Annotated in this window: 50 protein-coding genes (1 of these 50 only partly in view); 15 read left to right on the forward strand and 35 right to left on the reverse strand. The window is 72.9% G+C overall.

Features of this window, described 5'->3' with window-relative positions; genetic code table 11:
* Positions 1-153 precede the first annotated feature (153 nt).
* The 10 genes from IF55_RS29850 to IF55_RS29895 all read right to left on the reverse strand — a co-directional run bounded on the left by IF55_RS29850 (position 154) and on the right by IF55_RS29895 (position 9,954).
* On the reverse strand, positions 154-789 hold the full coding sequence (locus tag IF55_RS29850) for a NifU family protein (RefSeq protein WP_030877792.1): 636 nt from the start codon (positions 787-789) through the stop codon (positions 154-156).
* Positions 790-868: 79 nt separating this feature from the next.
* Positions 869-1,243, reverse strand: coding sequence for a HesB/IscA family protein (locus tag IF55_RS29855; protein ID WP_048832721.1), 375 nt, complete (start codon positions 1,241-1,243; stop codon positions 869-871).
* 30 nt (positions 1,244-1,273) lie between these two features.
* The gene (locus tag IF55_RS29860) at positions 1,274-2,533 is read right to left on the reverse strand and encodes a 3-isopropylmalate dehydratase large subunit (RefSeq protein WP_106980501.1); all 1,260 of its coding nucleotides are present in this window, start codon (positions 2,531-2,533) and stop codon (positions 1,274-1,276) included.
* An 83-nt stretch (positions 2,534-2,616) separates the two neighbouring features.
* Entirely contained in the window at positions 2,617-3,825 is a 1,209-nt protein-coding gene (locus IF55_RS29865) for an aminotransferase-like domain-containing protein (protein WP_078645479.1), read from the reverse strand.
* Between the two features lie 150 nt (positions 3,826-3,975).
* Positions 3,976-5,100: a radical SAM protein gene (locus IF55_RS29870; protein WP_030877779.1), complete on the reverse strand. Its 1,125-nt coding sequence runs from the start codon at positions 5,098-5,100 to the stop codon at positions 3,976-3,978.
* Between the two features lie 88 nt (positions 5,101-5,188).
* Positions 5,189-5,782 carry a LeuD/DmdB family oxidoreductase small subunit gene (locus IF55_RS29875; protein ID WP_030877777.1) on the reverse strand — a complete coding sequence of 198 codons (594 nt, stop codon included), beginning with the start codon at positions 5,780-5,782 and terminating at the stop codon, positions 5,189-5,191.
* On the reverse strand, positions 5,782-7,035 hold the full coding sequence (locus IF55_RS29880) for a 3-isopropylmalate dehydratase large subunit (RefSeq protein WP_211270052.1): 1,254 nt from the start codon (positions 7,033-7,035) through the stop codon (positions 5,782-5,784). The genes IF55_RS29875 and IF55_RS29880 overlap by 1 nt, the downstream gene beginning before the upstream one ends.
* Positions 7,036-7,101: 66 nt before the next feature.
* Positions 7,102-7,575 carry a LeuD/DmdB family oxidoreductase small subunit gene (locus IF55_RS29885; protein WP_030877771.1) on the reverse strand — a complete coding sequence of 158 codons (474 nt, stop codon included), beginning with the start codon at positions 7,573-7,575 and terminating at the stop codon, positions 7,102-7,104.
* 5 nt (positions 7,576-7,580) lie between these two features.
* On the reverse strand, positions 7,581-8,975 hold the full coding sequence (locus IF55_RS29890) for a LeuA family protein (RefSeq protein WP_048832723.1): 1,395 nt from the start codon (positions 8,973-8,975) through the stop codon (positions 7,581-7,583).
* A gap of 34 nt (positions 8,976-9,009) precedes the next feature.
* Complete coding sequence (locus IF55_RS29895) at positions 9,010-9,954, reverse strand: methyltransferase domain-containing protein (protein WP_157854287.1); 945 nt, start codon at positions 9,952-9,954, stop codon at positions 9,010-9,012.
* 782 nt (positions 9,955-10,736) lie between these two features.
* Here IF55_RS29895 and IF55_RS29900 point away from each other — a divergent pair.
* Positions 10,737-12,224 carry an MFS transporter gene (locus IF55_RS29900; RefSeq protein WP_030877762.1) on the forward strand — a complete coding sequence of 496 codons (1,488 nt, stop codon included), beginning with the start codon at positions 10,737-10,739 and terminating at the stop codon, positions 12,222-12,224.
* A gap of 13 nt (positions 12,225-12,237) precedes the next feature.
* On the opposite strand, the gene IF55_RS29905 is transcribed toward IF55_RS29900, so the two are convergent.
* Positions 12,238-12,915: an IclR family transcriptional regulator gene (locus IF55_RS29905; protein ID WP_030877759.1), complete on the reverse strand. Its 678-nt coding sequence runs from the start codon at positions 12,913-12,915 to the stop codon at positions 12,238-12,240.
* Between the two features lie 189 nt (positions 12,916-13,104).
* Here IF55_RS29905 and IF55_RS29910 point away from each other — a divergent pair, with 189 nt between their 5' ends.
* Entirely contained in the window at positions 13,105-14,613 is a 1,509-nt protein-coding gene (locus IF55_RS29910; protein ID WP_048832725.1) for an MFS transporter, read from the forward strand.
* Between the two features lie 73 nt (positions 14,614-14,686).
* Here IF55_RS29910 and IF55_RS40905 read toward each other — a convergent pair whose 3' ends face one another.
* The 17 genes from IF55_RS40905 to IF55_RS29990 form a co-directional block, all read right to left on the reverse strand.
* A complete protein-coding gene (locus IF55_RS40905; RefSeq protein ID WP_030877754.1) occupies positions 14,687-15,172 on the reverse strand; it encodes an SAM-dependent methyltransferase in 486 nt (161 codons plus the stop codon).
* Positions 15,173-15,644: 472 nt separating this feature from the next.
* Positions 15,645-16,481 (reverse strand): SDR family NAD(P)-dependent oxidoreductase, encoded by an 837-nt coding sequence (locus IF55_RS29920; RefSeq protein WP_048832726.1) that lies wholly within the window; start codon positions 16,479-16,481, stop codon positions 15,645-15,647.
* A gap of 56 nt (positions 16,482-16,537) precedes the next feature.
* Positions 16,538-17,818 carry a DegT/DnrJ/EryC1/StrS family aminotransferase gene (locus IF55_RS29925; RefSeq protein WP_048832728.1) on the reverse strand — a complete coding sequence of 427 codons (1,281 nt, stop codon included), beginning with the start codon at positions 17,816-17,818 and terminating at the stop codon, positions 16,538-16,540.
* Between the two features lie 48 nt (positions 17,819-17,866).
* Positions 17,867-19,159 (reverse strand): threonine--tRNA ligase, encoded by a 1,293-nt coding sequence (locus IF55_RS29930; RefSeq protein WP_048832730.1) that lies wholly within the window; start codon positions 19,157-19,159, stop codon positions 17,867-17,869.
* Entirely contained in the window at positions 19,156-21,036 is a 1,881-nt protein-coding gene (locus IF55_RS29935) for a carbamoyltransferase family protein (RefSeq protein ID WP_030877742.1), read from the reverse strand. Before IF55_RS29935 ends, IF55_RS29930 begins: the two co-directional genes overlap by 4 nt.
* Positions 21,033-21,929, reverse strand: coding sequence for a class I SAM-dependent methyltransferase (locus IF55_RS29940; RefSeq protein ID WP_030877739.1), 897 nt, complete (start codon positions 21,927-21,929; stop codon positions 21,033-21,035). The genes IF55_RS29935 and IF55_RS29940 overlap by 4 nt, the downstream gene beginning before the upstream one ends.
* Before the next feature lie 132 nt (positions 21,930-22,061).
* The gene (locus IF55_RS29945; protein ID WP_030877737.1) at positions 22,062-23,075 is read right to left on the reverse strand and encodes a S66 peptidase family protein; all 1,014 of its coding nucleotides are present in this window, start codon (positions 23,073-23,075) and stop codon (positions 22,062-22,064) included.
* Positions 23,076-23,154: 79 nt separating this feature from the next.
* Positions 23,155-24,396: a pre-mycofactocin synthase MftD gene (gene mftD / locus IF55_RS29950; RefSeq protein WP_048832734.1), complete on the reverse strand. Its 1,242-nt coding sequence runs from the start codon at positions 24,394-24,396 to the stop codon at positions 23,155-23,157.
* 15 nt (positions 24,397-24,411) lie between these two features.
* A complete protein-coding gene (mftF, locus tag IF55_RS29955) occupies positions 24,412-26,025 on the reverse strand; it encodes a mycofactocin biosynthesis glycosyltransferase MftF (RefSeq protein ID WP_245661503.1) in 1,614 nt (537 codons plus the stop codon).
* Positions 26,022-26,996 carry a mycofactocin-coupled SDR family oxidoreductase gene (locus IF55_RS29960; RefSeq protein ID WP_078645490.1) on the reverse strand — a complete coding sequence of 325 codons (975 nt, stop codon included), beginning with the start codon at positions 26,994-26,996 and terminating at the stop codon, positions 26,022-26,024. Before IF55_RS29960 ends, mftF begins: the two co-directional genes overlap by 4 nt.
* Entirely contained in the window at positions 26,972-27,685 is a 714-nt protein-coding gene (gene mftE / locus IF55_RS29965) for a mycofactocin biosynthesis peptidyl-dipeptidase MftE (RefSeq protein ID WP_245661505.1), read from the reverse strand. The genes IF55_RS29960 and mftE overlap by 25 nt, the downstream gene beginning before the upstream one ends.
* 1 nt (position 27,686) lies before the next feature.
* Complete coding sequence (gene mftC / locus IF55_RS29970) at positions 27,687-28,958, reverse strand: mycofactocin radical SAM maturase (protein ID WP_030877726.1); 1,272 nt, start codon at positions 28,956-28,958, stop codon at positions 27,687-27,689.
* A complete protein-coding gene (gene mftB / locus IF55_RS29975; protein ID WP_030877724.1) occupies positions 28,955-29,275 on the reverse strand; it encodes a mycofactocin biosynthesis chaperone MftB in 321 nt (106 codons plus the stop codon). The genes mftC and mftB overlap by 4 nt, the downstream gene beginning before the upstream one ends.
* The gene (gene mftA / locus IF55_RS39865; protein ID WP_063764062.1) at positions 29,265-29,426 is read right to left on the reverse strand and encodes a mycofactocin precursor MftA; all 162 of its coding nucleotides are present in this window, start codon (positions 29,424-29,426) and stop codon (positions 29,265-29,267) included. Before mftA ends, mftB begins: the two co-directional genes overlap by 11 nt.
* Positions 29,427-29,443: 17 nt before the next feature.
* On the reverse strand, positions 29,444-30,205 hold the full coding sequence (locus IF55_RS29980; protein ID WP_030877721.1) for a class I SAM-dependent methyltransferase: 762 nt from the start codon (positions 30,203-30,205) through the stop codon (positions 29,444-29,446).
* A 200-nt stretch (positions 30,206-30,405) separates the two neighbouring features.
* On the reverse strand, positions 30,406-31,773 hold the full coding sequence (locus IF55_RS29985) for a cytochrome P450 (RefSeq protein ID WP_030877719.1): 1,368 nt from the start codon (positions 31,771-31,773) through the stop codon (positions 30,406-30,408).
* Positions 31,770-32,783, reverse strand: a complete 1,014-nt coding sequence (locus IF55_RS29990) for an amino acid--tRNA ligase-related protein (protein WP_245661507.1) — start codon at positions 32,781-32,783, stop codon at positions 31,770-31,772. The genes IF55_RS29985 and IF55_RS29990 overlap by 4 nt, the downstream gene beginning before the upstream one ends.
* A gap of 628 nt (positions 32,784-33,411) precedes the next feature.
* On the opposite strand from IF55_RS29990, the gene IF55_RS29995 reads away from it, so the two are divergent.
* From IF55_RS29995 to IF55_RS30010, 4 genes are all read left to right on the forward strand, one after another.
* The gene (locus IF55_RS29995; RefSeq protein ID WP_169767288.1) at positions 33,412-35,709 is read left to right on the forward strand and encodes a peptidase domain-containing ABC transporter; all 2,298 of its coding nucleotides are present in this window, start codon (positions 33,412-33,414) and stop codon (positions 35,707-35,709) included.
* Positions 35,706-37,058 carry a condensation domain-containing protein gene (locus IF55_RS30000; RefSeq protein ID WP_030877713.1) on the forward strand — a complete coding sequence of 451 codons (1,353 nt, stop codon included), beginning with the start codon at positions 35,706-35,708 and terminating at the stop codon, positions 37,056-37,058. The genes IF55_RS29995 and IF55_RS30000 overlap by 4 nt, the downstream gene beginning before the upstream one ends.
* Before the next feature lie 82 nt (positions 37,059-37,140).
* Entirely contained in the window at positions 37,141-37,377 is a 237-nt protein-coding gene (locus tag IF55_RS30005; RefSeq protein WP_157854285.1) for an acyl carrier protein, read from the forward strand.
* A 152-nt stretch (positions 37,378-37,529) separates the two neighbouring features.
* Positions 37,530-38,942: a class I adenylate-forming enzyme family protein gene (locus IF55_RS30010; protein WP_030877707.1), complete on the forward strand. Its 1,413-nt coding sequence runs from the start codon at positions 37,530-37,532 to the stop codon at positions 38,940-38,942.
* Positions 38,943-39,133: 191 nt separating this feature from the next.
* On the opposite strand, the gene thrS is transcribed toward IF55_RS30010, so the two are convergent.
* Complete coding sequence (gene thrS, locus IF55_RS30015; protein WP_346009445.1) at positions 39,134-40,441, reverse strand: threonine--tRNA ligase; 1,308 nt, start codon at positions 40,439-40,441, stop codon at positions 39,134-39,136.
* Positions 40,442-40,699: 258 nt separating this feature from the next.
* Here thrS and IF55_RS30020 point away from each other — a divergent pair, with 258 nt between their 5' ends.
* Complete coding sequence (locus IF55_RS30020) at positions 40,700-40,960, forward strand: response regulator transcription factor (RefSeq protein WP_048832738.1); 261 nt, start codon at positions 40,700-40,702, stop codon at positions 40,958-40,960.
* A gap of 36 nt (positions 40,961-40,996) precedes the next feature.
* Here IF55_RS30020 and IF55_RS30025 read toward each other — a convergent pair whose 3' ends face one another.
* Both IF55_RS30025 and IF55_RS30030 read right to left on the reverse strand, forming a co-directional pair.
* Positions 40,997-41,236, reverse strand: a complete 240-nt coding sequence (locus tag IF55_RS30025) for a hypothetical protein (protein WP_030877698.1) — start codon at positions 41,234-41,236, stop codon at positions 40,997-40,999.
* Positions 41,237-41,671: 435 nt separating this feature from the next.
* A complete protein-coding gene (locus IF55_RS30030) occupies positions 41,672-43,033 on the reverse strand; it encodes a helix-turn-helix domain-containing protein (RefSeq protein WP_030877695.1) in 1,362 nt (453 codons plus the stop codon).
* Between the two features lie 417 nt (positions 43,034-43,450).
* Between IF55_RS30030 and IF55_RS41270 the strand changes: the two genes are divergently transcribed.
* Positions 43,451-46,552, forward strand: a complete 3,102-nt coding sequence (locus tag IF55_RS41270; RefSeq protein WP_048832739.1) for an AfsR/SARP family transcriptional regulator — start codon at positions 43,451-43,453, stop codon at positions 46,550-46,552.
* A 62-nt stretch (positions 46,553-46,614) separates the two neighbouring features.
* On the opposite strand, the gene IF55_RS30040 is transcribed toward IF55_RS41270, so the two are convergent.
* A complete protein-coding gene (locus IF55_RS30040; RefSeq protein WP_030877690.1) occupies positions 46,615-46,818 on the reverse strand; it encodes a hypothetical protein in 204 nt (67 codons plus the stop codon).
* 195 nt (positions 46,819-47,013) lie between these two features.
* On the reverse strand, positions 47,014-48,078 hold the full coding sequence (gene lplAB, locus IF55_RS30045; RefSeq protein ID WP_030877687.1) for a lipoate-protein ligase LplAB: 1,065 nt from the start codon (positions 48,076-48,078) through the stop codon (positions 47,014-47,016).
* 342 nt (positions 48,079-48,420) lie between these two features.
* On the opposite strand from lplAB, the gene IF55_RS40915 reads away from it, so the two are divergent.
* The 4 genes from IF55_RS40915 to IF55_RS30065 all read left to right on the forward strand — a co-directional run bounded on the left by IF55_RS40915 (position 48,421) and on the right by IF55_RS30065 (position 53,350).
* Positions 48,421-49,011 carry a DUF3761 domain-containing protein gene (locus IF55_RS40915; protein WP_245661508.1) on the forward strand — a complete coding sequence of 197 codons (591 nt, stop codon included), beginning with the start codon at positions 48,421-48,423 and terminating at the stop codon, positions 49,009-49,011.
* Between the two features lie 146 nt (positions 49,012-49,157).
* The gene (locus tag IF55_RS30055; protein WP_030877682.1) at positions 49,158-50,957 is read left to right on the forward strand and encodes a gamma-glutamyltransferase family protein; all 1,800 of its coding nucleotides are present in this window, start codon (positions 49,158-49,160) and stop codon (positions 50,955-50,957) included.
* A gap of 68 nt (positions 50,958-51,025) precedes the next feature.
* Positions 51,026-51,856 carry an inositol monophosphatase family protein gene (locus IF55_RS30060; RefSeq protein WP_030877678.1) on the forward strand — a complete coding sequence of 277 codons (831 nt, stop codon included), beginning with the start codon at positions 51,026-51,028 and terminating at the stop codon, positions 51,854-51,856.
* 60 nt (positions 51,857-51,916) lie between these two features.
* Positions 51,917-53,350, forward strand: a complete 1,434-nt coding sequence (locus tag IF55_RS30065) for a phytoene desaturase family protein (protein ID WP_030877676.1) — start codon at positions 51,917-51,919, stop codon at positions 53,348-53,350.
* A gap of 99 nt (positions 53,351-53,449) precedes the next feature.
* Here IF55_RS30065 and IF55_RS30070 read toward each other — a convergent pair whose 3' ends face one another.
* Complete coding sequence (locus IF55_RS30070) at positions 53,450-53,830, reverse strand: CU044_2847 family protein (protein ID WP_030877674.1); 381 nt, start codon at positions 53,828-53,830, stop codon at positions 53,450-53,452.
* A gap of 1 nt (position 53,831) precedes the next feature.
* Positions 53,832-54,521 carry a class I SAM-dependent methyltransferase gene (locus IF55_RS36110; protein ID WP_078645497.1) on the reverse strand — a complete coding sequence of 230 codons (690 nt, stop codon included), beginning with the start codon at positions 54,519-54,521 and terminating at the stop codon, positions 53,832-53,834.
* A 311-nt stretch (positions 54,522-54,832) separates the two neighbouring features.
* Between IF55_RS36110 and IF55_RS30080 the strand changes: the two genes are divergently transcribed.
* The 3 genes in view from IF55_RS30080 to IF55_RS30090 are tightly spaced (at most 1 nt apart) and all read left to right on the forward strand, a layout consistent with a single transcriptional unit that may run on beyond the window.
* Positions 54,833-55,600, forward strand: coding sequence for a tRNA-dependent cyclodipeptide synthase (locus IF55_RS30080; RefSeq protein WP_030877668.1), 768 nt, complete (start codon positions 54,833-54,835; stop codon positions 55,598-55,600).
* Positions 55,597-56,844, forward strand: a complete 1,248-nt coding sequence (locus tag IF55_RS30085; protein ID WP_048832742.1) for a cytochrome P450 — start codon at positions 55,597-55,599, stop codon at positions 56,842-56,844. The genes IF55_RS30080 and IF55_RS30085 overlap by 4 nt, the downstream gene beginning before the upstream one ends.
* Before the next feature lies 1 nt (position 56,845).
* A protein-coding gene (locus tag IF55_RS30090; protein WP_078645502.1) for a nitroreductase family protein crosses the window boundary here: on the forward strand, positions 56,846-57,141 show its 5' portion. The gene runs 301 nt beyond the window's last position; the window shows 296 of its 597 coding nt (coding positions 1-296); it begins with the start codon at positions 56,846-56,848; its stop codon lies beyond the right edge, outside the window.

The following is a 57,141-nucleotide window of genomic DNA, read 5'->3' on the forward strand; positions in this document are numbered from 1 at the left end:
CTTCGCCGAGATATCCCGAACGACCTCCTCCGACAACCCGCGCCGGGCCGAAGCACCGGCCACATCGGGATCGGCCCAGCCATATTCATACGTACCCAGGCCGTCGAGGTCGGGGTGGGCGGTCTCCGTGGGGAGCGTCATGGGTGGCTCCTTTCAGCGGAGGAACGGGGCGGTGCCCGCGGCGTGGTTGGTGACGTCGACGATCTTGCGTATCTGGGGCATCGCGTCGACGATGAACCGCTCGATGCCGTCCGCCAGGGTCAGCGCGGCGCCGCTGCACCCCTGACAGCCGCCGAGCAGGCTGACATAGAGGACGCCGTCCTCGATCCGCTCCAGCTTGATGGCGCCGCTGTGCGAGGCCAGCGCCGGGTTGACCGTTTCCGCGAAGAGCTTCTCGACGCGGGCCCGCAGTTCGTCGTCGTCCGGGCCGGCCGGGGCCCCGGCCGACTCCGGCGCGGCTTCGGGCTGCGCGTTCGGGTTGCTGATCACCACCCCGAACTGCGGGTCCGCGTCCAGCGTGGCGCCCGCCAGCCGGCCGGCGTCGGCCTCGGGGACCACGACGGTGAACTCCTCGCAGTCCGTGGTGAGGTCCCCGGGGCCCGCCTCCGCCGTGGTCCGCCAGGCGAACTCGTAGCGGAACTCGCCCCGCTCCTCGGACTCCACCGAGACGAACAGTGCGGGACGGTCCGCCCCCGACTCCGGCTGCGCCAGATCGCGCAGCGCCGCGCGTGCGGCGTCGGTCACGGTGATCGCGGTACGGGCCGCGGCTTGCTGTGCCGTGCTGCTCATGGTCTGCCTCTCAAGTGGGGGACGGAACATGCCAGTTGGAGAACGGAGCGGTTGCGGGACGGGGCGGTTGGAGAACGGGTCAGTTGAAGCTGTTGCCGCAGCCGCAGGAGGACGACGCGTTCGGGTTGTCGAAGACGAACCCGGACTCCATGAGGCCCTCCTCGTAGTCGAGGGTGGTGCCCTTCAGATACGGCATCGCGGTCTGGCCCACCACGATGCGGACGCCGTCCCGCTCGATGGTGGTGTCGCTCGCCGCGATCTCGTCCTCGACGTACATCGTGTACGAGAGCCCGGAGCAGCCACCGGGCTTGACCCCGATGCGCAGCGCCTTGCCCTCGGCGTCGGGCCCCAGCGAGGCGGCGATCCTGCTGATGGCGGCGTCCGTCACCGTCAGCGAGTCCGCGCCGGTACGCGAGGGGATGGTGACCGGGACCCGCTGGGTCGTCTCCGTCATGGTTGCCTCCTTGAGTGCGGTTCGATGCGGTCAGGTCAGGTAGGCGCGCGGGTCGGTGATCCGGCCCTCGATCGCCGACGCGACGACCGTCGCGGGCGAGCCGAGATAGATCTCGGCCTGCGCACTGCCCATCCGGCCGATGAAGTTGCGGTTGTTGCTGCTGATGATCCGTTCGCCGGCGTCCATCAGGCCGCCGCTGCGGCCGCAGCACAGGCTGCAGCCCGGCTGGTTCACCACGGCCCCGGCGTCGATCAGGGTCTCGACGTACCCGGCCGCCACCGCCGCCTGGAAGATCTCGCGGCTGGCGGGGACGACGTAGAACCGCATGCCGGGGCTGACCTTGCGCCCCTCCAGCATCCGGGCCGCGATCTCGAAGTCCTCCAGCCGGCCGTTGGTGCAGGAGCCGAGGAACGCCTGCTGCACCTCGGTGCCCGCGGCCTCGCCGACCGGCTTGACGTTCTCGACGGTGCTGGGGCAGGCCACCACGGGTTCGAGGTCCTCGGCGCGGTAGTCGAGGACCCGCTCGTACACGGCGTCGGGGTCCGGGCCGAGCGGGTGCTTCCCGGTGATGTCGCCGTGCCGGGAGACGTACGCGAGGGTGGTGTCGTCGGCCGCGATGAGACCGGTCTTGGCGCCGGCCTCGACGCTCATGTTGGAGAGCGTGAGACGGCTGTCCATGGTCATGGCGTCGATGGTGCCGCCGCCGAACTCCAGCGCCTTGTACGTCGCCCCGTCGCCGCCGATGTCGGCGATGACCCGCAGGATGATGTCCTTGGAGTACACGCCGGGGCCCAGTGTGCCCTCGACGTTCACCCGGATCGTGGGCACCACCTTCAGCCAGGTGCGCCCGGTGCCGAGGACCGCGGCCATCTCGGTGTAGCCGACGCCCGTGGCCACGGCGCCGAGGCCGCCGTACATCACGGTGTGCGAGTCGGTGCCGACGGAGATGTCGCCGGGCGTGATGTACCCCTGCTCGCACATGATCTGGTGGCTGATGCCGTCGGACCGGTGGACGTTGGCGATGCCCTGTTCCTTGATGAACTCCTCGGTCACCCGGTGGTAGGCGGAGTCCCCGGGAAAGCTGGTGGGGACCAGGTGGTCGTAGATGATGACCACCGAGTCGGGGTTCTTCAGCCGGGTGAACCCCATCTCCCGGAATTTGCGGATCACGAAGGGCGTGAAGAAATCGTGGATCATCGCACGGTCGACGTCGATCTCCACGATCTCGCCCACCGTGACGGGGCGCCCGACCTTCCGAGCGAGGATCTTTTCGTAAAGGGTTGCGGGCACTGTTTCTCTCTCACTTTCCATGCGCGTGATCGCGCTTTCCGTGCGCGTGATCGTGCTTTCCGGGCGCGATATCGCGCGTTCGCCTACAGCAGGCCGGCGAGCCGGCCGATTCCTTCTTCGATCTCCGCGGGGTCCAGGCGCGCGCAGCTCAGCCGCAGTTCGGCCCGTTCCCCACCGTTCTTCTCGCCCCTGCGGAAGCGGGCGCCCGGCAGGAAGACGACGCCCGAGCGGGCCGCCGTCCGCAGCAGCTCCTCGACGTCCGCCGGCGCGTCGAGGGTGACCCAGGTGAAGAAGCCGCCCCGGGCCGTCGTCCAGTGCGCCCGGCCGGACAGGTGCCGGTCGAGCGCTGCGAGCAGGGCGTCCCGGCGGGTGCGGTAACGGGCGCACAGCCGGGGCAGCAGCCGGTGGTACGCGCCGCTGTGCAGCAGCTCGCCCATGACGGCGTGGGTCAGCGTGTTCGGGCATACGTCGGTGTTCTCGCGCAGCGCCAGCGCCTTGCCGATCACGTCGGCGGGCGCGGCGAGCACACCGGCCCGCAGCCCTGGCGACAGCCCCTTGGAGAAGCTGGTCACGTACGAGACCCGGTCGGGCGCCCATCGCTGGATCGGGGGCGCGGGCGGCTCGAAGGCGATGTCCCCGAAGACGTCGTCCTCGATGAGATGGCACGCGTGCCGCCGCAGCAGGTCGGCGATGAGCGGGCGCTGCTCGGCCGGCAGGCTGATGCCGGTCGGGTTCTGGTGGTCGGTGATGAGGTAGCAGACCTTGGCCCGCGGGTCGCCGAGCGCGGCGTCCAGCCGGTCGAGGTCCAGGCCCCGCTCGTCGAGCGGGACCGTCACGATCTCCGCGCCCGCCGCCTCGAAGAGTTCGAGGGCCGCGAAGTAGGTGGGCGAGGTGGTGACGACCACGTCGCCGGGGTCCACGTACAGCCGGGCCACCAGGTCGATGGCCTGCTGCCCGCCGCTGGTCAGCAGCACGGTCTCCGGCGAGGTGAGCACGCCGCGCCGCTCCAGATGGCCGGCGACGGCCTCGCGCACCCACTCGGCCCCCTGCGCGGAGCCGTACTGGAGGGCCTGCGGGCCGTGCCGGGTGAGGACGGCCTCCATGGCCTCCTGCACGTGCCACATCGGGAACAGCCGTTCGTCGGGGAACCCGCCGGCGAAGTTGACCGATCCGCCGGCGCCCCAGCGCAGCACGTCGCCCATGGTGGACTCGCCGAGCCGGCCCGCCACCGCGGACCAGGCGGCGGCCGTCGGACGGTCATGCGGTGCCAACAGCCCCTGTGCTGAATTCATAAGCCCTCGGAAGCTCTCTGTGCGGCGGACGGCGGACGACGGTCCCGGCAGACGGACCCGGACGGTACGGACCTGGGAAGTGCCGACCTCGGGGGTACGGGCCTGGGGGAGCGCGGGCGCCGGGTCACGCTCCGGCGCCCGCGCCGGTGATCAGCCGGTGCAGATCACTTCCTCCGCCTTCTGCTGCTCCTGCATCTTCTGCGTGAGCTGCACATAGAGGCGGTCCTTGATCGGGCAGGGGTTGTCCCAGTCCGTGCCCTTGACCTTCTCCTTCAGGAGCTGGGAGAGGGACTTCTCACGTACGTTGCCGAAGGTGGCCTCGGTCGCGGTGTAGCACTCGACGTAGTAGCCCTCCTCCGTGATCACCGGGCCGAGGTGCCAGGCCAGGCAGGTCATGCACTTGTCCCCGTCGAGGACGATGGGGGTGAGCGTCTCCCGCTTGTCGGTGTAGTTGTCGATCAGGGTGCGGACCGACTCGACCTCGGCCGGCGGGAAAAGCTTGGTCGCCGCCTGGTCGAGGGCGCCGCCGATGGGCGACGGCACCTTGCAGATGAACTGGCCGTTGTGGTCCCGGGCCCACTGCTTCATCGTCGGGACGCTGTCGACGTTCTCCTTGGTGGCGATGCCCGTGAAGGAGATCCGGGTGTAGGTGCCGTCCTCCTGCTCCCAGGTGTCCCCGAAGCCGGCCTCCATCATCCGGTCCACGCCGGCCTCGAACTTCTCCCAGGCGCCGCGGACGTTGACGATGCTCTCGTACAGCTTGGGGTCCAGCGTCTCCAGCTTGACCAGCAGGGAGGCGCCGGAGTCGCTGAGGAACCGGGTCAGCTCCCGGCCGTCGAGGCCGTGCAGGTGCTTGGAGACCCGGTCGTTGCCCATGATCGTGCCGTTGGTGACGATGACCGGCATGAGCTCGCGGGAGACGGCGTGCCGGACGATGTCGGTGAGCGCCGGGTCGTACGTGGGCTCACCGTCACCGCAGACGATCATGGTGCGGGCGCCGAGGTCGACGGCCTGGTCGATGAGGTTGCGGTACTCCTCGACCGTGAGCTGCCTCGGGTTGCGCTTCTTGTTGCCCAGCGCGTAGCAGTACCAGCAGCGTATGTTGCACGCCGAGGTGGTGCTGACGCAGATGGACAGGATGGCGTCGGGGTTTCCGTTCTCCCGGACCTCCTTGAGGAGGTCCAGGTCGTCGCGGTTGTAATTGTCGATCCCGTGCAGAAGAAGGACGTCCTTCTTCGAGAACGTGTGGTCGTTGAAGAGATTTGCCGTTTGCACTGCTAGTTCCTCCATGGTTCCGGTCGGTTCCAATGGGGTTTCTCCGGCAACGCCGCACCGTTGCAGTCAGCACTGCGCGCGGCAAAAATCAGGAAGCGATGCCGGAAGCCTCGGCGTTCACCCGGCTCCAATAGGCGACCAGCCCGCCCTCGGCCACCATGTTCATCAGCTCGTGCGGGATGCTCCCGAAGGGAATCTCGCGCGGCGGGGCCCCCTCCTGTCCGGCCCCCTCCTGGCCCTCCTGGCCCTCCTGCCCCTCCTGTCCGTCCTGTCCGTCTTGTCCGTCCTCGACCTCGAACACGCACCGGTCCAGGTCGACGGCGACCCGCGAGCCGGTGTCGACCAGCGGCGGCAGGGCCGACGACTCGATGACCAGCAGGCCGTTGTTGAGGGCGTTGCGGTAGAAGAGCCGGGAGAAGCTGACCGCGACCACGCAGCGGATGCCCAGCTCCTTGATGATCTCCGGCGCCTGCTCCCGCGACGAGCCGCTGCCGAAGTTGCGGCCCGCGACGATGATGTCCCCGGGCCGTACGAACTCGGCGAAGTCCGGCCAGATCGGCGAGAAGGCGTACCGCGCCATCTCCCGTACGCTCGGCAGCGTCATGTACTGCGTCGGGATGACGATGTCCGTGTCGATGTTGTCGCCGAGGCGGATGACCCGCGAGCTGTCGGCGCCGCTCATCAGACGAACTCCCGCGGGTCGGTGATGTAGCCCCCGACGCAGGTGGCGGCGACCGTGGCGGGCGAGGCCAGGAAGATCTCGCCCTTCTGGCTGCCGGAGCGCCCGGGGAAGTTGCGGGTGCCGGTCGAGATCAGCACGTCGCCCTCGCCGATGGCCCCCTGGTTGCCGAAGCACACGGAGCAGTTGGAGTTGACGACCATGGCGCCGCTCTCCAGGAAGACGTCCATCAGCCCCTCCTTGAGGGCCTGCATGTAGACGCTCTTGGACGCCGGCGCGACGATCAGCTTGACCTCGGGCAGCACCTTGCGGCCGCGCAGCACCCCGGCGGCGATCCGCAGGTCCTCGATCCGGCCGCTGTTGCACGAGCCGACGAACCCGGTGGTGACCGCCGTGCCCTCGTACGCGGTGACGGGGGCGATGTTGTCGACGTTGTGCGGGTACGCGACGACGGGCTCCAGCGTGGACAGGTCGTAGGTGAGCCGGCGCTCGTAGACGCAGTCCGGGTCCGAGGCCAGCAGCTCCCCGGTATCCACGTCGGCGCCGCGCTTCTCCCGCAGGTAGCGCAGGGTCTCCTCGTCGGGCTCGACGACGGAGGACTTGGCGCCGGCCTCGACGCCCATGTTGACGAGGGTGGCCCGCTGCTCGGTGTTGAGCGCCTGGACGCCGGGGCCGCCCCACTCGATGGCCTTGTAGGTCGCGCCGTCCGCCCCGAGGTCGCCGATCATGTGGAGCACGACGTCCTTGGCGAAGACGCCCTCGGGGAGGGTGCCCTCGACGTCGATGCGGATGGTGGGCGGCACCATGACCCAGGTCTGGCCGGTGACCATCGCGGCGACGAAGTCGGTGGAGCCGACCCCGGCGGCGAACGCGCCGACGGCGCCGGCGGTCAGGGTGTGCGAGTCCGCGCCGAAGACCACGTCGCCCGGCTTGGCGTACTCCTCCAGGATGAGCTGGTGGCAGACGCCCTCGCCGTCGTGGAGCGGGATGCCGTGCTCGCGGGCGAACGCCCGCATCTTGTTCTGCGTGGCCGTGGTCGTCGGGCTCTCCGACGGCACGTTGTGGTCGATCACGAACACGGTCCGCTCGGGCGCGTGGATGCCGCGCTCCTTGAGGCGGGCGTTGAACATGTCGATGCTGATGTGCGTGGTGGCGTCGTTCGTCATGCACCACGAGACATCGACGGTGAGGATCTCCCCCGGCCGCGCGTGCGGAACTCCCGCGGCACGGGCGAGGAGCTTCTCGGTGATGGTCATGCCCAAGGCGATCGGACCTTTCATAGTGCTGAGATGGAAGTCGGTGAGGGCCGCGCGGCGCGCGTGTCAGCCCGTGGCGAGCAGGTGCTCGATGAGCCCGCCCGCGCGCACGATGTCGAGCACGTGGTCCGGGTAGCGGGGGAACGCGAAGGACGACCCGGCGGTGGTGATCGTGCCCTGCTCCAGGTCCACCTCGATCGGCTCGCCCTCGACCGCGGCGGCGGACGCCTCGGCGGACATCACCACCGGCAGCCCGATGTTGATCGAGTTCCGGTAGAAGATCCGCGCGAAGGTGGGGGCGATGACGGCCGCCGCGCCCAGCGCCTTGATGACGCGCGGGGCCTGCTCGCGGGAGGACCCGCAGCCGAAGTTCTTGCCCGCCACGATGATGTCGCCGGGCGCGAATCCGCCCGCGAATTCCGGCCGCAGCCCCTCGAAGGTGTGGCCCTTCATATCGTCGACGCCCGGCAGCAGCAGATACTGTGTCGCGATGATCTGGTCGGTGTCCACATCGTCGCCGAACTTCCAGATTTTGCCCATGTTGCTCACATGCTTTCTTGTGATGCCGCGACGGTGACGTCGCGGAAGATCTCCAGCAGTTCCGGCTCCGGCACGCCGAGCCCGGTCAGATGCGCGTAGTACGCCTCCCGGTACGCCCCGAAGTCGGCTTCCGCGGCGCGGCGTTCGCGCCGGGACTTCACCTCGTCGAGCACCGCGTCGGCCACCTTGTCGAGCACGTCGGCGGGCAGTTCCGCCGACAGCCCGTGCTCGGCGAGGGCGTGCAGGACGCCCGCCTTTCCGCTGTGCTTGCCGAGGACGAACCGGTGCTCGCCGCCGACCACGTCCTGGTCGATGGTCTGGTAGATCGCCGGGTGAATGGCGATGCCCGCGGTGTGCATTCCCGATTCGTGCGCGAAGACGTTGTGGCCGATGATCGGCTCGTGCGGCTGGATGGGTATCCCGGAATACGTCTCGACCGCGCGCCGCAGGTCCCACAGCCGGTCGTAGGCGAAATTCGGCAGTTCCACGCCGTACAGGTCCCGCAGCACCATCACCACCTGGTGGATGGAGGTGTTGCCGGCCCGTTCGCCGATGCCGCAGGCGGAAATGGAGGCGTGGGTCGCGCCGTGGCCCAGCGCCCGTACGGTGTTGATCGCGCCCAGCCCGAAGTCGTTGTGGAAGTGCGCGGTGACGGGGAAGCCGGGCAGCGCCTGGACCAGCGGCGGGATATAGGCGTCCACGGCCTCGGGGGTGAAGACCCCGCAGGTGTCGGAGAAGCACAGCCGGGTGCCGCCCGCGGCGCGGCAGGCCCGCGCCCATTCGAGGAGGTAGTCCGTGCTGGCGCGACTGGCGTCCTCGCTGGCGAACTCGACGGTACCGAAGCCGAGTTGGGCGGCGTAGGCGAGGTGATCGGTGATCAGGTCGAGGTTCGCCCGCCGGTACCACTCGACGGGCCGGCTGAGCCAGTCGTCCTCGGGCGCGCCCTTGTACTTGAGCAGGGTGCGCCCCAGCTTGTACTTCAGGTGCAGGTCGGAGGCGGTGGACAGGACCAGCACGCCCACCGAGGACAGGTCCGCGCCCGCCTCGCGGGCCGTCTCCGCCGCGACGGAGATGTCGTGCCGGGTGGCCCGCGCGATCGTCATGATCTCCAGGTCGGCGCGGAGCCGCCCGCTGCGCCGCGCCGCGAGGATGCGGCGCAGCGCCTCGCGGTCGGACTCGCTCGACGCGGGGAAGGCCGCCATGAGGACGTCCACGCCCATGTCGCTGAGGAGCGCGGCCAGTTCGAGCTTCTGGTCGGGGCTGAACGCGACCCCCGGCATCTGCTCGCCGTCCCGGAGCGTCTCGTCGTAGATGTGGATGCGCCGCGGGAAGTTCTTGCCCTGGGTGAACTCGACGGGCTGCCGTACCAGGTGCTGAAGGGGCTCCCTCAACTCGATCATGCTTGTGTCCTCCGCTCGTCGCTGTCGGGGCTTCTCACGCCATGCGGCCGGGTCCGCGGTCCTGGCCGAGCAGCCAGACCGTCCGCGGGAACGAGTCGTTGTTGTCGATGATCCCGGGCGGGTAGTCCAGCCTCTTGAGCACGGTCAGGCCCGCGTGGCCGTACCAGCGCTCCCACAGGGCGGCCGGGACGATGCTGTTCTTGTACGGGGTCGAGTCCAGCTCGCGCAGGGCGCCGAGCCCCGCCCGGTCCGCCGCCTCGACGGTGGGCTCCATGACGAGGGCGACGCCGCCCGGCCGCAGCGCGCGGACGGCCGACCACAGCAGCCACTGCGGCTGGCGCATGTGGTGCAGGGCGTCCTTGAGTATCAGCAGGTCGAGGTCGGCGCCGAGCGGCCGGTACGCCTCCAGCGGGGTGATGCGCCGCCGGCGCAGCCCCTGGGGGCGGCGGCTCGGCTCGGCGTCGGCGTCGTGCTGGATGTCGACGCACAGCGCCCGCGCGGCGGTCTCCCGCACCAGGGTGCCCTCGAACTCGCCGAGGCCCGCGCCGATGCTGACGACGTCGGGGCGCGTCGGCACCAGCGACCGCAGCAGCTCGCCGAAGCGTAACCAGCAGGCGAGCGCGGTCTGCCGGGCGCGCAACAGGGCCAGTTCCGCGAGGACGAGGCGCAGGGTGGCGGCGGGCGGCCCGACGAGGCGGGCCAGGGCGAGGAGCTCCTGGGTGAGGACCTCCTCCTGGACGGTCCGGTATCCGGAGTCGACGGAACCATCCAAGTACGCGCCCACGCACGGCGATTGGTTGGCCGAGCGGAGCTCTTCCAGCAGGGGCCGCAGGCGTGTGGTCGACGAGGTGACGGCGGGTACGAGCGCGGTCAGCCGAGGGCTTCCGGTGTGCCGCACCACGTCCAGCAGCAGGGCCGACATCCGGCGGGCGACGGCGCTGCCGCCCCCCGTTCGGAGCCCGAACTCCCAAGGACGCACACCGTTGGCCCGCAAAGCCGAACGGATTTGCGCGATGTCGCACAAAAGTCGCCAACGAGCGGCAGAATCTTCCAACGTGGAGGCGAGTCGCGTCGTCAGAGTCGAGTACTGCTCCCGCAGCGCACCGACCGGGAGCGGCCGAGCGGTCCGTTCCCCCGGCGGGCGCGGTGCGAGCACCGGGCGCCAGCCGGAGCCGCGACAGTCGCCGACGTCCGCCTCCGCACCCGCCATCGTGGCACTGGCCGACAAGATCCCTCCCCGTTCGGTCACTTGGCACTTGAAAGGCATTACTCGGCGGCCGGTGAAGCCTGCTCGTTCAGCCCGGGACATGCGCGCACCCGTCGTCGGAGCAGGCACGTGCGAAGGATGGCCTTCCCCCAAGCCGTTGGGGTCCGCCGGAACGAGAGGTTATGCCGACAGGTGTCCGTAGGTCTACATCGTGGACTAATACATCTCAACTATTGAGATACGTCAGAAGAGCCGCCCAGAATCTCGAAGGTCCATTCGGGGAACGTTCGCCTCCGCCGACGTTCCGATCACCGCACGGTGCGACCGCCCGGGCCCGGCGCGGAACCCGGCCACAACCGCCCCCGCGGCGCCGTGGAACCCCGCCGAAACCGCCCCCGCGGCGCCGTGGAATCCGGCCGAAACGGCCCTCACGGAACCTTCGATCCCGGACGAAGCTGCCACGCGCCGCGGCCCGGTGAACTAAGATCGCGCCCTGCCCCAAGCCACGACGGTCCGCCTCGCCCTGACCCCCGACTCACGCGAGGCAGCCCTTCATGCAGACTCCAGCAGCACCCCCGTCGGCCGAGCCGACCGGCCACCCACGCCGCGGACTCGTCCTCACCACCATGTGCGCCGCGGTGATCCTCGTGGTGGCGATGGTCTCGGCGGTCAACCTGGCCGTGCCCAAACTCGCCGACAGCGACCTGAACCCCTCGCCCACCCAACTCCTGTGGTTCGTCGACGCCTACGTCATCGTCTTCGCCTGCCTGCTCATCCCCGCAGGCGTCCTCGCCGACCGCTGGGGCCGCAAGCGCGCCCTGCTGTGCGGGCTCGGCGTCTTCGCCGCCGGCTGCCTGATCTGCGCCCTGGCCACCGGCATCCCGATGCTGCTCGCCGGCCGCATCGTCACCGGAGCCGGCGCCGCCCTCGTCATGCCGACGACGCTCTCGCTGGCCCTGATCGCCTTCCCGCCCGCCGAACGCCCCCAGGCCATCGCCACCTGGACCGGCGCCGCCGGCATCGGCGGCGTCGTCGGCTACCTCGTCGGCGGCGCACTGCTCCAGACCCTGCCCTGGCAGGGCCTGTTCGCCGCCATGGTGCCCGTCACCGCGATCGTCATGTACGCCGTCCGGTACGCGCCGGCGGCGCCGCGCAACCCGGTCCCGCTGGACCCGGTCGGCACCGGCCTCCTGGTCCTCGGCTTCGTGGCGCTGCTCTACGGCATCATCGAAGGACCGGCCGCCGGCTGGACCTCTGCCCCCATCGTGAGCGCCTTCATCCTGGGCCTGCTGGTCCTCGCCGCCTTCGCCCTCCAGCAGGCGCGCTCACGGCATCCCATGCTCGAACCCCAACTCTTCCGCACGCCGCGCCTGCGGGCCGGGGCGCTCGGGGTGACCACCGCGTTCTTCGCGATGTTCGCGCTCTTCTTCACCAACGCCCAGTACCTCCAGTACATCAAGGGCATGACCCCGCTGACCGCCGGCGTGGCCTTCCTGCCGCTGGCGGTCAGCATGATGCTGGTCTCCCGGCGCGCCTCACGGCTCACCGCCCGCTTCGGCGCCCGCCGGGTGATGGCCGTCGGCATCCTGCTCATCGCCGCGTCCTTGCTCTGCGTCTCCTGGTCCGACTCCCGCACCCCGTACGCGCTGTACGCCGTCTACCTGGTCGCCGCGGGCGGCGGCATGGGCCTCACGCTGCCGCCGCTCACCATGGGGATCATGGGGTCCGTGCCGGCGCACCGCGCGGGGCTCGGCTCCGGCCTGAACAGCGCCGCGCGCGAGATCGGCAGCGCCCTGGGCGTGGCCGTCATCGGCACCGTCACCACCGCCCGGTTCGCCGCGGCGGACCCCGCGGCGGGCGCCGGACACCACTCGGCCGCCGACATCCTGGCCGCCGCCGCCCGGCTCGGCGCCGGGGAGCACGCGCGGGCCGTCACGGCCTTCACCGACGCGGCGGGCACCGGGTACCGGGTCGTCGCCGCGACGCTGGTGGTCGCGGCGGTCTTCGTGCTGCGCTGGCACCGCGCCCCGGAGCCGGGGTGACGCGCCGGCCGGCTCACCCCGGCCAGGTGCCCCGCACCTCGTCCTCCAGCGCCTTGGCGGCCTTGCGCAGCTCCGTCCGCAGTCGGGCCGCGTCCTTGCGCAGCCTCGGCGGCCCGGACAGGCTCAGCGCGGCGACGACCCGGTGCGAGGTGCCGCGCACCGGGACCGACAGCACGGTGCGCGAGTCCGCCGCCTCGGTCAGCGCCCAGCCCCGGCTCCGTACCACCCGCAGCGTCTCGCCCGGCCCGCCGCCCGCCGTGTCCAGCCGCTCGTCCCACGCCGTCAGGATCAGACTGGTCGCGTCCCCGCCGAGCGGCGCCACCGCCCCCGTCTCCACCACGTCCCGCAGCCCGTCCAGCGGGCTGGCCGCGGCCAGGCACTCGACGCTGTCGCCGCGGCGCTGATAGATCTGGACGCTCAACCTGGTGTTCTCGCAGAGCAGTTCGACGACCCCGGGCGCCACCCGCGCGAGCGCCCCGCCGTGCGCGATGGCCCCGAGCTGGTGCACCCGCGAGCCGACGACGAGCCCCAGCTCCTCCACCTCGTCGACGAGTCTGTGCGCTCTGAGCGAGCGCAGTAAGCGGTGCGCGGTCGACCGCGGCACCCCGGTGGCCGCGGCGACACCGGACGCATGGCGCTCCCCCTCGGCGACGGCCGTCAACACCGCGACGGCCCGGTCCAACGCCTTCATATCCAACCCCTCCAACGCCTTTGTCCGATGAGGTGGCGAGGTACCGGCGCGACACGCGACCCGGCACGGCGCCGACGCACAGTACATACACCCAGTGACCAATCTGCAAGATGAAAAATCCCAGGATCTGGACACCCGGACGCGGGGGCCGCCCCTGAGCCCCTGCCGGCCACCGCGAAGGAGCGCCCCATGGCACAGGAAACCGCCCCTCCGGAACTCTCCGCCGACGTGACGGCCCGACTGGACCGACTACCCGTCACCCGGCACCACCGCTCACTGGTGATCACCATCGGCATGGGCCTCTTCTTCGACATGTACGAGATCTTCATGTCGGGCGTGCTCGGCCCCGTCCTGTCCGACCGGTTCGAACTGAGCGCCACCGCCACCTCGGCGGTGCTCGCCTCCGCCTTCATCGGCATGTTCCTCGGCGTCGTGACCATGGGACGCCTCGCCGACCGCTACGGACGCAGACGGTTCCTCATCGCCTCGGTCGCCCTCTACACCGTCTTCTCCGCCGTCGGCGCGCTCAGCCTCAACGCCCCGATGCTCATCGCCGCGCGCTTCCTCGCCGGCCTCGGCATCGGGCCCCAACTACCGCTTGCCGACGCCTACTTGAGCGACCTGCTGCCGGCCCGCGCGCGGGGCCGCTACACCGCCCTGGCGTACACCATCGCGTTCTTCGGCGTCCCGACGGTCGGCCTGCTCGCCCACTGGCTCGTCCGCCTCAGCCCGCTCGGCATGGCCGGGTGGCGCTGGCTGTTCCTCATCGGCGCCCTCGGCGGCGTCGCCGCGCTGCTGCGCTACCGCCGCCTGGTGGAGTCGCCCCGCTGGCTCGCCTCGGTCGGCCGCACCGCCGAGGCCGAACGAATCGTGACCGACCTGGAGGCCGCCGCCCCGACCCGCGCGGCTCCTCCCGCCGCCACGGCCCGTACGGACGCTCCCGCCGCCATGGCCCGTACGGACGCGTCCGCTGCTGCTGCTCGTACGGCCCCGCCTGCCGTCGCTGCTCGTACGGCCGCTTCCTCCGTAACCCCCGCTACCGCCGCCGCCCGGCGGATGCCGCGCGTCTACCGGCGCCGCGCGGCAATGATGGGCGTCTTCCACCTCTTGCAGAGCGTCGGCTTCTACGGGTTCGGCACCATGGCCCCGCTGGTCCTCGACGCCAAAGGGTTCTCCATCGTCCACTCGCTGCTGTTCAGCGCGCTGACCTACTTCGGCTACCCGCTCGGCTCCCTGATCTCCCTGCCCATCATCGAGCGCTTCGAGCGGAAGCACCTGATCGTCGTCGCCGCGCTGGCCATGGCCGCGTTCGGCGTCGCCTTCGGGCAGGCCACCAACGAGATCGCCATCGTCGTCTCGGGCGTGGGCTATACGGCCGTCAGCAACGTCTTCTCCAACGCCTACCACGTCTACCAGGCCGAGATCTTCCCCACCGAACTGCGCGCCACCGCGACGAGCTGGACGTACGCGATGTCGCGCGTCTCGACCGCCGCCATGCCCTTCGCCCTGGTGCCGGTCCTCCACGCCTTCGGCGCGGCGAGACTCTTCGCCGCCGTGGCCGCCGTGATGACGGTCATCGCCCTGGAGATCGGCGTGCTGGGACCCACGGCGAACGGGCGCTCGGCGGAAGCGGAAGCGGAGGCAGAGGCGGGGGCGGGGACAGGGGCGGGGGCGAAGGGGGCGGCGGCCCACCCGTAGACGAGCGGCGTGCGACCGAGCGGCCCCGGCCTCGGTCGCCGCCGCCCGGTCGTCCCTCATAGCGGGGTACGGATCAGTAGTAGTCCCGCATCAGCTCCGTCGCCCAGCGCGGCTGCTCGGTGGTGCCGCGCGGCCCGTACTCCGCCATGTACGGCTTGATGTCCAGCACGGGGGTGCCGTCCACGGCGTCGAGCCCTGCCACCCGCAGGTCGTACCCGGCCACCTCGACCAGCCGGCAGCGGGAGACGCCGATCCGGTTGGGGCGGTTCTTGCCGCGCTGCGCGAAGATGCCGACCAGCGGCCAGTCCGTGTTCCCGCGCGGATGGCGGGCGGACCGCTCGATCTTCCCGACCGGCACCCGGTCGAAGTGGAAGACGACCTCCAGATGGGAGAAGTCCGCGAGGCCGGCCAGCGCCTCGGCCGGGAACCGCGCGGCGTCCAGGCGGATCACCGAGGAGACCGCCGCCCAGTCGTCGTCGCGCACCTCCGACCGGCCCCCGACCACCGTGGCGACCGGGCGTGAGACGACGAGCGCCGGGTCGGACGCCCGCCGCTCCACGGCCAGTTGGACCTCCGTCGCCGCCACGCCGAGCGTCCGCCCTACCTCCTCGCCCAGCGACTTCCCCAGCAGCGCCTGCTTGCCCGCGTCGGGGAAGCCGTCGGCCTCGTCTCCGTCGGCCTCGTCGACCGTCAGCAGGCAGGCGACGGGGGCGGGCCCGTCCTCGGCGCCCGTGAGCCACTGCCGCCACGTCACGCCGCAGCCGCCCTCGGGCAGCCCCAGCGTGCGCTCCACCACCGATCCGATACCGGCGAGGCGCTCCCTCCCGGGGTCCGCAGCCCTCGACAACAGCGTGAGCACCGCCATGTCCCGACTCCTTCTCTGTCCGCTCTTCGCGTTCTTCGCGCTCTGCGCGTCGCCGAACCCGACCTGCCTCCATCCGCTTGATCATTATCACGAACGCCAGTGCCCGGACCGCCGCTTCGGATGATTCTCCCCGCGATCGGCCGGGCCCCGCGAGACGCGGCGCGCGTTACTTGCAGTTGAACCCGGCGTCGATGGGGAGCGTGATCCCCGTGACGTACCGCGCCTGCTCGGAGACGAGCCAGCAGACGGCCTCCGTCACGTCGGACGGCTGGAGCACGGGGCAGCTCGCCAGCGGAAAGAAGGCGCCGTAGAGCGCGCCGAGCTGGTCCAGGCTCTGCGGGTAGAGCTCGCCGAGGCTGGCGCTGAGCGGGCTGTCGACGACGTTCGGCGCGATGGTGTTGACCCGCACATGATGCGGGCCCAGTTCGAGGGCGAGGGATTTCGTGAGGCCCACCAGGGCGTGCTTGGCGGCCGTGTAGTGCGCCTGTTCCGGCATGCCGACGATGCCGGCGCCCGAGGTGATGTTGACGATCGAGCCGCGGCGGGCGTCGACCATGCCGGGGATCACCTCGCGGCTGGCCAGGAAGGCGCCGGTGAGGTTGACGTCCACGACCTGCCGCCACTGCTCCAGGGACATGTCGCGGACCGGCACCAGCGAGGTCACGCCCGCGTTGTTGACCAGGATGTCGACCGGCCCGAACTCCGCCCGGACCTTGGCGAACGCCGCGCGTACCGCGTCCTCCTCGCGGATGTCGCAGGGGAGGGCCAGTACGCGATCGCCCGCGTCCGACAACTGCCGCTCGGCTTCGGCTATTTGGTCCGGCCCGCTCAGCGGATACGGGATGGCGGACATGTCGGCGCCGATGTCCAGCACCGCGACCGCCGCGCCCGCTCTCGCGAACGCCAGGGCGTGGGAGAGCCCTTGGCCGCGTGCGCCGCCTGTCACCACCGCTACGCGGTCGCGGAAGTCGTACCTCGCCGACTCCGCGCTGTTTCCATTCATGAGCGTTCCTGTTTCTTCAGGGGATGGACGGATGCAGATGGGTATGAGGAACGGGCTTACTGCGGAAGGGAGTTGGCGGCCCCCGCCGCTCGAAGCTCCTCGATGTGTCCGGCGACCTTGTGGACCGCCCGCACGTACGCGTCCACCAGCTCCACCGGCTCGTCCAGGAAGATCGGGAAAGCGATCTGCCGGTCCGCGTGCCACTCGGACCGCGGCAGGTCGCCGTCGTTGTAGAGCCGCTTCTCGTGCCAGGGCTGCCCCGGGTAGTAGCCGTCGTCGGCGGTGCGGAAGAACTCGGCCCGGTGCAGCAGCGGGTGGTAGCCGCGCGCGGCGACCTCAAGGCCCTCCGCCGCGAGGGCGGCGACGAAGGTGTCGATGCCGACCCCGGCCGCCTCCGGGTCGAAGGACGCCGTGTAGCCGCCCCACTGGCCCCGGTGTACGTACGGCCGGGTGACCGGCGGCGCGAGGAATGGGTTGCCGGACAGGCCCGAGGACAGCCGGGTCAGCCGCTCGTGGCGGGCGGCGATGAGGTCGTCGAGGCGGTGCAGCCGCCCCCTGGCCATCGCCACGGCCAGCGCGTGCATCCGGTAGTTGTGCCCGTAGCCCGTGGTGATGAAGGGGCGGTAGAAGTCGCTGGAGACCTCCGTGTCGGAGCGGCGGACGAAGTGCCCCAGCAGGTTGGCGCGCTCCATCACCTCCGGGTCGTCGGTGACGAGGGCGCCGCCCTGGCCGCCGCTGACCATCTTCGTCGAGCCGAGGCTGAACGCGGCCACGTGGCCGAGCGAGCCGACGCGGCGGTCCTTGTACGTGGCGCCGAAGGCCAGCGAGGCGTCCTCCACGACCTTCAGGCCGTGCTCCCGCGCGATGTCCAGGATGGCGTCCATCTCGACCGGGTGGCCGAACTGGTGCGTCACGACGATCGCCCGCGTCTTGGGGGTGATGTGGCGGCGGATGTCCTCCGGGTCGATGTTGCCGGTATCGCTCTCGCAGTCGGCCAGTACGGGCACCGCGCGCAGCGAGAAGAGCGGCGAGACGGTCGCCAGGAAGGTGTACGTCGGCACGATCACCTCGTCACCGGGCTGGAGGCCGATGCCGAAGAACGCCGAATGGAGCGCGTTCGTACCGGAGTTGACCGCAACGCAGTGCCGACGGCCGAAGAACTCCGCGAGTTCGTCCTCGAACTCCCGCAGCTCTCCGTCCCGGCCGTAGTAGGAGGTCGTACCGCCCGCCTCCAGGTGGGCCGTGATGATTTCGCGGTCCTGGGGGCTGAAGGCGCACAGGTCGTTGTGCGGGTGGGCGGCGGTGACCTCGGGGGTACCGCCCAGCAGCGCGAGCATGGCAAGTCCTCACGGGTGGTTGTGGGATGACGGGGGAAACGGGGAGGTTCATGCGGCGGGCGTGGCGGCATCGGTGCGGACCGGGCCGCCGGGGCGCGGCGCGCCGAGCGCGGGGTCCGGGGCCCGGCCGACCCGCCGGACCATGGCGGACAGCTCGCCGTACGAGACGGGCGTCCGCCTTCCCGCGCGGTCCCGCACCCGGTAGCCGCCGGTACGGGCCTCGTCCGGCCCCACCGCGACCACCAGCGGCACGCCCTCCTCGCGGGCCCGGCCGCTCCGGGCGCCCAGCGGAACGCGCCGGTCGTCCACCGCGACCCGGGCCCCGTCCAGCCGCAGCGCGTCGGCCAGCGCCCGCGCGGCGCTCTCGTCGCCCTCGCGGACCGGCAGTACGGACAGGTGGACCGGTTTGAGCCAGTCCGGCAGGCCGGCGACGCCGTGGTGTTCGAGGAGGGCCGCGACGAACCGCTCCACCGAGCCGAGCAGGGTGCGGTGCAGGACGACGGGGACGGCCCGCCGCCCGTCGGCGCCCGTGTACTCCACGCCGCACATGCGCGGCAGGTGGTAGTCGACCTGGAGGTCGGGCAGCGGCCAGGACGTGCCCCACCGGTCCACGACGTCCACGCCCACCCGGGGGGCGTAGTACGTCGCGCCGCCCGGCGCCTCGCGGTGGTCGAGCCCCGCCTCCCGCAGCCCCTGGACGAGCTGGTCGGTGGCGCGCCGCCAGGTGTCGTCGCCGGGTACGGACCGCTCGTCGCGGGTCCCGAGGTACGGGCGCAGGTCCTCGAACCCGAAGGCCCGCAGCATCCGGCGCGTCAGGTCGAAGTACCGGGCGATCTCCGGCACCACGTCCTCGGGGCGGCAGAAGATGTGGCTGTCGTCCTGGCTGACGGTACGGGCGTAGCGGAGCCCCTTCAGCGCGCCGGCCGGGGTCTGCCGGTAGAGCGTGGAGATCTCGGCGAGGCGCACCGGAAGCTCCCGGTGGCCGCGGGTGCGGGTGCGGAACACCTGCATGTGGAGCGGGCAGTTGGCGCCCTTGGCCACATACGAGGAGCCCTCCACGTCGAACTCGGGGAACATCGTCTCGCGGTGGAAGTCGAGCTGGCGCGACTCTCCCCACAGGTCGGCCCGGCCGAGGTGCGGCGTCATCACCACCTCGTAGCCGTGGGCGTGGTGCGCCGCGCGCCAGAACTCCTCCAGCGCGTGCCGCAGCCGGGCGCCGCGCGGCGTCCAGGTCACCAGGCCGCGCCCCACCTCCGGGCTGATCATGAACAGGTCGTGGTCGCGCCCGAGTTCGCGGTGCGAGGGGTGTGAGCTTTCGGGCGGGGCGGTCGCGGACGTCATCGAGCCCCCTCCTCCTGTGCGGCCTCCCGTGCGTCCTTCCGTACGGACTCCGGCGCGGCCTCCCGTACGTCCTTCCGTACGACCGTCCCGTCCAGCACCAACACATCCGCGGCGGAGCTGAAGAAGTGGCGGACCGCCTCGGCGACCGTGCGGACCAGCGGTTCGTTCTTGTCGTTGAATGAGGTGTTGAGCACCAGCGGCACGCCGGTGAGCCGGTGGAAGGCGCTGATCACCGCGTGGTACTCGGGCAGCGCCGCGCGCCGCACCAACTGCGGCCGGGTGGTGTTGTCCGCCGTGTGCACCACCGCCGGGATGCGGGCGGCCCACTCCTCGCGCACCCGATAGGCGACGACCATGTACGGCGCCTCCGTGTCCTCCTCGACGTCCTCCAGGACCGCCGGCGCCTCCTCCGCCAGCACCGACGGGCCGAAGGGCCGCCACAGCTCGCGGTGTTTGACCACGTCGTTGACCAGTACCCGCATGTCCTCGCGGCGCGGGTCGGCGAGGATGCTGCGGCTGCCCAGCGCTCGCGGGCCGAACTCGGCGCGGCCCTGGTACCACATCACCACCCGCCCGTCGGCGAGATGCTGGGCGACCTCCCGCGCCACGTCGGCCGGACGCTCGTACGGGATCTTCATGGTGGTGAGGTACGCGCCGGGGTCGGTGTCCGCCGCCGGGCCCAGCGCCAGGTGCGGCAGCGGGTGCGCGGGGCTGTCGCCCAGCCGGGCCGCGACGTCGAGCGCCGCGCCCAGGGCGAGCCCGGTGTCCGCGCACGCCCCGGTCACGTACAGCCGCTCCACCTCGGGAAGCGTTCTGAGCACGAGGTTGAGCTTGCAGTTGAGGGCCACGCCGCCGGCGAAGCACAGCTCCAGCGGGCCCCGCTCGCGGGCCAGCCGCCGCACGTACCCGGTGACGGCCTCCTCCAGGAAGTGCTGGGCCGCCCAGGCGATGTTCTCGTGGTGCGGGGTGATGTCGTCGCCCGCGCGGCGCGGCGGCGCCTGGAAGACCTCGCTCAGCGTCCGCACCGCGAGCCCGGTGTCGAGCGAGAGCTGGTCGGTGAGGCACGGCAGGACGAGGGCGGAGACGTCGTACCCCTTCTCGTCCAGGTGGACCAGGGTGTCCAGGGCGCCGCTCGCCGCCGGGTCGGGACGCCCGTACGGGGCCAGGGCCATGGTCTTGCCCTCGCCCTCCCAGCCGCGGAAGCCCAGGTACTCGGTGACGGCGGCGTAGAAGTAGCCGAGGGAGTTCGGCAGGTCGGTGCGGTCGAACCGGTCCAGGGCGCCGCCGGGCCCCGCCGCCCAGGCGGAGCCGCACTCCAGCTCGCCCAGGCCGTCGAGGACCACCGCGGTCGGGTTGCGGAACCCCGAGGGGTGGACGGCGCTCGCGGCGTGCGCCCGGTGGTGGCGGACGAAGCGGATCTCGGCCCGCAGCCCGGGCAGGTGCTCGGCGATGCGGCGGGCGGCGCGCTGTTCCGTCTCGAACAGCGAAGTGCGGTGCATCAGGTCGCCGAACCGGCGGGTGGCCGCCGCGAGCGCTTCGCGGGCGTGGGGGACGTCCACGTGCTCCGGGTCGGTGTCGGCGAGAGTGGTCAGTTCAGGGTGTGAGATAAGTCGTCGGGTCTCCAGCGGCAGGCGCTCCAGCCACGCGTCGCTGCTGTATCCGACGGCGACGGCGTCGAGGTCGGCGAGGGTCATGCCCGCCGCTTCGAGGCAGTACGCGACGGAGCGGGCGGGGAAGACGCCGGGCGCGGACTTCACACGGGTGAAGCGCTCCTCCTCCACCGCCGCCACCGGCCGCCCGTCCACCACGAGGCAGGCGGACGGGTCGTGGTAGTTGAAGCCGCCGAAGCCCGGATTGATGCCGAGGACGGCGCTCATGCGGTCCGCTCCCGCGAGGCGACCGAGAAGAGGTTGTTGCCGCGGCCCACGGCGGCGGGCTCGGCCATCGTCCGCTGCTCCAGCGCGATCAGCCGCTCGACCTGGGCGCGGTCCGACAGCAGCCGCTCCAGCCGGTCCGTCGAGCCGTGCAACTGCGTCTCCTGGTAGCCGGGGTACAGCAGGCTGGGGAACCCGGTCAGCACATCGATGCCCAGCCCGGCGGCCCGGTGGAGTTCCGTCAGCCCGTCGGGGGTGAACAGGTGCATGTCCGGCATGGTGTCGGTGAAGCCGCCGCGCCCGGCGAGGCAGCGCTCCGCCTCGGCGACGTTCCCCAGCGACAGATTGAAGAAGGCGGCGTGCCACCGGCTGGGCACGAAGGAGACGAGCAGGCCGCGCGGGGTCAGCAGCCCGGCGAGGGAGGCGATCACCTCGCCGGGGTCGGCGACGAACCCCAGCACGTTGTGGAAGTTGAAGATCAGGTCGAAGCGCTCGCCCGCCAGCTCCGTCCCCACGTCGGCCAGGTCGCCGTTGCGTACGCGCAGCCGCTCCGGGTAGCCGTGCGCGTCGGCCTTGCGCCGCGCGTGGTCGGACATCTCGGGCGTCAGGTCGTACAGCAGGCCGCTGCTGTCCGGGCGGTTCGTGGCGAAGCGATGGGTCCAGCGGCCCGTGCCGCCGCCGGCGTCCAGGAACCGGAAGCCCTCGGGGAGGCGGGGGAGCACGTAGTTCTCCAGCGCCCACCAGAGCAGTTCGTCGGAGAGCATCCAGTACGGCTGCGCGTCCACGTCGTCATAGGCGTCGGCCTTGCCCTGGAAGTAGGTGCGTATCTCGGGGAGGGAGGCGCCGGTCGTGGGTGTGGCCTGCGCGAGGGTCGTGCCGGGCGATGAATCCGCCATGATCCAGCCTTCTTTCCAGGTCGGGTCGGGGTGAGGTGGGGTACGCCGCGGTGGCGTCCTCGGGAGGGGGCGAGCCGGGGGCAGGGCGCCGCGACGGCGTCGAACGGAACGGGGTGGGAGTCGTGTCGGGGGTCAGGGCGCCACGGCGGCGTCGAGGAGGGTGAGGTCGCGGCCGTCGACGGCGCAGGCGACGCCGATCGGCAGGGTGGCCACGGGGTCGGTGTGCCCGCACTCGAACTCGGCGAGCACCGGGTAGCCGAAGCCGGCGACGGCGTCGAGCACGACCGCGTGCAGCCGTTCCCGGTCGGCGGGGCCGAGCCGGGGCGGCCGGCCCACCACGAGCGCCGCCAGTTCGTCGAGGCAGCCCGCGTTCCGCAGGTGGGTCAGGTCGCGGTCCGCGTCGGCGGGGGAGTAGTCGGGCGGGGTCTCGATCACCAGCACATGGCCGGCGTACGGCGGCTGCCACGGCGTGCCGAGGAGCTGCCGGGCGCTGGGCAGGCAGGCCGCCAGGAGCGGGCCGCTGCCGGAACCCGGCCGCAGCGCCACACGGTCCGGCGCGGGCCGGCGGTGACGGGAGCGCGGCCGCCCGGTGGCGCCCCAGTCGCCGAACTCGTCGACTACGTAAGGGCACTTGGGTACGGGCCCGGCCGGACGTGCCTCCATCGCCACCGTCCGGAAGTGCTCCACGGTGTACTCGTCCGGGTCCGGCCACTCGCCGAACTGGCTGAGCACGGCGGGGCCGTAGAAGGTGGTCGCGCCGGTGGTCGCGTAGATGGCGTGGTGCAGCACCGTGGCGTCCGAGTAGCCGCAGAACACCTTGGGGCGGGCGGCGATGGCGTCCCAGTCCAGGAGGGGGAGCAGTTGGGCGGCGTGGTCGCCGCCGATGGCGCACAGGATTCCGCCGATCGTCTCGTCCCGGAACGCCTGGTTGAGGTCGTCGGCCCGCTCCCGGGCGCCGGCGGAGCGCCAGTCGTGGGTGGAGTGGGCGTGCGGGGTGGGCAGGCCGGTCAGTTTCAGCTGCCCGGCGAGGGCGTCGAGGGCGCGGTCGAACCGGTCCGGGAAGAGCCCGGCGCCGCCCCAGGAGGGGCTGATGACGGCGACGTGATCGCCGGCGCGCAGGGCTGGGGGCACGTGCTTCTCCCGCATGGTCCCTCCCGGTTCGGAGCGCCGCTTCACTTCTAATGACTCATACATTATTTATACCTGTCATGGTGAGTCAATAAGACTAGTCATTAACTTCTGCGAGGATGCGGGGAGTTGCCGTCTCCCTGGCCACTGCCGCGGGCTCGGTTTCGGCAACGCCCAGGGCCCGCTCGAATCCCGGCGGAATGACGACGTCGCTCCGGTCGAGTTCATGGACCGAGGAGCGCCCGATGCCGCGGAGCGTCGAGTCGATGCCGCCGCGCAGGATGTCCAGCACGTTCTCCACCCCGGCCTGGCCGTTCGCCGCCAGCCCCCACAGGTAGGCGCGGCCGATCATGACCGCGCGGGCCCCGAGCGCCAGCGCCTTGACCACGTCGCCGCCCCTGCGCACGCCGCCGTCGAGCAGGACCTCCACCTGGTCGCCGACCGCCTCCGCGATCGAGGGCAGCGCACGGATCGTGGCCGGCGCCCCGTCGACGTTGTTGCCACCGTGGTTCGACACCGAGATCGCGCTCACCCCCGCGTCCACGGCGCGCTTCGCCTCGTCCACCCGCAGCACGCCCTTCAGCAGGAACGGGCCGTCCCACCGCTCCCGCAGCCAGCGCACGTCCTCCCAGGTCGGCGGGGGCGTCGCCAGCCACTGCCCGTACGCGCCGAAGAACGTGGGCGCCGGAGCGCCCGCCTCGGCCATGTTGGGCACGGTGAGGTCGGGCAGCCGGCCCGTACGCGCGTACGCCAGCAGCCACCGGGGCCGGGTGACGCTCCCCGGCGCGAGGCGCAGCGCCTCGGCGACGGTCAGGCGCTGCGGGATGCGCGGACTGCCCCAGTCGCGGCCGTGCGAGAACGACCAGTCGAGGGTGACGATCAGGCCCACCGCGCCCGCCCGGCGGGCCCGTTCGATCCGCCGCAGCATGTCGTCGCGGCCGCCGAGCCAGTACATCTGGAAGAACGTCCGCGGGTTGGCCGCCACCACCTCCTCGACCGGTTTGGTGGCGAACGAACTCAGGCCGACGGCGACGCCGCGCGCCGCCGCCGCGCGGGCGACGGCCACCTCGCCGTCGGGATGCACCGCCTGGACGCCGGTCGGCGAGATGATCACCGGGAGGGACATCCGCTGCCCCAGTACCCGCGTCTCCAGCTCGCGCTTGTCGCTCTGCCCCGCCGTACGCGGGGCGAAGCCCAATTCGTCGAAGGCCGCGCGATTGTCCCGCAGCGTATTGCCTCGTTCCGAGCCCGCTACCAGTGCGCCGTAGACGAACGAGGGGAGGCGTTTCCTCGCCCGGCGCTGCGCCTCCGCGACGCTTTCGAACCATCCATTGGACATTGCTCGAATCAACCCCTATGTCTGGGTTTTCTTAGCTGTTTGGGTTGCTGTGGCTGTGGCTGTGGCTGCCTTCGGGAATTCGGGTGCGATGTGGGGGCGCGGATTGATCGCCGGGCGCAGCGGGGCCGCCGTGCGCTCGGCCAGGCAGCCGGCCCACACCCCGGCGCCGTACGCGATGTCGTCCGCGAGACCGCCGCACACGAAACGCACCGGGCCGAGCGCCGGCCGGCGGGCGGCCCACGCGGTCAGCGGGGGGCCCAGCAGCAGCGACAGCGCGGCCAGGCGGCGCAGACGACGCCGCGTGAGGGCCCGACCGCCCGGCCTTGGCCTGCCAGGTTGCCGAGTCGCCCCAGGCGCCAGTGCTGCCAGGACCAGCAGCGGTGAGGCGAACTGGACGCCGTAGCGGCCCGTGCCCAGCCAGGTCCGGCCTACCGCCGAGAGCATCGAGGGCGCCGCGCCACGAGCGGGGGACCCGGCCGCGCGCGCGGCGCGGGCCTTGGCGAGCACGGAGAGCCCGAAGACCGCGGCGGCGACGGCCGGGCGGCCCGCGAGGGCGGCGGCCACGGTCAGCGCGGGCCACGGCCGCAGAACGAGCGGCGGAACCCCGCCAGGGTGCCGCCGGGCCAGCGGCGCCGCAGACGTGCCGTAGCGGAAGCGCCGCGCCAACAGCCCGCCCCAGTGCGGAGGTTCGTCATGGCCGACGGTGACCGACGGGTCGTAGCGGACCCGCCACCCGGCCCGGTGCAGTCGCCACACGAGGTCGACGTCCTCGCCGGTGCGCAGCGCGGCGTCGAACGCGCCGCCGCCCCCGAGCGCCACATCGCGCAGCGCCGCGCGGCGGGCGACGAGGGCCGCCGTGGGCACGTACGCGACGCGGCCGCCGGGGTCCACGCGCGCCGACCGGCCGCCGAGGTCGAGGGGGCTCGCGACGGCGGTGTACCGGCCGGACCAGGTGCCGGCGGCCAGCGGGGTGACGCGCGGTGCCACGGCGGCGACCAGGGGATCGGCGAAGTGCCCCGCGAGCCGCCCGATCCAGGCGCCGTCCGGCACGCAGTCGCTGTCGACGAACGCCACGAGTTCGCTCCGGACCCGCGCCAGCGCGGTGTCGCGGGCGGCGGCGGGGCCGCGGTTCGCGTCGTGCCGAAGGAGCATCGCGCCGTGCCGCCGGGCGGCCTCCGCCACCTTTCCGGGGTCGCGCGAGCCGTCGTCGACCACGATCACCGGGTGGGCGCGGCCCAGCGCCGCGAGACAGCGGTCCAGCATGCCGGGGCGGTCCCGCACCGGGACGATCACCGTGACGTCCGGCGCGTACGGAACGGGGTCCGGGCACGGGTGCGCCAGCCCGGCATCGGTGAACCGGCGGGCGAGCACACCGGACGCGGGCGAGGTCACCCGGCCGTCCCGCAACTCCCGCCACGCGGCGCGGCCGGCCGGGGTGAGGCGCAGGACCCGTACGGGCGAGCCGCCGCGCCACACGCCGTCGGCGAGCCGCTCCGCGCCGGGATCGAGGACGACGCGGAAGCCGGTCGGCAGGCCGATCGTGCCGCGTACCGGCGCGGAAGGGGCCCCAGGGCGAGTGGGCGGCGCGGGCGGGGTCACCGGGCGCGTCGGCGGCGTGGACGGGGTCACAGGGCGAGCCCCCCGTCGACGGGGACGACCGCCCCCGTCATGCCGCTGCTGCCGGGGCCCGCCAGGAACGCCAGGACCTCGGCCACTTCGGCCGGGTCGAGAAGACGGCGCAACGGCTGCTGGGCGGCGAAGGACTGGGCCGACGGGAGCCCGTACAGGCGCGCGCTCTCGTCCAGGACCCGGGTGTCCGTCGAACCCGGACCGACCGCGTTCGCGGTGACGCCCGTGCCGCCCAGCTCCGCGCCGAGCGCCCGTATCAGCCCGGCGACGCCGGCCTTGGCGGCGCAGTAGGCGGCCAGCATCGGCAGCCCCCGCGTGGCGGCGGCGGACGCCACGGCCAGGAACCGTCCGGAACGGGGCTCGGCCCGGCGCAGCAGCGCGGGAATCGCGGCCCGCGCGAGCCGGACGACGCCGCCCAAGTCGACGTCCAGCACGGCCTGTTCACGCTCGGGCGGCACCTCCCACAGGGGTGCGCCGCCAGCGATCACCCCGGCCGCCGCGACGGCCGCGTCGAGGCCGCCCCACCGCTCCTCGGCCTCCGCCACCGCCGCTTCGAGCGCGCCGCCGTCCCGTACGTCGGCGACGCGCCACGCCACCCGGCCGGCCTTCCCCGCGACGCGCCCCGCCGCGCGTACCACGGCCCGCAGTTCGGCCTCCGTGCCCATCGGATACGGCAGCGCCGGATCATCCGCCGCCACATCCACCGCGAGCACCGCCCACCCGCGCGCCGCCAACGCCCGCACCGTCGCCGCACCGATCCCGCGCGCGCCACCGGTGACGACGGCCACCCGTCCCTCGCCCTCCCGCCGCCCGTTCACGCCGCCACCGCCCGCTGCCGCCGGTGCGCGGCGCCGCCGGGCGGGGCGATCGCCGACGCCCGTACGGTCGTGGCCGCGCGGGCACCGCGCGGGGCGGGCCGTACGGCGCGTGCGCGCCCGCCCGCCGTTCACGGGGTCACCGCCAAAGGCCATTGGCGGACGGTGTGCAGGAGGTCGGCTGTGAGGGTGGTGAGGAGGGCGCGGCCTTCGGCGGGGGTGGCGCCGGTCGGGTCGCCGAGGATGCCGGTGGGGCTGACGGAGCGCACACCGCCGGTGCGGAGGAGGGGCATGAGGGCGTCGAGGGGGCGGGGGTCGCCGGGGACGGCCAGGTCGAGGCGGACGGCGGAGGGGCGCAGGGCCAGCATGAGGGCGGTCTCGGCACGGCCGGCGTGGGGTTCGCCGGGCCAGTGGGGCATGTGGACGGCCACGTCGCGGGACTCGGCGCGCAGCCGCCGCACCGCGCGGGTCACGGGGGCCGCGTTGCCCCCGTGGGCGGAGACGAAGAGCACGCGGGCGAAGGTCTCCGCCGCCGAGCGGCCCAGCTCGACGAGGAGCCGTTCGGTGGCGGCCTGGCCGATGGAGACGGTGCCCGCGAACCCGGCGTGTTCGCCGCTCGACCCGTACGCGACCGCGGGCGCGACCAGTACGTCCGGGCGCGCCGCCGCGAGGCGTCGGCACAGGGCCACGGCGATGTCGGTGTCGGTGGAGAGCGGCAGATGCGGGCCGTGCTGCTCGGTGGAGCCGACCGGGACCGCGAGCACGGCGCCCGACCGGGCCCGTACCGCGGTGTCCGGCCAGGTCGCGTCCCCCAGGAGCGCGCCGTCGCGGGCGGCGGCGGCCACGTCAGCACCCCTGCCGGGCGGCGGGACCGGCGAGCGGGTGTTCCGCGCAGGCGCGGTCCGGCGGGCGGTGGCGGCCGATCGTCACCGGAACAGGGCCCGGGGCGGGCAACGGAACCGGGCCCGGACGCGACACCGGAACGGGGCCCGGACGCGGGTCGGAGCGGCGCGAATGGTCCGGGGAGGGCTTGGGCACCGACGCCGCGTCCACCCGAGTCAGCGCGGCTTCGCCGTGGCCGCGTACGCACTCCGGGTCGGGCCCGTCCAGCGGGAGCCCGGTGAAGAACTTCGCGGCCATGCAGCCGCCGCGGCACGCGTCGAAGGCCGGGCACCCGGAGCACGTACCCCCGGACTGGGGCCGGCGCAGGTCGGCGAAGAGCGCCGAGTCCCGCCATACCCCGGCGAAACCGCCCTCGGCGAGGACGTTCCCCGCGCGGAAGCTCTGGTGGATGGCGAACGGGCAGGCGTAGACATCGCCCACCGGGTCGATCAGGCAGACCGTGCGGCCGGCCCCGCAGAGGTTCAGGCCGGGAAGCTGCTCCCCGTACGCCCCGAGGTGGAAGAACGAGTCACCGGTCAGTACCCGCTCGCCGTGGCCCAACAGCCAGCCATGGAGGGAGCGTTGCTGCTCGGCGGTCGGGCGTAGCTCGTCCCAGACCGCCGTCGCGCGACCGGACGGCCGAAGCCGCGTCAGCCTCAGCACGGCACCGTAGCGGTCCGCTATCGCCGCGAAGTCGTCGAGCTGCCCGATGTTCTGGCGGGTCATCACCACGGAGAGCTTGGCGTCGCGGAACCCGGCGTCGGCGAGCCGTTCCAGCGCCCGCAGCGCGACCTGGTACGAACCGGCCCCGCGTACGGCGTCGTTGACGGCCTCGTTGGCCCCGTCCAGGGAGACCTGCACGTCGACGTAGTCGCCGGCGGCCATCTTCCGGGCTGCGGCCGGGGTGATCCGGGAGCCGTTCGTCGAGAACTTCACGCCGACGCCGCGCGCGGTCGCGTGCTCGACGAGCTCCCAGAAGTCCGGCCGGATCGTCGGCTCGCCACCCCCGATGTTCACGTAGAACACCTTCATGCGGGCGAACTCGTCAATGAGCGCCGCGCATTGGCCGGTGCTCAGCTCGTGCGGATCGCGCCGACCCGAACTGGAGAGGCAGTGCGCGCACGACAGGTTGCATCCGTAGGTCAGCTCCCAGGTGAGGCAGACGGGAGCGTCCAGCCCGCGCTCGCACTCCTCGACCAGGGACGGCCGGCCGGCCAGGGCGGTCTTCGCGGTCACGGCTCCCTCCTCTCACAGATCATGCGTGACTCGGCCAGAGCCGCCAACGCCGCGCGATAGGAAGCCAGTTCCTCGGTGCGTACGCCCGCCTGGGCACAGGCTTGGCGTGCGGTGGGCCGGTCGGCCAGCGACCGTACGACCGTCAGCAGCACCGGGCTCCTCAGGAACGACAGCCGCCGGTTGCCGTAGTGGTAGAGCAGCGCGCCGAACCGCTCGGGACGGACCGCCACCTGCTCGTGCAGCCGCCAAGCGCCGTCGAGGTCGAAGGGGCGGCCTCCTCCCGTCCCGGCATCGGCGGCCGCCGCGTCAGTAGACACCGCACATACCGTCGATCGAGACTTCCTCGACCAGGACCTCCAGGACCGCCGGGCCCTCCGGAACATCCGGCGCGTTCCCGGTCGGCTCCCGCGGCGGGCCGCTCTCCTCGGCCGCGCCGTCCGGCGTCGGCGATGTGGGACTCTCGGCCATCGTGCTCTCCCCTCGGCTCACCGGTCGGCGCGGCTCCGCGAGCCGCCCTTGTTGACGAACACCATGACGTTGCCGCCGGACAGCGCCTGGTGGTGCTCCAGGCCCGCGGCGGCCGCGAGGCGCAGGACGTCCTCGCGGGGCCATGTGCGGCGCGGCACCACCTGGTAGAGCCGTTCTCGCGCCGTGACCCCGTCGACGCGTTCGTACATCAGCGTCAGATCGTGCCGCCCGCCCGGGAGTTCCTGGACGATGGTGAAGACTGCCCAGCGCTGCCCGGAGAACTCCAGATAGTCGTAGAACTCGACCAGACCGGACCGCTCGTACGGGTCGGCGCACCAGTCGAGGTGGAGCAGGCCGCCGGGCGCGAGGGCGCGGGCCGCGCCGTCGATCACCTCGGGCAGGCCGTCCACGATCTCGTTGAGCCCGTTGTATCCGCACACCACGGCGGCGTAGCGGCCGGCGTCCCGCTCCCGGTCGTCGCTCTGGCGGGCGTCCGCCACCCGCCAGTCGACGCGCCGCCGGATGTCCGCGGGTACGCCCTCGAAGAAGGCGTCGCGGTGGTCGAGCATCATGCGGCTCGGCTCCACGGCCACCACCTGGCGCCCGTCCCGTGCGGCGGCCAGCGCCAACCGGCCGAATCCGGCGCCGAGTTCCAGCACCTCGCCGGGGGGTGCGGCGGCCAGTACAGTACGGAGCGCGGGGATGTCATCCGTCTTCCGGGCAACCAACGCCCGGTAGCAGTCCGCCCATTGGGGCGCTGCCCGCTCGTCCGGTTCCACTTCGGGTCTCCTCGTCCTGTTCGCCGCGGCCGACCGGCCCCGTGCCCGCCGGGTGGCGGACGGTGAGGCGGTGGTGCGGGGCATTCGGTCCTGCCTGTCATGGGTGCCACCGGCCCGTATGTCGGTCCGTGCTCCGGCCCGTACTCCGGCTCGTACTCCGGCCCTTCCTCCGGCGGACCCCCGCGCCCGCCCTCCCGCTCTCAGATCAGGGCCGGCACGGGACGCAGGATGGTCTTGCCGAAGCTCGGCGCCCGCCGGGCCGCCGCGACGTCCAGACGCAGCTCCGGCAGCCGGCGCTCCAGGGCCCGGAGCGCCGTGGTGATCTGGGTGCGGGCCAGTACGGCGCCGAGGCAGAAGTGCCCGCCGCGGCCGAAGGCCAGGTGCGGTACGGGGCCGCGCCGGGCGTCGAACCGTTCGCCGTCCGGGAACTGCCGCTCGTCCCGGTTGGCCGAGGCGAGCAGCAGCACCACCCGCTGCCCGCGCCGGATCTCCCGGCCCCCGACCGTCAGATCGGCGCTCGCGCGGCGCGGCGCGAAGTGGAACGGCGGGTCGTGGCGCAGCGCCTCCTCCACGGCGTGCGCGTGGGGGATCTCCCCCCGGCGCACCGCGGCGAGCTGGCCGGGGGAACGGTGCAGGGCGAGCACGGTCCCGGCGAGGCCGGTGCCGAGCGGCTCGATGCCGCCGGTCAGGAGCTGGGCGAAGACCGCCGTGACATCCTCCGCCGCCACCTCGCCGGCCGCGAGGCCCGGCCCGAGCGCTTCCGCCACCAGGCCCTCGCCGCGCGGCACCACGGTGCCGGTGACGTACGCGGTCAGCTCGTCGGCCGCCGCGCCCGCGGCATACGCGCGGTGCAGCTCCTCGGGCGTGCTGCCGAGGTAGCCCATCAGCGCGTCCGACCAGGCCAGGACCTGGCTCTTCTCGTCGGGCGCGATGCCGAGCAGGGCGCAGACCACATCGACGGCGAACGGGCGGGCCAGGTCCTCGACGACGTCGGCGCCGGCCGGGTCGGCGGCCACGGCCCGTCCGAACACGTCCGCCGCGTCGGCCGCCCGCTCGTCGATCAGCGGTCCCAGCGCGGCGACCGCCGCCGGGGTGAACGCCTGCCGCAGGAAGGACCGCATCCGGAGCTGGTGCGGCGGGTCGGAGAAGACGAGCCACCGGCCGAAGAACTCCTCGACCGGGGCCATGGCCTCGTACTGCTCCGGGGTGAGCGAGGCCAGCAGCTCATCGCTGGACGCCGCGGCGAGCCGCGGGTCCGTCAGTCCCGCGTACACGTCGGCGTACCGGGCGACGTACCAGGCGCCGGTGGGCGCGTTCCAGTGCACGGGGTCGTGGCGGCGCAGCCGGGCGAAGAACGGGTAGGGGTCGGCGAGCACCGCGGGGGCCCGGATCTCTTCGGGGTCCAGCGCGGCCTCGGGGTCCAACGCGGCCTGGGGGCCCAGCGCAGTGTCGGCGTCCAGCGCGGCCTCGTGGGCCGGAGCGGCGTCGGGGCTCAGTGCGGCCTCGTGGGCCGGGCCGGCGTCGGGGGCCGGGCCGGCGTGGGCCGGCGCCGCGGGGCGGGGGCTCACGGTGTGGTCAACTGCCCGTTGGCGCGCTCCAGGAGCTGGAGGTCGCGGATGTCGTCCTGCCGGAGCAGCCACATCAGCAGGCGTTCCACGCCCATCCCGAACCCGCTGGTGAGCATGGGGAATTCGGCCTTCATCCGGACGTACCAGTCGTAGTCCTCGGCGGGTACGCCGTGCCGGTGCAGGGCCGCCCGGGTCTGGTCGGCGGTGACATGGCGTTCGCCGCAGCCGATGACCTCGCCGGGGCCGAGCAGCAGGTCGGCGTTGAGCGCCTTGCCGCCCGAGGCGTCCGCCGCCTGGTAGAAGGGGACGGACAGGTGGTCGAAGTGGGTGAGCCAGACGCCCGGGCCCAGCCGGGAGATCAGCTCCAGCTCTCCGGTCCGGGTGATGGTCCGCCAGCCGTCCTCGAAGGCGAAGTAGCGCTTGTCCGCGCCGAGTTCGGCCACGGCCTCGTCGAAGGTGAGCCGCGCGGTGGGCCGGTCGAGGAACGCCTCGATGTGCTCCGTGCCCCCTACCGCGGCGTCGATCTGCGGGCCGAGCTGGTCCAGTACGGCCTCGGCGAGGTGGCGCGCGTAGCCGTCGGCCAGGGCGATGACATCGTCGAGGCCGCCCGGGATCTCGGCCTCGCTGTGGAAGAACTGGCTGAGGTGGGTGCGGTCCGGGTTCTCGCCGCGGAAGCTCGGCATGACGTAGTAGGTGCCGTCGGGGGAGAGCCGGCAGCCGTACTCCAGCATGAACTGCATCGAGTCGGCGAGGTAGGTGGAGACGCCGAACAGCTCGATCTTCACCGGGAGCGAGTCGCTGCCGAGCCCCATCGGCGAGGAGATGGAGTTGGTGGTGATGGGCAGGTGCAGGCACTTGACCCGGCGAGCGCGCCAGAACGCGGCGGTCTCGTAGCTGATGAGGTCCTGGAGGGAGACGAGCGTGCGATAGAAGCCGCTGTCCAGGACGCGCAGGTACCGGTCGCCGTCGCGGGCGGCGACGGTGCCGGTGAGGTCATCGGTGGCAGTCATCTGGGACCTTTCTGATCCGTTTCGGCCGGTTCACCGGTCCGGGCCACGGGCTCACCCGGCTCCACCGCATAGTGACTAGCGCTTTCCTTGCGTGTCAATAACTTCAGTCAATAGGGGTCTTTTGTCCGTTCGGGGTGGCCTTTCGGGGGTGCTTGCCGTACCGGATTCACGGTCCCGAACAGACGTGACTCGGCCCGCCGTCGATAACGTGCAAGTATGGGAACCGTTCAGCCGGGGGCCGGATTCACCGGGCCTTTCGAGCGGTATTGCGGTGCGCCCCTTCAATGGTGCCGCGGCCGGCCGACGGCTCATGATTTCTCTCCGGTCCCACCTCATTGTTCAAGGGAAGGGAATCCCATGGAAAACAGCCGTATCGACATCACGGAACTGTCCGACCAGGACCTGGACGACCTCTTCGGCGGCGCCGCCTCGGTCGCCCTGCCGTGCCCGCCGCCTGCGTAATCGGCGTCGTCCGTCCGCGGACCGGTTTTCCCCGCCCGCACTGAGAAGGGGCGAGGAGACCGGTTCCGCGGTGGCCAACTGAACGGACTCGCGGTGCATGGGGTGGGTGGCTCTGCGACAGCACCCACCCCATGCACTACAAAGGACTGGCAGGGTGACTGGCAGGATGACGAATAATGCGCGCTTTCGGCAGGAAGCGCTGGAATACCATCGCTCCCGCGACGGCCTCGGACCCGCGCTCGGCCAGGAATCCGGTCCGCCGCGCCCCCGGCAGATGCTCGCCCAGGCCGGCGAGTCGCTGGTCTCGCTGCGCGAGCGGATGCGGGGCCGGCGCGGCGGCGGCCGCGTGCCGGTCTGCTTCCAGACCCAGGTGAGCGACTGCGGCCCCGCCTGCCTCGTCATGACGCTGGGCCTGCACGGCATCGCGGTGGAGCTCGAACAGGTCCGGCAGTCGGTCGGCTCCGGGCGCGGCGGGGCGTCCGCGCGTGCGCTGCTGGAGGCCGCGCGGTCGTTCGGCCTCAAGGGCCGCGGCGTCCGTACGGACCTCGACGGACTGCGCCATCTGCCGCCCGGCACCCTGCTCTTCTGGAACTTCGACCATTTCGTGGTGCTGGAACGGTCGACCCGCGAGTACACCGATATCGTCGACCCCGCCTTCGGCCGCAGACGGCTGAGCCGGGAAGCCCTCGCCAAAGCCTTCACCGGCGTCGCCCTGGAATTCCAGGCGCCATTCGAGCGCACGGAGCGGCGCAAGACCAGGACAGCGGGGCCGCCGTCGCCGTGGCACCGGCTGCGCCATCTCCTGCCGCCCAAAAAGGAACTCGCGAAAATCGGCGCGGTCTCCACCGCGCTGATGGGGTTCGAGTTCGCCCTGCCGCTCGTCGTCGCCTTTCTCATCGCGCATGTGCTCAGCGGCCGCCGCGAGAACGTGCTGTGGCTCACCACAGCCGTCCTCGGCGCCCTCTGCGTACTGTTCCTCGTGCTCCAGCTCTTCCGGTCCGCCATGCTGACCAAACGCCAGGCGTATATCGAGAAACGGCTCACGTGGGGCGTCATGGAACACCTCACCTCGCTGCCGTACGACTTCTTCACCGTGCACAGCACCGGAGACCTGGCGTTGCGCGTACGCACGAGCAGCACCCTCAACCACGTCCTGAGCGTCACCGCCATGTCCGCGGCGCTCGACAGCGCCCTGATCGTCGTCTACCTGGTCGCCATCGTGATCGCCGACCCGGTGCTCGCGCTCCTGGTCATCGCGCTGATCGCCGTGCAGTTCGGGCTCCTGGTCGTCACCTGGCGCCGGCAGCTCCGGCTCAGCCACGAGGTGCTGGAGCAGCAGACCCGCACCCAGAACGAGCTGCTGGAGCTGCTGGAGAGCATCACCACGCTCAAGGCCGCCGGCGCGGAGGCCGAGGCCGCCGAACGCTGGTCCCACGCCCTCGTCCGCGAGGTCAACAAGCGCCTCACGGCCCACTGGAGCCTGTCCGCCTTCACCTCGCTCAGCCGGACCCTCCAGTTCGCCGCGCCGATGGCGGTGCTGCTCGCCGGGGCGTGGCGGGCGATGTCGGGCGAGGCATCGCTCGGCGGCACGGTCGCCTTCATGACCCTGACGGTCGCGCTGTTCGCCCCGCTGGAGAGCATGTTCGACGCCGCCATGCAGCTCGCCTCGGTCGGCCCGGCCCTCGCCAAACTCGACGACATCCTGCGGGCCGAACCCGAACCGCGGGCCCTGACCGCGGGCACGGTCCTCGACACACCCGCCCTCATCGCCGTCGACGGGGTGACCTACCGCTACCCCGGCGCCGACCGGCCCGCCCTGACGGACGTACAACTGGCCATCGAGCCAGGTGAGTTCTTCGTCATCCTCGGCCGGTCCGGCTCCGGCAAATCGACGCTCGGCATGCTCCTCGCCTCCCTGCGACTGCCGACCACCGGGACCATCACGGTCGACGGCGCCGACCTGGCCGAGATCGACCGGCCCACCTACCGGCGGCAGATCGGGTACGTCAACCAGAACGCCCACCTGTTCGGCGGCACCATCCGGGAGAACATCACCTTCGGCCTCGGCGAGATCACCGAGGAACAGGTCATCGAGGCGGTCGGACTCGCCCGCGTCCACGACGAGATCGCCGCCATGCCCATGGGCTACGACACCCTCGTCGGCCCCGGCGGGCACGGCCTCTCCGGCGGACAGCGGCAGCGGATCATCCTCGCCCGCGCTCTCGCGAGACGGCCCCGGCTGCTCATCCTCGACGAGGCCACCAGCGCCCTCAACCCGGCCCTGGAGGAGGAGATCCTCTCCGGGCTCATGGGCTCGGGCATCACCGTCGTGGCGATAGCCCACCGCCTCACGGTCCTCGAACGCGCGGACCGGGTCGCCGTCGTCCAGGACGGCAAGATCGTACGGATCGGCCCGCCGGACTCGCTGAAGGACGTAGGAGGCGAATTCCCGTGCCTGGTATGACCGCCGGCGCCGACGCCGACACGCGGCGCGACGACGCCGTGCCCTTCACGTACGAGCAGGAGCGCTACTACGCCGCCACGCCGGGCAGCGCTGAACCCGGGGGCGCCGCCCCCGCCACCGACCTGACCCGTAAGAACGTCCAGCTCGCCTACGAGATCACCGGCCCGTTCGACCCCGCCGTACTCGAAGCGGCCGTACGGTCCTTCGTCGCCCGGCACGACGCGCTCCGCATGGACGTGCTTCCCGGGGCCGCGTCCGCGCCGCTGCGCGCCCAGCGCGTACGGCCGCTCGGCGCGGACGAGCGCGTCGTCGACCACCAGGACGTGGCTGCCGCCTCCGAGCGGCAGTTCGCCCGCTATGTGTCGCTGGTGCAGTCCCGCGACTTCGTCGCGCCGTGGGCCGAGGGCGGCCGGCCCTTCGCCTTCCGGGTGCTGCGCTACGACGCGCACCGCCACGCGTTCCTCGCGGCCTTCCAGAACCTGGTGTTCGACAGCCGGGCCCTGGATCTGTTCGTCCGCGAGGTGTGGCGCGACTACGCGGCGCTCGCGGCCGGCGGCGCCGTGGAGTCGGCCGCGCCGTCCTTCGCCGAGGCCGCCCGCCGCCAGCGCGACCGCCACGACCCCGACCGCCTCGGCCGCGCCCTCGACAGTTGGCGCGACCGGCTCGACCACGCCGTACGCCACCCCTGGCACCGCCCGGACGGCGCCGAGCGTACGGAGAGCGGCGACGTCGAAACGGTGCTCACCGGCGACGCCCTCGCCGCCCTCACGGAGCTCGGTCGGCGTGCCGGCTGCACGGTCGTGCAGTGCGTCGTCGGCGCCTTCGCCAGGGCCGTGCACCAGCACACCGGCCGGCGGCGGCTCAGCCTGTGGACGTCGATGGACGGGCGGAGGTCCGTCGGGCGCGGCGTCGTCGGCATGTTCGCCGGAGTGGCCCCGCTGAAGGTCCTCGACGCAGGCGCCGCTCTGCCCGATGTCTGCGCGGAGGTCGGCGGCCAACTGCTCGAAGCCCTCCGGTACCAGCAGGTGGGGAGCGACGAACTCGCCGGTATTCGAAGCGGGTTCGCGGCAGAGGGGCGCGTCTGGAGTCCCGATGTCTACATCAACATCCGGCAGATCCGAAGCGAGGGCGCACGGGTCCGCGACGACGGGCCGCTGCGGATCGACTCCGACGCCTATCCGCTGCGGGGGATCACGTTCGTCGACCCCTACGCGCTGCATCTGCGCTGTGACGAATACCTGGACCGCGTCCGTGTCCGACTGGTCTTCGACGGGCAGCGCGTCGGCCGCCCGCTGGCCGAGGCCATCATGGCGTCCCTGGTCGGAGCCCTGACCGGCGGGGGCCGGTGAGAGCCGCAGCAGGTCGACGAGGGGGTCGATCCGGCCCCTCCGCGAGGAACAGGAACGAGAAGGGCTCAACACTATGAAGGACATGACGCCGGACCAGGTACTGGACCACGTGCTGCGGGCAGCCGCAGAGATCTTCGGCCACGAGGCCGCCCGCACGGACAACTTCTTCGCCCTGGGCGGGGACTCCGTCGACGCCGTCGAGCTGGCCAACGCGCTGGAGCGGCGCCTGGGCACGCTCATCGACGTGGCGCTGATCATGCGGACGCCCGACCTCGGCGGACTGGCCGACGCGATCGGCGTGGCCGCGACGGCCGCGTAGGCGCCGAACAGCTCGCATGGGCGCCGCACAGGCGCCGCGACGCTTCGTACCACTGGGTCGGACCACTGGGTCAGGCCACCGGGCCAGGTCATTGGGCCAGGTCATTGGGTCAGGTCACTGGGGAAGTTCACCGGGCGGCAAGGAGACGTGCAGTGCAGCAGCAGTACATGTGGAACCCCTGGCGGACCGCCGAGCGGTACCCCGACCGAACGGCCGTGGTCGCAGACGAAGAGGCCCTGACTTTCGGTGAGTTGACCGGCGCGGCGGACCGGCTGGGCCGGGGACTCGCCCTGTCGGGACTGCACAGCGGCGCGATGGTGTCCACCGACATCCCGCCCGGGCCGCGCTTCTTCGCCCTGGCGCTGGCCGCCCTGAAGTACGGGTACGGCCTCTTCCCCTGCGACACGAGCGACTTGACGCCCGACCAGGAGGACAAGCTGCTCACGGACATGGAGGTCGCCGTCCACGTGTCCGCCTCCCGCGCCGAGCACCGGGACCCGGCGCTGTGCTGTCCGGTGACGACCGACGGCGAACTGTCCGAGCTGGGCGCGCGTGTGCCGCTCACCGCCCCCGTGCCCGCGGTCGGCGCCGGCTACCTCGCGTTCTCCACCTCGGGGACGACCGGCGTCCCGCAAGGGGTGCCCCGCGCCCGCCCCCGCCGTCCGTACCGCGGCGTCGCCGTCGCCCCGCGCTACGAGGCCGGCACCGACCGGGGGCCGCACCTCATGGCGAGCCCCACCTACCACCTCGGCACCCTGGGCCCCGCCCTTTACGCGCTCCAGGCCGGCAGCGCCGTCGTCGTCCAGCGCGCGTGGTCGCCCGCCGGATTCGCCGGCCTCATCGACCGGCACGCTGCCGACAGCGCGATGCTCAGCCCCGACCTGCTGCTCGCCGTCGTCGAGGCGGGACACGCCCCCGCCCACCGGCTGCGGGCCCTCTTCCACGGCGGCTCCGCCTGCCCGCCGGCGGTCAAACGGGCCGCGATCGCCCTGCTCGGGCCCGTACTCCACGAGTACTACGGAACGTCCCGGAGCACTCTCACCGAGATCACCACCCCCGAATGGCTGGCGCACCCCGGCTCGGTCGGCCGGCCGCTGGCGGGCATCCGCGTCGAGATCCGGCAGGGGGAGCGGGCGCTGCCGCCGGGGGAGACCGGGGAGATCTGCGTACGGCTGCGGGAGATCGACCGCCGGGCCGACGACCCGCCCCTGCTGCGCACCGGCGACCTGGGGTTCATGGACCGCGACGGCTACCTCTTCGTCGTCGGCCGGGACTCGGCGGAGCACCCCGTGGGCGCGGCCCGGCTCGAATACGAGGTCCGCCTGCTGCCGGCCGTCACGGACGTCGCCGTGCTCGGGGGCGGCCCGCTCGTCTGCCTCGTGGAGACCCGAGGCGGCCGCCTCGCCGCCCCCGGCCTGGAAGCCGAGGTCAGGAGGGCCGCCGAGGCCCTGGGGCTGCCCGCGCCGCGCGTCGAGGTGGCGGCCACGGGGACCCTGCCGAGAACCCCCAGCGGCAAGCTCCGCCGGACCTCTCCCACTGGCGACGCGGCGGCGGCCTGCCCCTGAACCGGCCGCTGACCAACCGGGCCCGCCTACGAGACGTCCCCCTCCTGAACCGGTCGCATACGAACCGGGCCCGCCCCTGAACCGGCAGCTCACGCGCCGGGCTTGCCCCTACGGACCGGGGCCGCCCCCTCCCGAAGCCCCCGCTCACCCGCCCGCCGCTCCAGGCGGGCGGGTGAGCGCATGAGGCGGTCCTACGCGGCGGCGGCCTGGTCCCATACCTCGGTGCTGTGGGTGTCGACGAGCGCGCCGATGCGGGCGAGCACGTCCTCGCTCGGCAGGGGTTCGAGCCGCCGCCCGTCGCGCAGCCGCAGCGCGACCCGGTCGTCGACGGCCTCCTTGGCGCCGATGACGGCCTGGTACGGGACGAGGCGCGCCTCCCGGATACGGGCGCCGAGGGTGCCGCTCGCCGGGCCGCGGACCTCGGCGCGCAGCCCGGCTTCGGCGCAGCGCCGGGCGAACGCGTCGGCGTTCGGCAGCTCCGCGTCGGAGATGGGGAGGACCGCCACCTGGGTGGGGGCGAGCCAGGCGGGGAAGGCGCCGCCGTGCTCCTCGATGAGGTGGGCGACGGCCCGCTCCACGCTGCCGATGATGCTGCGGTGGATCATGACGGGCCGGTGCTTCGCGCCGTCCGCGCCGATGTACTGCAAGCCGAACCGCTCCGGCTGGTGGAAGTCGACCTGCACGGTCGAGAGGGTGAACTCCCGGCCCGCGCCGTCGGTGACCTGCACATCGATCTTGGGCCCGTAGAACGCGGCCTCGCCCTCGGCCGCCTCGTAGGGCAGCCCCGAGCCGTCGAGCACCTCGGTCAGCAGGGCGGTGGACCGTTCCCATTTCTCGGGCGCGGCCACGTACTTGCCGCCGGGGCCGGGGAGGGAGAGCCGGTAGCGGGACGGGGCGATGCCCAGCGCCTCGTACGCGCGGCGGATCATCTCCAGCGCACCGCGCGCCTCCTGGGCGACCTGGTCGAGGGTGCAGAAGATATGGGCGTCGTTGAGCTGGATGGCGCGGACCCGGGTGAGCCCGCCGAGTACGCCGGAGAGCTCCGAGCGGTACATGCCGCCGAGTTCGGCCATGCGCAGGGGGAGTTCGCGGTAACTGTGCGCCCGGGAGCGGAAGATCACCGCGTGGTGCGGGCACAGGCTCGGCCGCAGCACGAACTGCTCGCCGCCCAGGTCCATCGGCGGGAACATGTCGTCGCTGTAGTGCGCCCAGTGGCCGGAGATCTCGTACAGCTCCCGCTTGCCGAGGACCGGCGAGTACACATGCCGGTACCCGGCGCGCCGTTCGGCGCCGCGGATGTACTCCTCCAGGGTGTGCCGGATGGCAGCGCCGTCGGGCAGCCAGTACGGAAGCCCCGCGCCGATGAGCGGGTCGGTGTCGAACAGGCCGAGTTCGCGGCCGAGTTGGCGGTGGTCGTGCATGGCGGTCTCCTCATGATGGCCGGGGGAGTGACCGCAAGGCGAAGCCCCGGGGTACTCACCCCGGGGCTTCGGACTCAGAAATGCTGTCAGCGCGCCGGGACACTCTCCGGCGTCGTCGTCATGCTCATCGCAGCGCGCTTCATGCCGGACACGTTAGCAGGCCGCGGTGGCGGGCGCACCGGGGATTTCGTCGCGGTGAACTCTCTTGCGGGCGTCGCCCCCCATGGTGGGACGCGGGGTGGCCGCGGCTGCACCGCATACTAACCCCAATAACCCGCGAAAATGTTTGTGACAGCATTATTGACCGGCTAGTCATGCATGGATAGGTTGCGGGTCATGCGCTGTGACATCGAGGCTGTACGAGCGTTGAGCGAGCGTGAGCGCGAGGTGCTCGGGCATATGGCCAACGGCGACACGTACGTGGTGATCGCCCGCCGCCTGGGCCTGAGCCGCCATACCGTCGACACCTATATACGGCGCATCCGCGCCAAGACCGGCGCCGCCAGCCGGACGGAACTGCTGCTGTGCGCCCTGTCGCTGCACCAGCGGCCGGAGGGCGAACCGGCCGGGGAGGACGGGGCGGCGGGCGTGCCGTAGCCCGGGCCCGCCGCGGGGAAAGGGCGCGCGACCGGGTCAGCAGCACATCGGGATGTCGGAGGGGGGCGACTGCACCGTCGCGATGGTCTCCGCTGCCGCCAGCGACGACCCCTCGGCCGGCCGGCCGAGGGGGACCGCGGTCAGCAGTGCCAGTACGGCCAGGGCCGTCAGCGGGCGGTACAGGAGACGGGCCCGCGGGCGGCGGGCGCCCGGGATGACGCTCCGTATGCGGGCGGGGGAAAGGGTGTCGGCGGAGTGGTCGACGGCATGGGACATGGCAGCCTTCGCTTTCCTGGAACGTGGGGCCTTCCGTCCGGGACCTCGTGTCCGGGACCTGCTGTCTCCGAGGGCGGCACGGCGACGGCGATGCCGGACCGGCCCCCGGTACGGGAAGGACGCTACGCACCCGTGGTCAACCGATGATCGACCTGCCATCTACGGTTCCGCGGACCGGCGTTGACCGCGATCCGTCGCCGACGGCGGGGCCGGCTCCCGGCCCCGGCCCGTACGACCTGATGGGCCGTCACCAGCGGGGGCCCGGCCCCGGCTCCGTACGACCTGACGGCCCGTCGCCAGCGGGGAGGCACGGCACCCGGACCGTACGATCCGACGGGCCGTCACCAGCGGGAAGGTCCGGCCCCGGCCCGTACGACCTGGCGGGCCGTCACCAACGGAAGGGCCCGCCCCCGGCCCGTACGACTCAACCACCCCTCACGGACCGACCCGGCCGGCCCGATCCGTGGCCCGGCCCCGCAGCGCCGGGCCCAGGTCGCCCTGTTGGCCGAGGCAGCGCAGGCTCTGGCGGTATGCCCACAGGGCCTTGTCCTGGCGCCCGGACAGCTCCAGGATCTCGGCCAGGTCCTGCCACGCGGCGGCGGCCTGACGGTCGGCCTGGGACGCCTCCAGCAGCAGGGCCGCCCGTTCGCAGCTCGCCTCGGCCGCCGCCGCCTCGCCGGTGTGCAACTGCGCGCCGGCCAGCACCAGCAGCGTGCGCGCGGTCTCCAACCGGTGCCCCGTGCCGAGCAGTGCGAGGGCGCGCCCGGCGTGCTCCCGGGCCGCGCCCGGGTCCGCCTCCAGCAGGTACGCGCGCGCGAGCGCGGTCTCGCAGTACGCCACGTCCACCGTGCTGCCCTCGTCGGCGAGCACCTCGGCGCTGCGCAGCAACTGCGCCTTGGCGGTGGCGGTGTCCGCCGGCTCCGACCGCATCAGGACGGCGGCGTAGGCGTTGCGCAGCCGGGCGAGCGCCCGGGCGTCGTCGCCCTCGGCGTACAGGGCCAGGGCCCGCTCCAGCAGCGGCAGGGCGTCGGCGGAGGCGCCGCCGCGGTGGGCGACGACGCCCGCGTTCCAGTACGCGGCGCCCAGCGCCTTGCGGTCGCTGACCCCCTCCGCCTCCTCGATGGCCGTACGGGCCAGGGAGGCCGCCCGGTGCAGGTCGCCCCGCTCGCAGTACAGGCCGACGAGGGTGGACAGCAGCTCGATGCCCAGCACGGTCGGGGTGAGCTGGAGCCGGCGCGCCTCCTCCAGCACCTGGTTGGCCAGCTCGATGGCGTGCGCGAGATCGCCGATCTCGCGGTAGCAGCGGCACAGCGCCACGGCGACCGCGAGCCGGGGCACGGAACCGCGGCCGGCGTCCGGGGCATCGAGCAGCCGCTGGTAGCGGTCGGCCGCCTCCTCCAGGCGGCCGCCGTGTTCCAGCGCCCTGGCCGCCCCGAACTCCGCCGCGATCCGTACATCCTCGTACCCGGCCGCGCCCGCCCGTTCGCACACCGCCGTGTACGTCTCCAGCGCCGCCGCCGGGTCGCCGTTGCGCAGGCTGATCTCGGCGTACCGCAGCTCCGCCTGGAGCGCGTCCGGCCGCTCCTCCGGCTCCAGGCACTCCAGCAGGTGCTCGGGGGCGCAGCCGAGCCGCTCGGACAGTTGCCGCAGCACATCGGGGGAGGGCGTGCGCTTTCCGGCCTCCAGCAGCGAGATATAGCTGGGGGACAGACCGCCGCCGGCCAGCTCCGACTGGGACATCCCGGCCGCCCTCCGCAGACGGCGAATCCGCGCGCCCAGCGACTGTCCTTCCGGCATGACGTTCCCCCTCAATGTGACTCCTACGGTAATCAATGAGTCAATATACTGCGTCAACCACTGGCCGAGGGGCCGTCCGCATATACTCCGGGGCCCCGCCGCCCGTTCCCGCCTGGCGGTCGCGCCCGGCGATTCGGCGGCCCGCCGGGCGGGCGGCTCGGAGGCCGGTAGCTCGGCGGGGCCGACGAGCGGCCGGCCGCCGGGCGGCGGTGCGCCGGGTCGTGCCCCTCGTCTGCCCAACGGCCCGCCCGCCGATGCCCTTTGGGCACGTCCGGAGGGGCCCGAAAGGGCCGAGGAACATGTACGGTGCACTCCGGCCAAGATTCGGACCGCCGGAACCCGCGTTCGGTAGGGTCACTCCATATCTGTGGCGGGGGCGCCAGCGTGCTGTCAAGCACACCAGATAGAGAGGGCGCCATGGGCGACACGGTGCGTTTCTTCATGCTCGGAGCCGTGCGAATCAGCCACAGCGGTACGGACATCCCGGCCGGCCCGCCACAGCAGCAGGCCATGCTCGCGGCGCTGTTGCTGCGCTCCGGGCGGGCAGCGTCCCTGCACGAGCTGATGAGCATGGTCTGGGGCGAGCAGTGTCCCGACTCGGCCGCCACGGTCCTGCGCACCTACGCGTGGCGGCTGCGGCAGCGCCTCAGGGCCCACGACTCCATCCCGGAGATTCTGCTCTCGACCGGCTCCGGCTACCGCCTCACGGTCCCGGCCGGCGACATCGACGCCTGCCGCGCCGAACAGCTCGCCGTCGAGGCCGGCCGCTCGCGCGCGGCGGGCCGGCCCGAGGAGTGCGCCCGGCTGCTCGCCGAGGCCGTCGGCCTCTGGTGCGGCGAGCCGCTGGCCAACGTCCCCGGCCCGTTCGCCGAACAGCAGCGCCGTCGCCTCGTCGAACTGCGGCTGATGCTGCTGGAGGAGCAGTTCGACAACGACCTGTCGCTCGGCCGGCACGCCGCCGTGGTCCCGGACCTGTTCGCCTTCACCGACGAGAACCCGCTGCGCGAACGCCCGTACGGGTTCCTGATGGAGGCGCTCTACCACTGCGCGCGGCAGGGGGAGGCCCTGGCCGTGTACGCGCGGGCGCGCAAGCTCCTCGACGAGGAACTCGGCATCCAGCCGGGCCCCGAACTGCGCGCCCTGCACCAGCACATACTCACCAACGACCTGCCCGAACGCACCGCGCCCCGCGCCTCCGCGCCCGCCGCTCCGGCTCCGCCCACCGCCGGCTCCGCCGCCCTCGCACCCTTGGCGTCCGCGCCCGCCGCCGCGAGCCCCACCCTCCCCGCCGTGCCCGAGAACGCCGCGGTGGCCGAGAGCGTCGCGCACGTACTCGACCGGCCACCGGCCCCGGCCGCCCCGGCCCCGTCCGACTCGCCGCGCCGCCCGTCCCCGGCCCAGCTCCCGCCCGACATCTCGGACTTCAGCGGCCGGGACGGAGCCGTCGCCCGGCTGTCCGAGGCGCTGCGCGAGACCGACCGGCAGGCCCTCACCGTGGTGTCGGTCAGCGGCATGGGCGGCATCGGCAAGAGCACGCTCGTCCTGCGGGTCGCGCACCGCGTCAAGGCCCACTACCCCGACGGCCAGCTCTACGCCGACCTGCGCGGGTCGAGTACGGAGCCCGCCGACCCCGCCGCCGTGCTCGCCAGCTTCCTCGCGGCGCTCGGCGTGCCCGGCCCGGACATCCCGCCGTCGCCCGAGGACCGGACCCGGCTGCTCCGTACCGTCCTCGACGGCCGCCGCCTCCTCGTACTGCTGGACGACGCCAAGGACGCCGCGCAGGTCAGGCCGCTGCTTCCGGGATCGTCGCAGTGCGCGGTGGTCGTGACGAGCCGCGGCCGGCTCGGCGGGCTGCCCGCCACCGCCCACATCCACCTGGACGTCTTCGAGACGGACGAGGCGCTGGCGCTGCTGCGCCGCCTCATCGGCGCCGACCGGACCGGCGAGGAGCCCGCGGCGGCCGCGGAACTGATCGCCGCCTGCGCCAACCTGCCGCTCGCCGTCCGCATCGCGGCCACCCGGCTGGCCGCCCGGCCCGGCTGGACGCTGGCCAGCATGGTCGGCCGGCTCCACGACGAACAGCGCCGCCTGGCCGAGCTGCGCACCGGCGACCTCGCCGTCACCGCCATCTTCCAACTGAGCTACGGGCAGTTGCCGGCCGGCCAGGCGCGGGCGTTCCGGATGCTCGCGCCGGTCGTCGGCCCGGGCATCGCCCTCGGCGCGGCGGCCGCCGCCCTCGGCCTCCCGGAGCCGGAGGCCGAATCGCTGCTGGAAGGACTGGTGGACACGGCCCTGCTGGAGTCGCCCGCCGCCGACCGCTACCGCTACCACCCCCTCGTACGGGCCTTCGCCCAGCGGCTGCCGGCCCCCGCCGACGAGGACCCCGGGCACCCCCTCGGCCGGCTGCTCGATCATTGGCTGGCCGTGGCGTCCTCGGCGTTCCAGCAGATGGTGCCGGGCGACCCGGTGCACACCGTGTTCACCGCCGGCGACGGGCGCGGGCCGCGCTTCACGGATCTCGCCGCCGCCCGCGACTGGGTGATCGAGGAATACGACAGCGTCCTCCACGTGATCCTGCTGACCGCGCGGCGGGGCCCCCACGCGCCCGTACTGCTCGACCGCGCCGCCGACCTGCTCATCGCGCTGAGCCCGTTCGGCCGCTACATCCCGCCCACGCGGCTCGCCGCCGCCGCCCGGGCGGTGGCCGAGCGCACCGTCGCGGCCGGCGCCGACCGCGCCGCCGGGCGCGCCCTGTTCGTCTGCGGGAACGCCGCGCTGCAGACCACCCGGCTGAAGGAGGCCGGTGCCTATACCCGCCGCGCGGCCGAGGCCAGCCGACGGGCGGGTGACGTGGTGATCCTCCGCCAGACCCTCAACGACCTCGGTGTCATCGCCCTGTTCGAGCACCGGTACGAGGACGCCGTCCGCCACTTCGACCAAGTCCGCGACACCGCCCGCGACATGGGGCACCGCTCCGGCGAACTGACGGCCGTACTGAACGGGGCCATGGCCCGGCTGCGCGGCGGCCGCTGCGCGGAAGCGGTCACCGCCTGCGACGAGACCCTGGTGCTCCTGCGCGGCGTGGACGACCAGCGCGGCATCGCCCACGCCCTCGGCATCCGGGCCCTCGCCCAGCACGAATGCGGCCGGTACGCCGCGGCCTTGAGCGACCATCAGGAATGTCTGAGCATCTGCGTGCGGTGGGGCTTCCCCGGTCAGGAGGCGCAGGCCCGCTACCGCGGCGCGGCCACCCTCCACGCGCTGGGCGAGCACGACCGGGCCCGCGCGGAGACCCTGCTGGCCCTGGCCCACTACGAGAGCCACACCGGCTCCGACTGGGACCACGGCCACGCCCTCCTCACCCTCGCCCGGATCGAGCTGGACCGCGGCGGTCACGACGAGGCCGCGACGCGCGCCGCGGAGGCGTACGCCCTGTTCACCCGGAGCGGCCTGCCGGACGTCGCACGCGCCGCGGACCTCCTCCACCAGGCCCGAAGCCGGTCCGGCGACCGGCCGTAGCCCGTGCTGCCCCCCGCGCCCGGCCGCGAGCCATAAGCGGTCCGGGCCGGCCGCCGGCCGCGTCAGGCCTGGCTGTTCCACTCGTCCGGCGGGTGGACCTCACCCGGGCCGCCCACCGGCGCGTCGGCGACGAGTGCCGTCCGCCACTGAGGGGAATCAGCCGCCCGCACCTCGGCGGCGGCCAGGCCGCCGAGGGCCAGCACGGAGACGGCGGTCGCGGCCAGCACGGCCGCCCGGCGGTGGCGAAGGTTTCCCAGAGCGCGCATGACGAAGCATCTCCTGATCGTTCGGAACGTGATGACGGGATGACGGGATGACGGGGACGACGAGACGGCGGGACGCCGCATTGATGGAGCGTCAGGGCCGGTGTCGCACCAGCTCCGGCGCCCGCGGTTCATCGTCGCTCCCGGGTGTCTACATCCCATCTACGTTCCGCTCTACGGGAGTTCGCGGACCGCGGTCTACGGCACGCGCGCCGTCCACTCGTCGGTCTGGAACTTGGTGCGCGCCAGGTCCTCGGCGCGTGCCAGCTCCGCGTCGCTCACCTTGCCCTGGGCCAGCCCGTAGCGGGCGCGGAAGGAGCCGATCATTTTGTCGATGACGGCCTCGCGGGGGAGCCCGGTCTGTCGGCGGAGCGGGTCGACGCGCTTCTTCGCGCTCTTGGTGCCCTTGTCGGAGAGCTTCTCCTTGCCGATGCGCAGCACCTCCAGCATCTTGTCGGCGTCGATGTCGTAGGACATCGTCACGTGGTGCAGGACCGCGCCGGGGCCGCCGTTCGGGCCGACCATCCGCTTCTGGGCGGCGCCGGCGACCTTGCCGGCCTCGGTGGCGATGTCGTTGAGCGGCTGGTACCACGCCTTGATGCCCATGTCGCCGAGGGCGGCGAGCACCCAGTCGTCGAGGTAGGCGTAGCTGTCGGCGAAGGAGAGGCCGGAGACCAGCGAGTCCGGTACGGAGAGGGAGTACGTGATGGTGCTCGGCGGCTCCACGAACATCGCGCCGCCGCCGGAGATCCGCCGCACCACCTCGACGCCGTGCCGCGCGGCCCCGTCGAGGTCGACCTCGTTGCGCAGCGACTGGAAGCTCCCGATGATCACGGAGGGCGAGGCCCACTCCCAGACCCGCAGCGTCGGGGGCCGCCGCCCGGCCGCCACCTCCTCCGTGATCACCTGGTCCAGCGCCATGTGCAGCGCGGGCGACTGCGGCGCCTCGTGGATGAGCTGCCAGTCGTAGTCGCTCCACTCCGTGGCGTGCGCGAGCGCCCGGCGGACGGCGATCGCCACGCCCTCCGCCGTCAGTCCGAACATCACGGTCGACTCGGGCAGCGCCGCGGTGATCCGGGCGGCGAGCCCCGGCGTCTCCATGGACGCGGGCGCGCCCTCCAGCGCGGCGTCGATGGCGCCCAGCGCCTCGTCGGGTTCGAGGAAGAAGTCCCCGGCCACCCGCACCTGGCGCAGCACCCCGTCCTCGACCTCCAGATCCACGACGACGAGCTTCCCGCCGGGGACCTTGTACTCACCGTGCACCGCGTTCTCCTCCGCCTCTTCCGTGACCGGCTTCGAACATCCGCCGGTTCGCCGCCCACGTTACTGGGGTTTCCGGTTCGCGGTGATGGCGCGGTGATGCCACCGAAAGGGGCGATAGGGGGTGTGTGTCTGATGAGCGCGATAAGTGCCGTATATCCCGGAGCCGCCCAAGCCCATCCCGTCGTACACTCTGCGCACCCCACGTACTTCCTTCCCCACACCCCCCACGCGCACCATGCCCCCCACACCGCCCTCCCGGTCCGGCCGGGCGTCGGTTCGCGACCGGGCGGCGGAGCCATGCGCGGACGCTCCGTGCAGCAGAGGGTCAGGGGGGACCTGATCGTGAGCAACATATTCACCGCCTTCACCGCGCGCAGACCGGGGCGGGCGTGGGCCGCCGCGGCGGCCGTGCTGGTCTTCGGGCTCGGCGCCGCCGGGTGCGACGGCTCGGACGGCGGCGGTACGGACAAGAGCCCGTCGCCCGAGGTCACCGCGACGGCATCGGCCTCGGCCACGCCCACCGAGACCCCGACCCCCACGCCGACCCAGACCGAGACCCCGACGCCCACGCCCACTCCCACGCCGTCGCAGACCACCCAGGCCTCCGCGCCCGAGCCGGCGGCGAAGGTCCCCGCGCCGAAGCCCCCGGCGGCCCGGCACGAGAGCGGGGACGAGGACGGGAGCTCCGCTGCCGACCACTCGTCGTCCGGACACTCCTCCTCCAGCGGCGGCCACTCCTCCGGCAGCGGCCATTCGTCCTCCGGCGGCCACTCCTCCTCCGGCGGTTCGAGCGGCGGCGGTTCGAGCACCGACTCCCACAGCGGCGCCTCCGCCGTCTGCAATGACGGCAGCTACTCCTACTCCGCGCACCGTCGCGGCACCTGCTCGCACCACGGCGGAGTGGCCACCTGGCTGAAGGACCTCCCGGCGTAGGATGCGCGCCACTTGGCCCGTACACCTGGTACGGGCCGCGGGCTCGCCCTGCCCGGACGCCCCTACCGCCCGTACGCCCCCACCCGCACGCCCGCGGCGCCCGTACGCTCGCACCGTCCGTACCGCCCGAACTGAGGAGTCCGACGATGTTCACGACCCGGCCGACCCTCCAAGGAACCTTCGGAATGGTGTCCTCCACCCACTGGCTCGCCTCGCAGTCGGCGATGGCGGTGCTGGAGGACGGCGGCAACGCCTATGACGCGGCCGTGGCCGCCGGATTCGTCCTGCACGTCGTCGAGCCGCACCTGTGCGGACCGGCGGGCGAGGTGCCGATGATCCTCGCGCCCGCCGACGGGCCGGTGCGCGTGCTGTGCGGGCAGGGCCCGGCCCCCGCCGGGGCGAGCATCGAGCACTACACCGGGCTCGGCCTCGAACTCGTCCCCGGCACGGGCCCCTTGGCGGCGGCCGTGCCCGGCGCGTTCGACGCCTGGATGCTGCTGCTGCGCGACCACGGCACCAAGCGCCTCGCCGACGTGCTGAAGTACGCCATCGGGTACGCCGAGGGCGGCCACGCACCGGTCGAGCGGGTCGGCGAGACCGTGGAGAGCGTCCGCGAGCTGTTCGAGACGGAGTGGACCGACTCCGCCGCCCTCTACCTGCCCGGCGGCGAGTCCCCGGCGCCGGGCCGGCTCTTCAAGAACCCGGCGCTCGCGGCGACCTGGCGGCGGCTGATAGGCGAGGCGGAGGCCGGCGGCGTGGACCGGGCCGCGCAGATCGACGCCGCGCGGAAGGTGTGGCGCGAGGGGTTCGTCGCCGAGGCGTTCGTGGCCGCCTCGGCCCGGCCCACCATGGACACCTCGGGCGAGCGCCACACCGGCACGCTCACCGCCGCCGACCTCGCCGCCTACGAGGCGACGTACGAGGACCCGGTCACGTACGACTGGAACGGCTGGACCCTCTGCAAGGCCGGGCCGTGGTCGCAGGGGCCCGTCTTCCTCCAGCAGCTCGCGCTGCTCCCCGACGACCTCGCGTACGGCACCCCCGAGTACGTGCACACCCTCGTCGAGGGGAGCAAGCTCGCCATGGCCGACCGCGAGGCCTGGTACGGGGACGCGGCGGACGTGCCGCTGGCCACCCTCCTCTCGGCCGGGTACAACGCCGACCGCCGCGCCCTGATCGGCGAGCGGGCCTCGTACGAGCTGCGCCCCGGCAGCCCCGACGGCCGGGAGCCGCGGCTCCCGGTGCACCCCACGTCCGTCGAGGCGGCCGACGCGAACTTCTACGCGATGGGCATCGCCGGTACGGGCGCGGGGGAGCCGACCGTGGCCAAGGACGGCACGACCCGCGGCGACACGTGCCACGTGGACATCGTCGACCGCTGGGGCAACATGGTGGCCGCGACGCCGAGCGGCGGCTGGCTCCAGTCCAACCCCGTCATCCCCGAGCTGGGCTTCCCGCTCGGCACCCGGCTCCAGATGGCGTGGCTCGACCCGGGCCTGCCGAACTCGCTCACGCCCGGCCGCCGCCCCCGTACGACCCTGACCCCCTCCCTCGCGCTGCGCGACGGCGTGCCGGTGCTGGCCTTCGGCACCCCCGGCGGCGACCAGCAGGACCAGTGGCAGGTGCATTTCTTCCTCGCGGTGGCGCTGCGCGAGCGGGTCCGGGGCGGGCTGGACCTGCAAGGCGCGATCGACGCGCCGAACTGGCACCAGGACAGCTTCCCCAGCTCCTTCTACCCGCGCGTGATGGTGCCCGGCAGCGTGACCGTCGAGGCCCGGATCGGCGACGAGGTGATCGAGGAGCTGCGCCGCAGGGGGCACCAGGTGAGCGTGGGACAGCCCTGGTCGGAGGGGCGGCTGTGCGCGGTGGCGCGCGACCCGCGGACGGGCGTGGTGTCGGCGGCGGCCAACCCACGCGGAATGCAGGGGTACGCGGTAGGGCGTTAACCCCATGTACGACTTACGTCACCATGCCGTACATCGCCACTGTCGGTGACGCGTGGTTCGATGGACGCATGATCGAAGAACTGCTGACGAACTTCGAGGTGTCCGACGTCGAGGAGGCGATCCGCAAGGCGGCCGCGGCCGAGATCATGCCGAGATTCCGGCAGCTCGCCGCCCACGAGATCATCGAGAAGAACGGGCCGCACGACCTCGTCACGACCGCCGACCGGCTCGCCGAGGAGCACCTCACCGCCTCGCTCACGGCGCTGCTCCCCGGCTCCGTCGTGGTCGGCGAGGAGGCCGTGCACGCCGATCCGTCCGTGCTGGCCGCCCTGCGCGGCGACGCGCCGGTGTGGATCGTCGACCCGGTCGACGGCACCCGGCTGTTCGTCCACGGCGACCCCGGCTTCTCGACGCTCGTCACCCTCGCCCAGGGCGGCGAGTCGCTGGCCTCCTTCACGTACGGGCCCGCGCTGGACCTGATGGCCGTCGCCGTCCGCGGCCGGGGCGCCGTGCTCAACGGCGAGCCGATCCGCTGCGGCTCGCCCGAGCCCGGCAAGACCCTGGAAGTCGCGACCTCGCACCACGATTTCACCAACGACGACCAGAAGCGGGTGCTCGCCGTGCTGGACGTCGACGGGATCGCGCCCCGGCCCTGCGGCTCCGCGGGCCTCGAATACCTGCACGTCGCGCAGGGCACCCTCGACGGCCTCGCCTTCTCCTGGGAGAACGCGTGGGACCACGCGGCCGGGCTGCTGCTCGTCGCCGAGGCCGGTGGCACGAGCGCCACGGTCGCCGGCGAGCCCTTCCGGATCACCGGGGACAACGCCCTCCCGTTCGCCGCGGCGCGGGACGCCGAGACGGCTCGGCTTATCCTGGGGCTGCTGGCGTCCGCCGGCTGACGCCGACTTCCGCGGCCCCGCAGCCCGCGGGCGGCCGCGACGACGAGGGGAGCCCATCCGGTGCCAACCATGCTCGACGCGGTCGTGGTAGGTGCCGGGCCCAATGGACTGACCGCAGCCGTCGAACTCGCCCGGCGCGGTCTGGCCGTCGAGGTGTTCGAGGCCGCCCGGACCATCGGCGGCGGAGCGCGCACCGAGGAGGTGACCCTCCCCGGCTTCCGCCACGACCCCTGCTCCGCCGTGCACCCGCTCGGCGTCGGGTCACCCGCCTTCAACGCCATGCCGCTCGCCCGCCACGGCCTGACCTGGCTCCACCCCGACCTGCCGATGGTGCACCCCTTCCCCGACGGGACCGCGGCGCTCCTCTCCCGCTCGGTGGGCGAGACCGCGATGTCGCTCGGTCCGCGCGACGCCGGCACGTACCGGCGGCTGCTCACCCCCTTCCTCGGCAAGTGGGACGCCATCGCCGCCGACTTCCTGCGCACCCAGTGGGACGGCCCGCCGCGCGACCCGCTCACCTACGCGCGGTTCGGCCCGGTCGCGGCCCAGCCCGCGACCCTGCTGGTGCGCCGGTTCCGGGAGCGGAAGGCACGCGGCATGCTCGCCGGGCTCGCCGCGCACGGCATCGCGCCGCTCGGCTCCCTCGGCACCGGCGGCATGGCACTCATCTTCGCGCTCGCCGCGCACTCGGTCGGCTGGCCCGTGCCGCGCGGCGGCTCCCAGGCCATCTCCGACGCGCTCGGCTCGTACCTGCGCGAGCAGGGGGGCGCGATCCACACCGACTTCGAGGTCAAGCGCCTCGACGATCTGCCGCCCGCCCGCGCCTACGTCTTCGACACCTCGCCGACGGCCCTCGCCCGCATCGCGGGCCTCGGCAACGCCTACCGCGGCTACCGCTACGGCCCGAGCGTCTTCAAGGTCGACTACGCGCTGGACGGCCCCATGCCGTGGACCGCCGAGGCGGCGCGCCGCGCGGGCACGGTGCACATCGGCCCCACGTACGGCGAGATCTCCGCGGCCCTGCGCGCCGCCGCCGACGGCCGCGACCCGTCGGTCCCGTTCCTCATCACCGCCCAGCCCAGCGTCGTCGACCCGACCCGCGCCCCCGCCGGCAAGCACACCTTCTGGGCGTACGGGCACGTGCCCAACGGCTGGGAGGGCGACGCGCTGGAGGTCATCGAGCGTCAACTCGACCGCTTCGCGCCGGGCTTCCGGGACCTGGTGCTGGCCCGGGCGGTCGCGGGCCCGCCGGGGCTGGCCGCCCGCAACGCCAACTACGTCGGCGGCGACATCGCCACCGGTTCTGTCGAGGGACTGCGCCTCCTCGTGCGCCCCAAGCTCACCCGCGTCCCCTACGAGACGGCCCACCCCTCCGTCTTCATCTGCTCCTCCGCCACCCCGCCGGGCCCGGGCGTCCACGGCATGTCGGGCCACCACGCGGCACGGGCGGTCTGGCGTCGGCTGCGGGGGAGGGAGCGCGGGGCGGCAGGCTGATAGAGCGTCAGCCGGGCCGGCCGAGCCAGCGGAGCCGGCCGAGCCGAGGGCGCCGCGAGGGGCCTCGCCCGCCCGTTTCTTCGGCGGGGTGACGGCGCGTCAACTGAGCGTGGTGGTGCGCTCGGGGAGCTTCCAGGTGGCCGAAATGGTCATGCTCGCCTGCCCGTTGGCGCCGACGATGCCGAGCTTGAGGTCCTGGCCGAGCTGCACCCCGAACTCCACGCTCAACTCCTGCGGCGGATCGGCCGCGGCCCCCACCGCGTCGTGCACCTCCTGCAACAACGGCCCTAGCGGCTGGAGGACCGTACGCCACGCCTCCGTGGCGATCGTCGCCGCCACCCGCGCCCCGCGCCCCACCGGGGTCACCCCGCCGAGCCCGGCGTCCCCGCCGCCCGGTGGAGCACCGACGGGGGCCAGCGTCAGGCGCACGGTGGTGTCATCGGCGAGCAGGATCTCGGCGTAGTCCGTCACCCGGCTCATGCTAGGCGCGGTTGCCGTCTCCGGCGGAAGGACTTGACGACTTGTCCGGTGATGCCGGACGGGCGTGCAGGAAGAGGTGGTCCTCCGCCGCGCCCATGATGCCGGTGCCCGGCCGGACCTCGATCTCCTCGACCGCGAGCCCGGCCCGCTCGGCACGGCGCCGCAGGTCCTGACGCGTGCACCGCGGCGGCTGGTAGGTCGCGTACAGCCCCTCGACCGGTGCGTCGCCGGTGCGTTCGGGGACGCCGACGACGACGGTTCCGCCGGGCCGGGTGAGCGAGGCGAAGCGGTTCAGGGCCGTCACGAACACCGGCTCGGGGAGGTTCATCAGGCAGAAGAAGCTGACCACGGCGTCGAACGTGCCCAGTTCCGTGGCCCGTTGGCCGAGCAGGTCCACCAAGCGGAACGTGGCCCGCGGCACGTTGGCGCGCGCCGCCGCCAGCATCGCCTCCGACACGTCGATCCCGGTCACGTCCAGCCCGCCCGCGCAGAGCTGTTCGCAGGTGGGCTGTCCGGTCCCGCAGCCCGCGTCGAGCACGCGGGCCCCGCGCGGCAGGCGCGCGAGCAGCCGCTCGACGACGACGATTTGGGAGCGCTGGTGGGCGGGCGCCACTTCGGCATAGCGTGCGGCGACGCGATCGGCCACTTCCGCGGCCTCTTTGCCGTAGGGGGTCATTTCCTCTGCTGTCATGGAGGGTTCGCCTTTCCCGGTGCGCACGTCATTGGCGATGTTGTCCCGTCCGCCATTCCCGTAAGCGGCGTCCTGCCGAGAAGTTCGTACGCGGGCGCACGCCGGAGCATTCACCGGGGCCGCGTACCCGCGGAAACACCCGGATAGCTCGAACGGGTGAAATGGGCGGTGTGACGGTCGGCGTGGATCAGCTCCGGGAACCCTCAGAAAGGAACGCGCCGGTAGTGAGTGACAGGCCGCGACGGACCGCAGGGGCGAAAAAAGGGGCGGCCGCTTTCCCTCTCTCAATTCCGGCAGTCAGGAGGTTGGGTATGGGGGCCCCGCAGCCCACTGTCACTTTCCGGACGCGACCATTCACTGACCGGTGCGACCGTATTCGGCGGCGTGGTGACCATGCGCTGATCGGGGTGAGCACCAACAACAGCTATTTCAGCGCCGAACGGCTCACCGCGCTGGTGCACTGGGCACAGGAACACTTCCGTGCCGTCGACATCATCTGTGCCGACCTGCACATCGACACCGTACTGACCGCCGAGGGCGGGGACCCGGAGAGCGTCGGCCGACGCGCCCGCAGACGCGTCACCGACGTGCGCCGCAGAATCCGCAAAGCCGTCCACGCGGCCTTGCCCGACGGCCCGCGGCCCGGCGCGCACCTGCTGTCGGACTTCCAGCACAATGCCGCCTACCAGCGCCTGCGGGCGGAAATCGACAAGGCTCTGCGCGAGGACGCCGAATTCGCGGGCGCCTGCCACGACATGATTCGCCGCCACCTCATCGGGCGCGGTTCGCATTCCGCCGCCGGCTCGGCGGGCGACGGTCCGGTGAGCGCGGCGGAAGCCGACCAATTGCAGGCCGGTCTGAAGTACCTGGGCAGCGAACTGCCCTTCTTCGTGGACACCCCGAGCATTCTCGGCGTCCCCTCCTCGGTTTCCTGCTACCACATGTTCACGCCCGTCCTCGGGCCGCTGTTCCGGAGGGAGAACGGTCTGCGCGCCGTGGACAACCAGGCGTTCCTGGCGGTGACACCGGACGATATCTCCACCCCCGAAAGGCCAGCCGGAGAAAGGGACTTGACGTGAACGCACAGTCCGCGACGGGCGCCCCGGCGCCCCGAGCCCACCCCGCCGACACGGACGTGGACTTCCCCCTGCCCCGGCGCGGCGACATCGTCCCCGAGGAGTGCGCCTGGCTGCGCGCCGAACGCCCGGTCGCCCGAGTACGCACGCTGACCGGCGACCCGGCCTGGCTGGTGTCCACGTACGAACTGGCCACCCGCGTCCTGGAGGACGAGACCTTCAGCCTCTCCGCCACCGCCGCCCCCGGCGGCCCCCAGCAGTACGCGCCCACCTTCCCCATCCAGATCCGCAAGAACCTCTCGCGCATCAAGGACGAGGGGATGCGGGACGCCGTGATGCGGGCCATCTCGCCCCGCGCGGTCAAGGAGGCGACCGACCGGTTCCGGCACCGGGCCGACGAGCTCATCGACGAACTGCTGGCCGAAGGCCCGCCCGTCGACCTCAAGGACCGGTTCACCGAGCCCTACACGGCGTCCGTGATGTGCGCCGTCCTCGGCCTGCCCGACACCGACTGGCGCCGGCTGATGAGCGGCCTGGACATCAGCATCATGACCACGCCCCGCCCCTTCGAGGGCACCCTCGCCAACTGGAACAAGGGCATGTCCCACATGGCCGCGCTGCTACGGGCGCCCGACGCCGTCGAGGCGCCCGGCCTCCTCGGCGCGCTGGCCCGGGTCCGCGCCGCGAACAGCGGGAACGCGGACGGGGCGGACACCGACGAGCACCTCACGATGACGCTGCACTCCCTGTTCGAAGCGGGCGCGGTCAGCACCGCCGCCTTCCTGACCCTGGCGGTCATGCTGCTCCTCGACGACGCCGAACAGCGCCGCTGGCTGACCGACCACCCCGAGGCCATCGGCCCGGCGGTGGAGGAACTGCTGCGCTACAACCTCTCCATCGGCGACGCGCTGGCGCGCGTCGCCACCCGGGACACCGAACTGGGCGGCACGCCCATCGCCGCAGGCGACCTCGTCCTCGTCCTGGTCGAAGGCGCCAACCATGACCCGGCCGTCTTCCGCGACCCCGGCCGGCTGGACCTGACCCGGACCCCCAACCCCCACCTGGCGTTCGGCGGCGGACGCCACTATTGCCCGGCCACCGCGCTGGGCCGCGCCCACGCGGCCACCGCGCTCACCGCCCTCCTCGCCCGCCTCCCCGGCCTGCGCCTCGCCGTCCCCGCCGACGAGATCAACTGGCGCTCCGGCTGGATCAAGCGCACTCCCGAACGCCTGCCGGTGCTCTGGTGACATGAGCCGCCAGGAGCGCACACCGGAGACGGCCGGACCCGCCGCGGCCCGGGCGCCGTTCCTGCGCCTGATGCGATCGCGGGCGGTGGTCCGCCGCTACACCGACGAGCCGGTGGACGACGCCCTGCTGGCGGAGCTGCTGGACGTCATGCCGACGGCGCCCACCGCCGCCAACAAGCAGGCATGGGCGTTCGTGGCCGTCCGCGACCCCTACGCCGTGCGCTGCCTGCGGGCCTTCGCGCCGGGCATGATCGGCCTGCCGCCGCTGGTGGTGGCGGCGTGCTTCGACCGCGACCG

The sequence above is a fragment of the Streptomyces varsoviensis genome, assembly GCF_000718635.1.
Classification (GTDB): Bacteria; Actinomycetota; Actinomycetes; order Streptomycetales; family Streptomycetaceae; genus Streptomyces; species Streptomyces varsoviensis.

Excerpts from the sequence above, each read along its gene's own strand:
- IF55_RS29850 (WP_030877792.1), bottom strand. The coding sequence starts at position 789 with ATGAGCAGCACGGCACAGCAAGCCGCGGCCCGTACCGCGATCACCGTG.
- IF55_RS29855 (WP_048832721.1), bottom strand. The coding sequence starts at position 1,243 with ATGACGGAGACGACCCAGCGGGTCCCGGTCACCATCCCCTCGCGTACC.
- IF55_RS29865 (WP_078645479.1), bottom strand. The coding sequence starts at position 3,825 with ATGAATTCAGCACAGGGGCTGTTGGCACCGCATGACCGTCCGACGGCC.
- IF55_RS29875 (WP_030877777.1), bottom strand. The coding sequence starts at position 5,782 with ATGAGCGGCGCCGACAGCTCGCGGGTCATCCGCCTCGGCGACAACATC.
- IF55_RS29880 (WP_211270052.1), bottom strand. The coding sequence starts at position 7,035 with ATGACCATCACCGAGAAGCTCCTCGCCCGTGCCGCGGGAGTTCCGCAC.
- IF55_RS29885 (WP_030877771.1), bottom strand. The coding sequence starts at position 7,575 with ATGGGCAAAATCTGGAAGTTCGGCGACGATGTGGACACCGACCAGATC.
- IF55_RS29890 (WP_048832723.1), bottom strand. The coding sequence starts at position 8,975 with ATGATCGAGTTGAGGGAGCCCCTTCAGCACCTGGTACGGCAGCCCGTC.
- IF55_RS29900 (WP_030877762.1), top strand. The coding sequence starts at position 10,737 with ATGCAGACTCCAGCAGCACCCCCGTCGGCCGAGCCGACCGGCCACCCA.
- IF55_RS29905 (WP_030877759.1), bottom strand. The coding sequence starts at position 12,915 with ATGAAGGCGTTGGACCGGGCCGTCGCGGTGTTGACGGCCGTCGCCGAG.
- IF55_RS29910 (WP_048832725.1), top strand. The coding sequence starts at position 13,105 with ATGGCACAGGAAACCGCCCCTCCGGAACTCTCCGCCGACGTGACGGCC.
- IF55_RS29920 (WP_048832726.1), bottom strand. The coding sequence starts at position 16,481 with ATGAATGGAAACAGCGCGGAGTCGGCGAGGTACGACTTCCGCGACCGC.
- IF55_RS29925 (WP_048832728.1), bottom strand. The coding sequence starts at position 17,818 with ATGCTCGCGCTGCTGGGCGGTACCCCCGAGGTCACCGCCGCCCACCCG.
- IF55_RS29930 (WP_048832730.1), bottom strand. The coding sequence starts at position 19,159 with ATGACGTCCGCGACCGCCCCGCCCGAAAGCTCACACCCCTCGCACCGC.
- IF55_RS29935 (WP_030877742.1), bottom strand. The coding sequence starts at position 21,036 with ATGAGCGCCGTCCTCGGCATCAATCCGGGCTTCGGCGGCTTCAACTAC.
- IF55_RS29940 (WP_030877739.1), bottom strand. The coding sequence starts at position 21,929 with ATGGCGGATTCATCGCCCGGCACGACCCTCGCGCAGGCCACACCCACG.
- IF55_RS29945 (WP_030877737.1), bottom strand. The coding sequence starts at position 23,075 with ATGCGGGAGAAGCACGTGCCCCCAGCCCTGCGCGCCGGCGATCACGTC.
- mftD (WP_048832734.1), bottom strand. The coding sequence starts at position 24,396 with ATGTCCAATGGATGGTTCGAAAGCGTCGCGGAGGCGCAGCGCCGGGCG.
- IF55_RS29960 (WP_078645490.1), bottom strand. The coding sequence starts at position 26,996 with ATGGCCTTTGGCGGTGACCCCGTGAACGGCGGGCGGGCGCGCACGCGC.
- mftA (WP_063764062.1), bottom strand. The coding sequence starts at position 29,426 with ATGGCCGAGAGTCCCACATCGCCGACGCCGGACGGCGCGGCCGAGGAG.
- IF55_RS29990 (WP_245661507.1), bottom strand. The coding sequence starts at position 32,783 with ATGACTGCCACCGATGACCTCACCGGCACCGTCGCCGCCCGCGACGGC.
- IF55_RS29995 (WP_169767288.1), top strand. The coding sequence starts at position 33,412 with ATGACGAATAATGCGCGCTTTCGGCAGGAAGCGCTGGAATACCATCGC.
- IF55_RS30000 (WP_030877713.1), top strand. The coding sequence starts at position 35,706 with ATGACCGCCGGCGCCGACGCCGACACGCGGCGCGACGACGCCGTGCCC.
- IF55_RS30005 (WP_157854285.1), top strand. The coding sequence starts at position 37,141 with ATGACGCCGGACCAGGTACTGGACCACGTGCTGCGGGCAGCCGCAGAG.
- IF55_RS30020 (WP_048832738.1), top strand. The coding sequence starts at position 40,700 with ATGCGCTGTGACATCGAGGCTGTACGAGCGTTGAGCGAGCGTGAGCGC.
- IF55_RS30025 (WP_030877698.1), bottom strand. The coding sequence starts at position 41,236 with ATGTCCCATGCCGTCGACCACTCCGCCGACACCCTTTCCCCCGCCCGC.
- IF55_RS30030 (WP_030877695.1), bottom strand. The coding sequence starts at position 43,033 with ATGCCGGAAGGACAGTCGCTGGGCGCGCGGATTCGCCGTCTGCGGAGG.
- IF55_RS41270 (WP_048832739.1), top strand. The coding sequence starts at position 43,451 with ATGGGCGACACGGTGCGTTTCTTCATGCTCGGAGCCGTGCGAATCAGC.
- IF55_RS30040 (WP_030877690.1), bottom strand. The coding sequence starts at position 46,818 with ATGCGCGCTCTGGGAAACCTTCGCCACCGCCGGGCGGCCGTGCTGGCC.
- IF55_RS30055 (WP_030877682.1), top strand. The coding sequence starts at position 49,158 with ATGTTCACGACCCGGCCGACCCTCCAAGGAACCTTCGGAATGGTGTCC.
- IF55_RS30060 (WP_030877678.1), top strand. The coding sequence starts at position 51,026 with ATGATCGAAGAACTGCTGACGAACTTCGAGGTGTCCGACGTCGAGGAG.
- IF55_RS30070 (WP_030877674.1), bottom strand. The coding sequence starts at position 53,830 with ATGAGCCGGGTGACGGACTACGCCGAGATCCTGCTCGCCGATGACACC.
- IF55_RS36110 (WP_078645497.1), bottom strand. The coding sequence starts at position 54,521 with ATGACAGCAGAGGAAATGACCCCCTACGGCAAAGAGGCCGCGGAAGTG.
- IF55_RS30080 (WP_030877668.1), top strand. The coding sequence starts at position 54,833 with ATGGGGGCCCCGCAGCCCACTGTCACTTTCCGGACGCGACCATTCACT.